Annotated in this window: 37 protein-coding genes (1 of these 37 cut by a window edge); 14 read left to right on the top strand and 23 right to left on the bottom strand. The window is 70.3% G+C overall.

What is annotated here, in order from left to right; all coding sequences use genetic code 11:
* Nucleotides 1–1172, top strand: the end of a protein-coding gene (locus HH310_RS21790; RefSeq protein ID WP_169177446.1) for an arabinofuranosidase catalytic domain-containing protein. 2683 nt of this gene lie to the left of the window's left edge; only the last 1172 of its 3855 coding nucleotides appear in the window; its start codon lies beyond the left edge, outside the window; it ends in the stop codon at nucleotides 1170–1172.
* A gap of 201 nt (nucleotides 1173–1373) precedes the next feature.
* Entirely contained in the window at nucleotides 1374–1496 is a 123-nt protein-coding gene (locus tag HH310_RS44880; protein ID WP_282438501.1) for a hypothetical protein, read from the top strand.
* Nucleotides 1497–1533: 37 nt separating this feature from the next.
* Here HH310_RS44880 and HH310_RS21785 read toward each other — a convergent pair whose 3' ends face one another.
* The 8 genes from HH310_RS21785 to HH310_RS21750 all read right to left on the bottom strand — a co-directional run bounded on the left by HH310_RS21785 (nucleotide 1534) and on the right by HH310_RS21750 (nucleotide 8636).
* Nucleotides 1534–2022, bottom strand: coding sequence for a hypothetical protein (locus HH310_RS21785; RefSeq protein WP_169177445.1), 489 nt, complete (start codon nucleotides 2020–2022; stop codon nucleotides 1534–1536).
* A 62-nt stretch (nucleotides 2023–2084) separates the two neighbouring features.
* Nucleotides 2085–2990, bottom strand: a complete 906-nt coding sequence (locus HH310_RS21780; protein ID WP_169177444.1) for an amidohydrolase — start codon at nucleotides 2988–2990, stop codon at nucleotides 2085–2087.
* A gap of 3 nt (nucleotides 2991–2993) precedes the next feature.
* Nucleotides 2994–4079 carry a VWA domain-containing protein gene (locus HH310_RS43995; RefSeq protein ID WP_169177443.1) on the bottom strand — a complete coding sequence of 362 codons (1086 nt, stop codon included), beginning with the start codon at nucleotides 4077–4079 and terminating at the stop codon, nucleotides 2994–2996.
* A gap of 52 nt (nucleotides 4080–4131) precedes the next feature.
* The gene (locus HH310_RS21770) at nucleotides 4132–4989 is read right to left on the bottom strand and encodes a MoxR family ATPase (protein WP_169177442.1); all 858 of its coding nucleotides are present in this window, start codon (nucleotides 4987–4989) and stop codon (nucleotides 4132–4134) included.
* Nucleotides 4982–5986: a xanthine dehydrogenase family protein molybdopterin-binding subunit gene (locus HH310_RS45445; RefSeq protein WP_169177441.1), complete on the bottom strand. Its 1005-nt coding sequence runs from the start codon at nucleotides 5984–5986 to the stop codon at nucleotides 4982–4984. The genes HH310_RS21770 and HH310_RS45445 overlap by 8 nt, the downstream gene beginning before the upstream one ends.
* Nucleotides 5987–5989: 3 nt before the next feature.
* Nucleotides 5990–7357, bottom strand: a complete 1368-nt coding sequence (locus HH310_RS45440; RefSeq protein ID WP_169177440.1) for a molybdopterin cofactor-binding domain-containing protein — start codon at nucleotides 7355–7357, stop codon at nucleotides 5990–5992.
* Nucleotides 7354–7842, bottom strand: a complete 489-nt coding sequence (locus HH310_RS21755; protein ID WP_169177439.1) for a (2Fe-2S)-binding protein — start codon at nucleotides 7840–7842, stop codon at nucleotides 7354–7356. Before HH310_RS21755 ends, HH310_RS45440 begins: the two co-directional genes overlap by 4 nt.
* Before the next feature lie 14 nt (nucleotides 7843–7856).
* Complete coding sequence (locus HH310_RS21750) at nucleotides 7857–8636, bottom strand: xanthine dehydrogenase family protein subunit M (RefSeq protein ID WP_169177438.1); 780 nt, start codon at nucleotides 8634–8636, stop codon at nucleotides 7857–7859.
* Between the two features lie 104 nt (nucleotides 8637–8740).
* Between HH310_RS21750 and HH310_RS21745 the strand changes: the two genes are divergently transcribed.
* Nucleotides 8741–9412, top strand: a complete 672-nt coding sequence (locus HH310_RS21745) for a GntR family transcriptional regulator (protein WP_169177437.1) — start codon at nucleotides 8741–8743, stop codon at nucleotides 9410–9412.
* A 1493-nt stretch (nucleotides 9413–10905) separates the two neighbouring features.
* On the opposite strand, the gene HH310_RS21740 is transcribed toward HH310_RS21745, so the two are convergent.
* Nucleotides 10906–11784 carry a dioxygenase gene (locus tag HH310_RS21740; protein WP_169177436.1) on the bottom strand — a complete coding sequence of 293 codons (879 nt, stop codon included), beginning with the start codon at nucleotides 11782–11784 and terminating at the stop codon, nucleotides 10906–10908.
* Nucleotides 11785–11898: 114 nt separating this feature from the next.
* Here HH310_RS21740 and HH310_RS21735 point away from each other — a divergent pair, with 114 nt between their 5' ends.
* A complete protein-coding gene (locus HH310_RS21735) occupies nucleotides 11899–12759 on the top strand; it encodes a hypothetical protein (protein ID WP_169177435.1) in 861 nt (286 codons plus the stop codon).
* An 85-nt stretch (nucleotides 12760–12844) separates the two neighbouring features.
* Nucleotides 12845–13147 carry a DUF427 domain-containing protein gene (locus tag HH310_RS21730; protein WP_169177434.1) on the top strand — a complete coding sequence of 101 codons (303 nt, stop codon included), beginning with the start codon at nucleotides 12845–12847 and terminating at the stop codon, nucleotides 13145–13147.
* 46 nt (nucleotides 13148–13193) lie between these two features.
* Here HH310_RS21730 and HH310_RS21725 read toward each other — a convergent pair whose 3' ends face one another.
* Complete coding sequence (locus HH310_RS21725; RefSeq protein WP_169177433.1) at nucleotides 13194–14453, bottom strand: ATP-grasp domain-containing protein; 1260 nt, start codon at nucleotides 14451–14453, stop codon at nucleotides 13194–13196.
* Nucleotides 14454–14554: 101 nt separating this feature from the next.
* Nucleotides 14555–15814 (bottom strand): geranylgeranyl reductase family protein, encoded by a 1260-nt coding sequence (locus HH310_RS21720; RefSeq protein WP_169177432.1) that lies wholly within the window; start codon nucleotides 15812–15814, stop codon nucleotides 14555–14557.
* Nucleotides 15815–16028: 214 nt separating this feature from the next.
* Here HH310_RS21720 and eno point away from each other — a divergent pair, with 214 nt between their 5' ends.
* On the top strand, nucleotides 16029–17306 hold the full coding sequence (eno, locus tag HH310_RS21715; RefSeq protein WP_169177431.1) for a phosphopyruvate hydratase: 1278 nt from the start codon (nucleotides 16029–16031) through the stop codon (nucleotides 17304–17306).
* Between the two features lie 94 nt (nucleotides 17307–17400).
* On the opposite strand, the gene HH310_RS21710 is transcribed toward eno, so the two are convergent.
* On the bottom strand, nucleotides 17401–18303 hold the full coding sequence (locus HH310_RS21710) for a sulfotransferase domain-containing protein (protein WP_169177430.1): 903 nt from the start codon (nucleotides 18301–18303) through the stop codon (nucleotides 17401–17403).
* A gap of 1642 nt (nucleotides 18304–19945) precedes the next feature.
* Here HH310_RS21710 and HH310_RS21705 point away from each other — a divergent pair.
* The 6 genes from HH310_RS21705 (at nucleotide 19946) to HH310_RS21680 (ending at nucleotide 29641) form a co-directional block, all read left to right on the top strand.
* Nucleotides 19946–20317 carry a hypothetical protein gene (locus tag HH310_RS21705; RefSeq protein ID WP_169177429.1) on the top strand — a complete coding sequence of 124 codons (372 nt, stop codon included), beginning with the start codon at nucleotides 19946–19948 and terminating at the stop codon, nucleotides 20315–20317.
* 212 nt (nucleotides 20318–20529) lie between these two features.
* The gene (locus HH310_RS21700; protein WP_169177428.1) at nucleotides 20530–21258 is read left to right on the top strand and encodes an alpha/beta fold hydrolase; all 729 of its coding nucleotides are present in this window, start codon (nucleotides 20530–20532) and stop codon (nucleotides 21256–21258) included.
* Between the two features lie 246 nt (nucleotides 21259–21504).
* Complete coding sequence (locus HH310_RS21695) at nucleotides 21505–22524, top strand: hypothetical protein (RefSeq protein ID WP_169177427.1); 1020 nt, start codon at nucleotides 21505–21507, stop codon at nucleotides 22522–22524.
* A 72-nt stretch (nucleotides 22525–22596) separates the two neighbouring features.
* A complete protein-coding gene (locus tag HH310_RS21690) occupies nucleotides 22597–24291 on the top strand; it encodes a PPC domain-containing protein (protein ID WP_169177426.1) in 1695 nt (564 codons plus the stop codon).
* 160 nt (nucleotides 24292–24451) lie between these two features.
* A complete protein-coding gene (locus HH310_RS21685; protein ID WP_211192452.1) occupies nucleotides 24452–28405 on the top strand; it encodes a ThuA domain-containing protein in 3954 nt (1317 codons plus the stop codon).
* A gap of 66 nt (nucleotides 28406–28471) precedes the next feature.
* Nucleotides 28472–29641, top strand: a complete 1170-nt coding sequence (locus tag HH310_RS21680; protein ID WP_169177424.1) for an oxygenase MpaB family protein — start codon at nucleotides 28472–28474, stop codon at nucleotides 29639–29641.
* Here the strand turns inward: HH310_RS21680 and HH310_RS21675 are convergent.
* Both HH310_RS21675 and HH310_RS21670 read right to left on the bottom strand, forming a co-directional pair.
* On the bottom strand, nucleotides 29590–30258 hold the full coding sequence (locus HH310_RS21675; RefSeq protein ID WP_169177423.1) for a hypothetical protein: 669 nt from the start codon (nucleotides 30256–30258) through the stop codon (nucleotides 29590–29592). The two genes, HH310_RS21680 and HH310_RS21675, sit on opposite strands and share 52 nt — an antisense overlap.
* Nucleotides 30259–30298: 40 nt before the next feature.
* Nucleotides 30299–31537, bottom strand: a complete 1239-nt coding sequence (locus tag HH310_RS21670; RefSeq protein ID WP_169177422.1) for an Ig-like domain-containing protein — start codon at nucleotides 31535–31537, stop codon at nucleotides 30299–30301.
* Nucleotides 31538–33302: 1765 nt separating this feature from the next.
* Here HH310_RS21670 and HH310_RS21665 point away from each other — a divergent pair.
* Nucleotides 33303–33719 carry a nitroreductase/quinone reductase family protein gene (locus tag HH310_RS21665; RefSeq protein ID WP_312034251.1) on the top strand — a complete coding sequence of 139 codons (417 nt, stop codon included), beginning with the start codon at nucleotides 33303–33305 and terminating at the stop codon, nucleotides 33717–33719.
* A gap of 47 nt (nucleotides 33720–33766) precedes the next feature.
* On the opposite strand, the gene HH310_RS21660 is transcribed toward HH310_RS21665, so the two are convergent.
* From HH310_RS21660 to HH310_RS21625, 8 genes are all read right to left on the bottom strand, one after another.
* Nucleotides 33767–35704, bottom strand: a complete 1938-nt coding sequence (locus HH310_RS21660; protein ID WP_312034250.1) for a GAF domain-containing protein — start codon at nucleotides 35702–35704, stop codon at nucleotides 33767–33769.
* Nucleotides 35705–35844: 140 nt separating this feature from the next.
* Nucleotides 35845–37068 (bottom strand): iron uptake transporter deferrochelatase/peroxidase subunit, encoded by a 1224-nt coding sequence (gene efeB, locus HH310_RS21655; protein WP_169177421.1) that lies wholly within the window; start codon nucleotides 37066–37068, stop codon nucleotides 35845–35847.
* Nucleotides 37065–38171, bottom strand: a complete 1107-nt coding sequence (locus HH310_RS21650) for an EfeM/EfeO family lipoprotein (protein ID WP_169177420.1) — start codon at nucleotides 38169–38171, stop codon at nucleotides 37065–37067. The genes efeB and HH310_RS21650 overlap by 4 nt, the downstream gene beginning before the upstream one ends.
* Before the next feature lie 6 nt (nucleotides 38172–38177).
* Nucleotides 38178–41171, bottom strand: coding sequence for an alkaline phosphatase family protein (locus HH310_RS21645; protein ID WP_169177419.1), 2994 nt, complete (start codon nucleotides 41169–41171; stop codon nucleotides 38178–38180).
* Nucleotides 41168–48877 carry a hypothetical protein gene (locus HH310_RS21640; protein ID WP_169177418.1) on the bottom strand — a complete coding sequence of 2570 codons (7710 nt, stop codon included), beginning with the start codon at nucleotides 48875–48877 and terminating at the stop codon, nucleotides 41168–41170. Before HH310_RS21640 ends, HH310_RS21645 begins: the two co-directional genes overlap by 4 nt.
* Nucleotides 48874–50391 (bottom strand): endonuclease/exonuclease/phosphatase family protein, encoded by a 1518-nt coding sequence (locus HH310_RS21635; protein WP_169177417.1) that lies wholly within the window; start codon nucleotides 50389–50391, stop codon nucleotides 48874–48876. Before HH310_RS21635 ends, HH310_RS21640 begins: the two co-directional genes overlap by 4 nt.
* 13 nt (nucleotides 50392–50404) lie before the next feature.
* Nucleotides 50405–52591, bottom strand: coding sequence for an alkaline phosphatase family protein (locus HH310_RS21630; RefSeq protein WP_169177416.1), 2187 nt, complete (start codon nucleotides 52589–52591; stop codon nucleotides 50405–50407).
* Nucleotides 52592–52715: 124 nt separating this feature from the next.
* A complete protein-coding gene (locus HH310_RS21625; protein WP_248294243.1) occupies nucleotides 52716–54584 on the bottom strand; it encodes a GAF domain-containing sensor histidine kinase in 1869 nt (622 codons plus the stop codon).
* 168 nt (nucleotides 54585–54752) lie between these two features.
* On the opposite strand from HH310_RS21625, the gene HH310_RS21620 reads away from it, so the two are divergent.
* Nucleotides 54753–55214 (top strand): hypothetical protein, encoded by a 462-nt coding sequence (locus HH310_RS21620; protein ID WP_169177414.1) that lies wholly within the window; start codon nucleotides 54753–54755, stop codon nucleotides 55212–55214.
* On the opposite strand, the gene HH310_RS21615 is transcribed toward HH310_RS21620, so the two are convergent.
* Nucleotides 55201–57426, bottom strand: coding sequence for a hemopexin repeat-containing protein (locus HH310_RS21615; RefSeq protein ID WP_169177413.1), 2226 nt, complete (start codon nucleotides 57424–57426; stop codon nucleotides 55201–55203). The genes HH310_RS21620 and HH310_RS21615 overlap by 14 nt on opposite strands.
* Nucleotides 57427–57671: the final 245 nt, after the last annotated feature.

The following is a 57671-nucleotide window of genomic DNA, read 5'->3' as shown; positions in this document are numbered from 1 at the left end:
TAGCGACCGTCACCGCGGTCGGCAAGGCCGGTCTGCAGGCCCGGCTGGCGGCCCCGGCGCCCGCGGGGGCGACCACCCTCAAGGTCACCTCGACCAGCAACATCTCGGTCGGCGACACGATCCGGCTGGACATCGACCGCAAGATCGAGACCGTCACGGTCACCGCGGTCGGCACGTCCGGCGCCAACGGGACCGGTCTCGCGCTGGCGAGCCCGTTGAAGGCGGGCCACTCGTCCAACCTTCCGTTCAGCGATCGCGGCACCGGCATCACCTTCACCCCGGCGACGCGCTATGCCCACGCAAGCAACGAGCCGGTGCAGGCACTGGGCGGCGGGATCGTGCTCGACAAGCCGCTCACCCACAACCACAACATCAACGTTCCCGTACGCGACGGCGCCGTAACGACAGCGGGCTACCAGGAGACGACGGCCCCGGATCAGTGGTTCGGTGGACCGGCATTGTCCGGTGGCGCCGGCAGCATGGTCGTCCGGGACCAGCGGGGACACGTCACCGACAGCCTCAACTACGGCCTGCTCGTCGACCCGTGGGCGGCCGAGGGCTACCAGGGCGGCACCGGGTCCGGCTGCACGGTGGCCACCCCGGCGGCGGGCCGGAGCGCGAGCCGCTTCCCCGACGGCAACGACACCGACAGCAACTGCGCCGACTTCATCACGTCCAACGCCACGCCAGGTGCGTCGAACCTGTTCGCCCTCTCCCCCGGTCCGCGGGTGTCACTGGGCTTGGCCGGCGCGTACCTCAAGCACAACGCCACCGACGACCTGGTCGTCACCGCCCCGGTCACGGCCGCCAGCCCGGCGACCGGCAAGCAGGACGCGACCTGGGTGCAGGCGGCCGGCCTGGCCAACCCGAGTTGCGTATCGTTCGAGTCGGTCAATCGGCCCGGCAGCTACCTGCGGCACGCGAACTTCCAGTTCCACCTGCAACCCAACGACGGCAGCAGCCTGTTCGCCCAGGACGCGACGTTCTGCCCCCAGACCGGGAACAGCGGTCAGGGCACGTCGTACCAGTCGGTGAACTTCGCGGGCCGGTTCATCCGCGCCTTCGACAACGCCGTCTACCTGGCGGGTAACGGCGGCGCCAACCCCTGGGACACCACCACCTCATGGGCGGCCGACACGAGCTGGGTCGTGGCCCCGCCGTGGGCGCCCTAGCCCATCGTCGTTGCCGGTTGGTCCACGGCACCGGCCTCTCGATCCGCAGGGCAACCCGGCCGACGCGAAGACCGGCATCCCGCAGTTCACGATCGCGGACATCGGCATGCCACCGTACGTGGCCGCCGACCAGGGGGTTTCTTCCACTTCGCGCTGTTCCACGTCAACGGCGACGGAACCGTCCAGTACAGCGTGATCCCGATGCTCCAGTCGGTGACGATCGACCAGGGCGCCGCGGGCGCGGGCACCACGACGATCTCGGTGTCCACCGGCGGAATCACCAGCAGCCTCAAGCTGACCGTTTCCCCGGCACAGCACGGCTGACATGAGCTTGGGGCGGCCGGCGAAGGCCGCCCCAAGATCACCCGATCCGGGGCGCCGGGAAGACCTTCGCCTCCGGGCCGATCCGCTCGTTGCCGCTGTCCGCCCGGGCGGATGCCGGCCCGCTCAACGCCACCACCTCGTCGCGCACCTCCGACCAGCGGGCGGTCAGCGCGAACAGGATCACCGTGTCCAGGGCGATCATCAGCAACGACCACACCGGGTACGCCCCGAGCCAGGTGACCTGGGAGACGAGGTGCAGTCCGACCACCACGATCGCGACGATGCGTGCCCACGACCGGCCGCTGAACAGGCCGGCACCGGTCGCGATCAGCAGGATGCCGGACAGCAGCACGGTCCACGACCAGGCCGTCAGCCCCACCAGGACGAACCGGTCCGGGGCCGCCACCGAGCGCTCGTCCCAGATCAGCGTCACGACGCCCTCGAAGACGTTGACCATGCCGATCACCACCAGCATGGTGCCGGCGAAGGTGATCCAGCCGACCCACAATCGTTCGCCTACGGCCATCGTGGCTTCCCCTCTCGCGTATTCCGTGCCGTCATGGTCACCGGCGTCCGGTACGCGACAACTCATCCTTGTGGGATGAGCCCGAGCGAGTAGACGCGGCGGGCCGTGCCGGCGAGGACGTCGCGTTGCACCTCGATCGGATACCTGCCGAGCACCCGCCGCCACGCCCCGACGAGGGTGGGCAGGTCGGTCCAGATCTTCTCGACCGGGAAGTTGCTCCCCCACAGGCAGCGGTCCGAGCCGAACAGGTCCAGGCAGGTCGCGGTCACCATCGCGATGAGGTCCTCGTCGACGCGATGCACGAACGTGCCCTGGCCGGTCAGCTTCACCACCACGTTGGGCTGTTCGGCCAGCAGACCCATCCCCCGCTCCCACTGTTCCGGCCGCGCCGGGTCGACCAGCATGCCCGCGTGCACCAGGACGAACGTGGTGTCCGGGAAGGCGGCCACGAACTTCGCCGCGTCCGCCATTTGACCCGGAAAGACCTGCAGCTCGAACAGCCAGCCGAGGTCGGCGAGACCGGCGATGTTGCGGCGGAACACCGGGTCGTTCATCCGGTCCGGCGCCGGCGCGAAGCGGAACTCCGGCCGCTCGTGCCAGTGCAACTGCAGCCGGACGCCGCGCACGAGCGGCGTGAGCGCGGCCTGCCGGCGCATCACCTCGGCGGCGCCGGGGTCGAAGAGGTCCGCGCAGCCGATCACCGCGCTCGGCCACCCGGTCTGCTCGTGCACGTCACGCAGCCAGCGCACCTCGTCCTCCGACCGGTCCAGCGGCCAGTTCGTCTGCACGTACACCGACGAGGTGATCCCGCACGCGGTGGCCTCCGCGATGTACTCGCCGGCCGGGTAGTCGCGGCGGATCGGCTCGTACGGCCCGAAGATCCGCGGCACCATCTCGCCTTGCAGCCACGTCAGGTCGGCCACCCGCCACAGGTGGTGGTGACCGTCCACAAGGTCGATGTCCGTCATGGGCTACTCCCGTCGCAGGTGGGCGGATCGGCGCGGCCCGGCCGCGACCGAGGGGATGCGGCCGACCTCGGCGAGCCCGCTCGCCAGGTCACGCACGCCGCCGAGATGGTCGAGATGACGCAGCACACCGGCCATGCCCCGGGTGACCGGCCGATAGGTCGGCGAGCACGCCAGCGGCGACCACCAGATCAGCCGGTACGCGAGCCGCGACAGCCGTTCCGTCGACCGGATCATGGCGGTGCAGTCGCCGCGTTCGAGGCCGTCCGAGATCACCACCACCAGCGCGCCCCGGGCCAGGGCCAGGTAGCGCGGGTTGTCCAGGAAACGCCGCATGGCCGCGCCGATCGCGGTGCCGCCGTCCGCGTCGTGGACCGCACCGGAGACGGCGTGCAGCGCCCGATCCACGCGGGCACCGGACAACGCGCCGGTCACCCTGGTCAGCCGCGTCCCAAACGTAAAAACCTCAGTGCGCTCCGGTACGCCTCGCAGAGCCGCATGGGCGAGCCGCAGCAGCTCCGGTGTGTGCTGTCTCAACGATCCGGACACGTCGACGAGCAGCAGCAGCCGCCGGGTCCGCCGGGGCCGGGTCGTCCAGCGCAGCTCGGCGATCTCACCGTCGTTGCGCCGGGCCCGCTGCCAGGTGCGCCGCATGTCCAGCTCGCGCCCGGAGCGGCTCGGCCGGCGGCGCCGCGACGGCAGCGTGGGCAGGTTCGCGGGCCAGGCGTCGCGCAACAACCGCATCAGGTCCCGCTGCCGCGGATCGGTGCGCCCGAAGCCCCGCCGGCCGGCCGTCGCCAGCGCGCTCGCCGCGATCCCGCTACCGGGCCGCGCGTCGCTCGCCGGCAGTTCCCGCCCGGCGCCGTCGCGCGGCGAGCGCACCTCGCTGTCGCGCACCGGCGGCGGGACGACCAGCGCCGCGCCGAGGCCGCGCCCGAACCATTGCTCGAAGACGCGGTCGAACGCGGCGAGGTCGGCCACGTCGCCCAGCAGCGTCACGCGGGCATACCAGTAAAGCCGTGCCACGTCGTGCGGGACCGCCCCGGCGATCGCGCGGAAGAAATCCGCCTGCTTCGCGGGCGCACCCGGCACTCCCGCACGCCGCAGCGCGTCCAGGAATCCCCAAAGGTGTTCGACCGCGATCTCAGGAATGGTGGAAGATCTCCTTCGCGCGCTCGTCCAGGAGGCGGGTGTCCTCCTCGTCCTTGATGAGCAGGCCGAGCGCCCGACGCAGTGCCGTGGGCCAGGCGCTGCCGCCGTCGACCAGGGCGGCCGCGCCCCGGGCCCAGTCGATCGACTCCGCGACGCCGGGGCGCTTGAGCAGCGGCAACGCCCGGATCTCGGCGACCGCGCGCACCAGCTCGGCGGCCGCCTCCTCGGCCAGGCCCGGCACGTGGGCGTGCAGGATGGCCCGCTCGCGCTGTGCGTCCGGGAAGGCGATCCAGTGGTAGAGGCAGCGCCGGCGCAGCGCGTCGTGCAGCTCCCGGGTCCGGTTCGAGGTGAGCACCACGACCGGGGTGCGCCGCGCGCGCAGGGTCGCCAGCTCCGGCACGGTGATCTGGAAGTCGCTCAGGAACTCCAGCAGGAACGCCTCGAACTCGTTGTCGGCCCGGTCGATCTCGTCGATCAGCAGGACCGCGCCGCGCTCCGAGCGCACCGCCCGCAGCAGCGGCCGCTGGAGCAGGAACTCCTCGGCGTACAGGTCGCCGATCGCCTCGCCGCGCGCCTCGGCGGTGCGGACCCGCAGCAGCTGCTTCGGATAGTCCCATTCGTACAGCGCCTGGCCGGAGTCGAGCCCCTCGAAGCACTGCAACCGGATCAGCTCCCGGTCCAGCACGCGGGACAGCACCGCGGCCAGCTCGGTCTTGCCGACGCCCGGTTCGCCTTCGAGCAGCAGCGGCCGGCCCAGCCGTAGCGCCAGGTGCACGGCCGTGAGCAGGCCGCCGTCCGCGAAGTAGCCGGCCGCGCTCAACGCGACGGCGAGGCTTTCCTCGTCATCCACCGGTCAGCGCGTCCAGACCGCGAAGCACCCGCTCCGGGGTGAAGGGCATGGCCGTCAGCCGGACGCCGCACGCGTCGTAGATGGCGTTCGCGATGGCCGGGATCGGCGCGTTGGCGGTCATCTCCCCGATGCCCTTGGCGCCGAACGGACCGCTCTCGGCCGGGCGTTCCAGGATGGCGCTGTGCTGCTCGGGGATGTCCGCGGCGGTCGGCATCAGGTATTCGCTGAAGTCGGCCGGCCCGTGTGACCGCGCCGGATAGTAGGGCTCGGTCGCCTCGAACAGGGCGTGCGACATGCCCATCCACGCCCCGCCCTCGACCTGCTGGGCGACAGTGGCCGGGTTGAGCGCCCGCCCGATCTCGTAGGCGTTGTACATCGTGACCACCTCGACCACGCCGGTCTCGTCGTCGACGTCGACCACCGCGACCGTGCACGCGTGCGCCTGGCACGAGTCCGGGTCCATCTCGCCGGTCTCCGGCACCGGATCGTTCTTCTCCTTCAGGAAGATGCCCCGGCCGGAGATCGTGCGGCCCTGCTTGAAGTGCGCGGCGAGTGCCAGGTCGGTGATGTGGATCCGCTTCTGCTCGGCGCCCTTGACCTGCACGAAGCCGCTGCCGTCGGTCTCCAGGTCGCCGGCGTCGACCTCGAGCTCGTCGGCGGCCACCGCCAGCATCACCTCGCGCGCCTCGGTGGCGGCCATGATGACCGCGTTGCCGACCCGGTGGGTGCCGCGGCTGGCGAAGGTGCCCATGCAGTGCGGTCCGGTGTCGGTGTCCGCGGTGTCGACGAGAATGTTCCCGTACGGGAGACCCAGCACCTCGGCCGCACATTGGGCGACGACGGTCTTGAGGCCTTGACCGAGGTCCACCGAGGAGAGGCTGACCACGAACGTGCCGGTCGTGGTGGCGTGGATCAGCGCCTGGGACGGGTCGCCGCCCAGGTTCATGCCGGTGGGATAGTTGACCGCGGCGTACCCGCGCCCGCGCCGTATCGCCATGACTCAGCGCCCTTCCGCCGACGACATGCGCCGGAACTCGGCGGGCAGCTCGTGACCCACCATCGCGGCGGCCTTCTGGATGACCTCGATCAGCGCGGTGCCCTCGGCGACCTTGCGATGCGCCTTCATGTCCCCGTCGCGGTACGCGTTGAGCAACCTGAGCCGCAACGGGTCCATCTCCAGCGCGCGGGCGATCCGGTCCATCTGGGACTCCAGCGCGAAGTCCGCGATGGTGACGCCGAAACCCCGCATGGCGCTGGACGGGGTGCGGTTGGTGAACACGCAGTGGCAGTCGGCCCACACATTCGGGATCGCGTACGGGCCGGGCATGTGTGCCGCCGCTTTTGTGGTGCCGTACGGGCTGTGCCGCGCGTACGCACCCGCGTCGACGTACAGGATGATCTTGCGACCGAGGATGCGGCCGTCGTTCATGACCGCGTCCTTGATGTAGATCCGCTCGGCCGCCCGGGGCGAGGACACCTGCATCTCCTCGTACCTGGTGTAGACGAACTTGACCGGCCGGTTGGTCAGCATCGCGGCGACGCAGGCGACCGGTTCGACGACGATGTCGACCTTGCCGCCGAAGCCGCCGCCCACGGTGCCGCCGACGATGCGCAGCTTGTTGAACGGCGTACCCAGGATCAGGGCCGTGTTGTCCAGCGTGAAGAAGCACGCCTGGGTGTCCGAGTGGATCCGCAGCCGGCCGTCCGGCTGGGGCACGACGATGCAGCCGGTGGTCTCGGTCGGCGCGTGCTCGATCGGCGCCGACTCATAACGCCACTCGAAGACGTGGTCGGCCCGCGCGAACGCCTCGTCCACGTCGCCGAACCGGAGCCGCCGGCAGTGGTGCCCCTCGTACGTGAAGTAGTTGTGGCCCTGGTATTCGTTGACCAGCGGTGCGCCCTCGGCGAGCGCCTCCTCCACGTCGAAGACGGCCGGCAGATCCTGGTAGGTGACGCGGATCCGGGCCACCGCCTCGTACGCCGCGGCCTCGGTCTCGGCGACCACCGCGCAGATCGGGTCACCCAGGTAGCGGACCGTGTCCTCGGCCAGGATCGGCTCGTCGTCCGGCTCGACGCCGATCAGCTTGAGCGGCGTGTAGAGGTTGTTCGGGATGTCGGCGTGGGTCAGGATCCGCACGACGCCGTCGACCGCGAGCGCGTCGCTCAGATCGACGCCGGCGATCCGCGCGTGGTGGCGTTGCGAGCGGGCCATCTTCAGGTGCAGCAGGCCGGGCGGGGTGAGGTCCTCGAAGAACGCGGTGCGGCCGGTGACGTGCCCGAGCGCGTCGGCGCGTTGCGTCACCGAGCCGATGACGGTGAAGTCGTCGCGTTGTTCGCCGGGAAAGAAGGTTTTGTCGAGGCTGGTCATACGACATCCACCTCGCGCTTGCGCCGTGCGGCGTCCAGGATCGCCGCGATGATCGAGGCGTAGCCGGTACATCGGCAGACGTTGCCGGAGATGGCCTCGACCACCTCGTCGCGGCTCGGATCCGGGTTCCCCGCGAGCAGCGACTCGGCCACCATGATCATGCCGGCGGTGCAGAATCCGCACTGGGTCGCGAACCCGTCCAGGAACGCGCTCTGCACCGCGTCGAGCCGGCCGTCGTCGGCGGCCACCCCCTCCAGCGTCCGGACCGAGGCGCCCTCGATGGTCTCGACCGCCACCAGGCACGACATCACCGGCCGGCCGTCGAGCAGCACCGTGCACGTGCCGCAGCCGCCCTGGGCGCAGCCACGCTTGGCGGCCATCAGCCCGAGCGAATCGCGCAGGCTGGACAGCAGCGACGTGCCGGGACGGGCCAGGAACTCGGCCGGCCGGCCGTTGAGTCGCAGCGAAACCACCGTTGACGCCATGCCGTGAGCCTTTCTCAGCGCAGGACGGCCCGGCGCAGATGGACCGGGAGGACGCGGGTGCGATACCAGGCACTGGCGTACGCGTCGTCGAACGGTTCGATGTCCGCGCGGGCCGCGGCACCCGCCTCGTCCAGCGCCGCCGCGTCCAGCCAGCGTCCGACGAGCACCCGTTCGGCGGACACGGCGCGCACGGGCCGGGGCGCGACACCGCCGAGGGCGATCCGCGCGGAGCTCACCACGCCGCCCTCGGTGTGCACCACCGCGGCGACCGCGACGATGGCGGCGGAGTTGAGCTTGCGGCGCATCGCCTTGCGGTAGAACCAGGTGCCGGCGGCCGGGCGCGCGAACGACACCCCGGTGACGATCTCACCTCGGGCGAGCGGCTCGCCGACCTTCGCCGCACGGTTCTCGCCGGAGCCGGCAATGTGGACGGTGGCGTCCAGGGCGAGCAGACAGACGGCGAAATCCCCGTACGGCTGGGGAACGAAGAGGTTGCCCCCGACGGTCGCCAGGTTACGGATCGACGGCGAGGCGATCGTGCGCACCGCGTCGGCGAGGAACTCCAGCTCGGCGACCTCACGGAACGTGGTCGTCGCGCCGATGTGCACCATGTCGTCGGCCACCCGGATGCCGGACAGGCCCGCGGCCCGCAGGCTGATCAGCTCGGACGCGTCCACCGACCCGTTGTTGACCTGCGCCATGACGACCGTGCCGCCCGCCATGATCCAGCCACCGGCGGCGGCGTACTCGGCCGCGGACGCGAGGGACCCGGGAATCCGTACGGCCGTGATCATGCGCCCGGGCCCTCCCCACATCGTGGGAATATCGATAATTGACTATCAGGACGTTAGGGCCGGGCGTACGGCCGCGTCAAGCATCGACGCCTATCATGGCCGCCATGACCTCCCCCGCGTTGCTGCCGGTGTCGCGCCTGACGCTGGCGCACCAGATCCGCGACTCGCTCGTGGTCCGGATCGTGTCCGGCGAGATCGCGCCCGGCGAGCGGCTCGTCGAGACCCGTCTCGCCGCGAGCTACGGCACCAGCCAGGGCCCGGTGCGGGAGGCGCTGCGCGAGCTCGAGGCCATGCGCATGGTCGAGACCCGGCCACGGCGGGGCACCTTCGTGCGGCATTTCGTCCAGCAGACGCTGCGCGAGAGCTACGTGGTGCGGGCCGCCCTGGAGGAGACCGCCACCCGCCTGGCGATGCTGCACGGAACCGTGCCGGTGCAGGCGCTGCGCGCGGAGGTGAAGGCCATGCGCGCCGCCGCCCGGGCCGCGGACGACAACGCCGCGGCCCGGGCCAGCGTGGCCTTCCACCGCCACATCATCGACGCGGCCGGCAACGAGCTGCTGAAGCTGTCCTGGGAGGCGCTGCAGATCGAGGCCCGCACGACGGTGACCATGGTGGCCGCCGAGGTGAAGCTGACCGACATCGCCCGCGACCACGCAGCCCTGCTCAAGTCCATCGAGCAAGGCGACCTCGAAACGGCCTGCCGCCACGCCCGCGACCACCAGTGGCACTACGCCGACCTCCCGCACGACGCCCACGGCCACACCCGCCCGTCTTAGCGGGTTAGGTCCTGATCGCACTCAGCGGGCGTGCGCGACCAGCGCTCCGCGCGCGGACCGCACTCCCAGCCCCTCGCCACGCCGCCCAGCTCCTCTCACCCGCCCAGCCCTCCCACCGACCCCAGCTCCTCTCACCCGCCCAGCCCTCCCACCGACCCCAGCTCCTCTCACCCGCCCAGCCCTCCTACCCACCCCAGCTCCTCACCATGCCGGACATATCGGATATGTCTGGCAGTTGCCTGGCCCGGGACCCCCGGCATGACCGCGGCGGCCGGCGGCGTTCCAGCAGCACGCCGCCGGCCGCCGCGCGCTCGCGGTCCAGCAGCGCGCCGCCAGCCCACCGCGCGCTCGCGGTCCAGTAACCGCGCCGCGGCCCGCCGCGCGCTCCCGTTCCACGCGGCGCGCCGCCAGCCCACCGCGCGCTCGCGGTCCAGTAACCGCGCCGCGGCCCGCCGCGCGCTCCCGTTCCACGCGGCGCGCCGCGGCCCGCCGCGGATCACGAAGTCGGGCAAGCACACGAAGCAGCAGCGCTGGGCCGCAGCGCCCGGCGATTAGCACGCGGCGCTTCCAATTCGTGGGACTCGCGGCCGGATACTGAGACCGGCGACCACGTCCTGGGCTCAGGGTCCGCCATGTGGGATTCCTGTCCATTGTGGAGTAATATTTGTCCGCTAATGCGGCTTTCGCACGGCGGGTTTTACCGGCCAGATGTGAACCTTGGAGAGTTATGGCTCGTATGTGGGCGCAACTCTCCAAGGTTCGCCAAAAGCCCACGATGTGGCTGCGATGTCCCACAAAGCGGGAACGCGGCAAGGCGGAGGGGTGCTGCGCCGGGTTGCCCCGGCGAGCTCAGGGCAGGAAGCGGCGCGCCTCGCCACAGAGATCACCGCGACCATGGCGATATCCTCGGCCGCGGCGGTCCCCGATTGCGCATCGCGGTCGGCCGCAACGCTCCCCATTGCGCATCCCGGTCGACCCCGGCGGTCCGCGATTACGCATCCCGGTCAGCCGCGGCGCACCCCGATCACGCATCCCGGTCAGCCGCGGCGCACCCCGATCACGCATCCCGGTCGACCGCGGCGGTCCGCGATTGCGCATCCCGGTCGGCCGCAACGCTTCCCATTGCGCATCCCGGTCGACCCCGGCGGTCCGCGATTACGCATCCCGGTCAGCCGCAGCGCACCCCCGACTACGCATCGCAGTCAGCCGCAACGCTCGCCGACTACGCATCGCAGTCAGCCCAACGCTCGCCGATTTGCGCAGTGCAGTTAGCCCAACGCTCGCCGATCACGCAGCGCAGTCGCCGCACGCTCGCCGATTGCGTAGCGTGGTCGGCCGCAACGGTCTGGGCTGCCCTTCCGGTCGGCACAAGCGCACGCGCCGCTCTACAGCGCTACTACTGGCTGGGCGGCCCGGCGGGTGCACGGATCGCGGTGCGCCTTGCGTCAGCCGGCGGCGCAACCCCGCCGGCCCGCAACCTAGGAAATATCCGGCTAATCGATGGTTTCGAAGGAGCGCTTGGAGAAGCCCGTGCTGTAGCCGTCGACGATGGTCGTGACCGGGCGGGTGGGGTCGGCCGCGGCACCCAGCGTGACGAAGATCGGGATGTAGTGCTCGGGTGTGGGGTGCGCGTACGGCATGCCCGGCGCCCGCGTGTACGCGGCCAGCGCGTCGACGTCGCCACGCCCCAAAGCGTCGGCGATCCACGCGTCGAAGTCGGACGACCAGGCGGGCACGTGGCCGAACACCATCTCCCTGGTGAGGAACGGCAACCCGTGCGTGGTGTACCCCGAGCCGATGACCAGCACACCCTCGGAGCGCAATTCCCGCAGGCGCGCGCCGATGCTCATCAGCCGGTCCGGGTCGGCGGTGGGCATGCTCATCTGCAGCACCGGGACGTCGGCCAGCGGATACATGGCCATCAGCGGCACCCAGGCGCCGTGGTCCAACCCCCGGCTGGCGTGCTGATACACCGGCTCACCGTCGGGCATCACGGCGGCGACCCGGGCGGCCAGGCCGGCGACGTCCGGGGTCGGGTACTTCATGGCGTAGTAGCGCGGGTGGAAGCCGCCGAAGTCGTACACCAGCGGGGTCGCCGCCGCGGTCGCGGACAGTGAGAGCGGGGCCGTCTCCCAGTGCGCGGACACGATGAGGATGCTCCGCGGCTTGGGCCGGCGCTGCGCCCAGTCGAACAGCTGGCGCTGCCAGTGCCCGTCGTTGAACAGGGGCGGTGCGCCGTGGCTCAGGTAGAGGGCCGGGAACGCCCCGTCGTCCGGCGTCCAGGCGCGCTGGGCACGCGCGCGTGGCAGCGCCTCGATGAGGAACTCGTCGTACGCGCCCGCGTGCACCCGCGGGTTGAAGATCGACTCCATGACGTCATCGTAACCCGTACTGACTTCACGGTTTAAGTGACTTTTACCGCTCAACACTTGCACCGTGAAGTGATCGGCGAGGAATCCATCGATGGGGTGTGCGACAGTGCTGGTATGACGGAGACGTCCGCCGCGTGGGCGGAGCAGCGGGTCGCCGCGGTTCGTGACGATCCGGCCGCCCGGCTCGCGCTGATGCGGCGCTGCTATGACGGCCCGTACGGCAACGCGCCGCGGCATCTGCCGTTCCGCCGGGCCGCCATGTCGTTCATGAAATGGCAACTGCGCCGGGGACTGCTGCGGCCGGCCTCGGGGAGCCCCTGGTGGCGGACGGTGAACGAGCGCATCCTGCGGGACGGCTGCGAGGCCGTGGCCCTGAGCGGAAACGTGCCCGGCCCGGCGTCCTCGCGCACCGTCGAGTTCTGGACGTCGTTCGCCCGGCAGCCGACCGCCCGGAGCTGGTACCGCGCGCACAACGGGAGCGTGGTCGCCGCCTACCTCGAGCACCGGGACCTCGCGGAGGCGGAGAACGCGGCCGAGCGCTTCTTCATGAACGTCGTGCTCTGCCGGGTGCTGTACGCGCACGCGCTGGTCGCGGCGCCACGGATCGCGCTGGGCTGGCTGCGCCCGCTGGCCCCGCTGCTGGGCGACCCCCGGCTGGGCATGACCGGCATATTCCTGCAGCTCTCGCGCGTGCTTCCGGACGAGTACCCGCTGCGCGACGACGTCGCCACCTACCTTCGCGCCGAGCTCGGATTCGGCCGGGTCCTGGACTACGGGGTGATCACGCCACGGCTGGCCCGGCTCTACGCGTGGTCCGCCGCCGAACTCGACACCCCTGACCTGCTGACCTGCATCCGGGACGGGTTTTTGACGTACGCGTGGGCGTACGAGGATCGCGGGGTTTGGCAGATGCCGAAGTCGTTCATGGTTCGGGCGGCCCGTCGGGTGCTGCCCGGTCCCGGCGGCGAGCGGTGAGGTTGCGCACAGGTGGGTACGTCCGTCGTACGCGCCGGCGCTAACTAATCAGGCAGTAGTTTCCGTCGCGATCAGGAGCAGCACCGTGCAGGCAACGATCAATGGAAAAGTCATCGCTGAGGCCACCGACAGTGACATCGTCCGGATCGAGGGCAACGCCTATTTCCCGCCGTCCTCGCTGGTGGACGAGGCCTTGACGGACAGTGACACGCCGTACACCTGTCCGTGGAAGGGCGTCGCCCAGTACCACGACGTGACGACGCCGGACGGCAAGTTCGCGGATGCGGCCTGGAGCTACCCCACCCCGCGCCCGGGCGCGATCAAGCGGGTCGGTCACGACTTCAGCGGCTACGTGGCGTTCGACCGCAATCAGGTCGAGGTTCACTGACCAGCGGTGATACGGGGCCGGTCCGATCGGGACCGGCCCCGCCGCATCACAGCGGCCGTAGCGCCGCAGCGACCTGACGATCGGCCTCGGCCAGGGTCGCGCGCAGCGCCGGCCGGTCGGCGGCCACGACGAGGATGTGCCCGAAGCGGTGCCGGAAGTCGGCCGCCGGTTCCAGCGTGGCGTCGGGCGGGAAGGTCCAGACCACTTCCCGGCAGCCGGGCAACTTCGTCAGCCGGTCGTGCAACTCCTCGCGCTCGGCCAGCACGGACGGCTGCTTCGCGATGAAATACCGCACGCCGGCCACGCCCCGCGTCGGCAGCGGCGAATCCACCGCCACCTGGCGTCCGGCCAGGACCTCGACGTTCACCGTCGGCAGATCGACGCCGTGCACCGCCTCGATCAGGGCGGGGATGCGGTCGCCGGCGAGCCGCCCGCCGACCTCCATGATCATCGGGCCGCCGGCCGAGAGCCGCACCTCGACGTGGAAGACGCCGACCGTCATGCCCAGCGCGCGTACGGCCTGCGTTGCCGTCTCGGCCAGGACGGCACGCTCCGCGCGCGCCAGATCGGCCTCGACCGTGTGCCCGATCTCGACGAACTGGGGTTCCGGGCCGAGCATTTTCGCGGTCACCGACACGACGAGGGTTTCGCCATTCTGGACGTAACCCTCGACGCTGAATTCGGGCCCGGTGACATACGACTCGACGAGAACCTTTTCGGCGAGCCGGCGGCCCATAGCGTCAATTGCTTGTACCGCGTCGACCGCCTCGCGCAGCGAAACGCGGTCGTCAACCCGGCGCACGAAAACACTCCCGGATCCGTCGACCGGCTTGACCACGGCGGGATATCCGACGGCCTCCTCGATCGCGGCGAATTCCTCGTCGCCGGCATTCGCCGGGTCCAGCGGCGCAAAACGGCTGACCGGCACGCCGGCCGCCCGCAGCACCTCTTTCATCCGGCGCTTGTCGCGGAGTCCTTCGGCGGCCACCGGGTCGACGCCGGGCAGCCCGAGCTTGGCCGCCACCGCCGCGGCCAGCGGGACGGCCAGCTCGAACCCGGGAATCACGGCGACCAGGTCGGTGATCGCGGCGAGCTCCTGCGCGGCGGCCACGGTCGCCCGCACCGAGCCGGTCTCGACCCGCCGATAGGTGGCCAGACCGTTGGCGACGGCGTCCCGGGCCGACGCGGTGATCTCGGCGAGCGGACGACTTTCGAAAATCACCGACGAGTAACCTAGTGCGGCCGCCGCCCTGATGATTTCGGAACCGGACGACTCGGGCTCGATGACAAGGATCGCAGGGGACACCGACAGCTCCTTCGGAAAAGGGTGCGCCGGTTCGAGCGTATTTCGACGACCTGCCTTGGAGCCCGCGATAAGAATCACCGGAGCCGGTTGAACCACCCCGCTTAAACGGACGGCGCCACCTTGGACAATCCGTTGATGATGCGGTCCATGGCATCGCCGTCATGGGGGTCGGTGAGGTTCGCCAGCAGCTTCAGCACGAAACGCATCAGCGTCGGATGCGGCAGCCCGTGCTGGGTGGCGAGCCGCATGATGTGCGGGTTTCCGATCAGCTTCACGAAAACCCCGCCCAGCCGGTAATAACCGCCGAACCGCCGGCTCATCTCGGCCGGGTAGGCGCGCAGGGCCTGCTCGCGGTCCGGGCCGGCCGGCCGGGCCAGGGCACCGGCGGCAACCTCCGCGGCCAGTTCGCCGGACTCCATCGCGTACGCGATCCCCTCGCCGTTCATCGGGTTGACCATGCCGCCGGAGTCACCGACCAGCATCAGGCCGCGCGTGTAATGCGGCACCCGGTTGAAGCCCATCGGCAGCGCGGCTCCCAGGATCGGTCCCTCGGCGTTGGTCTCGTCGCGCATGCCCCACTCGGCCGGGGTCGTCGTCAGCCAGTCGGTGAGCAGCGCGCGATAGTTCGTCTTGCCGAAGGCGGCGGACGAGTTGAGGATGCCGAGGCCCACGTTGACCCGGCCATCCCCCACCGACCAGCACCAGCTGTAACCGGGGAGCAGCCGCTTGGGGTCCTGCGCGCCGTGCAGGTCCAGCCAGGACTCCATGTAGTGGTCGTCGGCCCGGACCGGTGACGTGTAGTAGCGGCGGACCGCGACGCCCAGTGGCCGGTCGTCGCGTTTGGCCAGGCCCATCGCGAGCGGCAGCTTCCCGGAGACGCCGTCGGCCGCGATGACCAGCGGCGCGCGGAACTCGACCGGTTCGTCGCCGCGCATCGCCGTCACCCCGGCCGCCCGGCCCTCGTCCAGCACCGGACCGGTGACGTGCACGCCGGTGTGCAGGATCGCGCCCGCCTCGACCGCGCGCCGGGCCAGCAGATCGTCGAAGTCCACCCGGGTGCGGGCCAGTCCGTAGCCGGCGAAGCTCGCCAGTTCGGGCCAGTCCAGTTCGAGCCGGACGCCGCCGCCGTTCACGCGCAGCCCCTTGAGGTGCACCCAGCCGGCTTCCTCGGAGGTGTCCACGCCCATCCGGACCAGTTGCCGGACGCCGCGCGGGGTCAGCCCGTCGCCGCACACCTTCTCGCGCGGGAACCGGGTCTTCTCCAGCAGCAGCACCCGAAGCCCGTGCCGCGCCAGGTGGTAGGCCGCCGCCGACCCGCCCGGCCCCGCACCGACGACGATCACATCGGCTTCGTCCTTCATCACAAACCCCCGGTCATTTGGTACGCCGTGGGGAGACGCTCGCGAGACGCCGGATGTGACAGCGGCCGATTCGCTCGTGAAGTTCTTCACAACCGGCGCGCACCCTAAACCCGCCCCTCGGGGTACGGGTCAACGTGCTTCTGATCGCGGTGACAGCCCGGCCTCGCAGACGCCACTCTGATCCGGCAACGACAACGGGACCAGGGAGTATGCGATGACGGCGATCAGCCGGGTGATCGGACGGCAGATCCTCGACAGCCGGGGCAATCCGAGCGTCGAGGTCGATGTGGTGCTCGCGGACGGATCCTTGGGGCGGGCCGCCGTGCCGTCCGGGGCGTCGACCGGCGCGAACGAGGCGGTCGAGCTGCGCGACAACGACCCGAGCCGGTTCCACGGCAAGGGTGTGGGCAAGGCCGTCGCCGCGGTCAACGGCGAGATCGCCCACGCGGTGACCGGCCTGGACGCCGAGGACCAGGCCCTGATCGACGCGACGATGATCGAGTTGGACGGCACCAAGGACAAGGGCCGGCTCGGCGCGAACGCGATCCTGGGCGTGTCGCTCGCGACGGTCAAGGCCGCGGCGCAGGCGCATCGGCTGCCGCTCTACCGCTATGTCGGCGGTGCCGGGGCGCGGGTGCTGCCGGTGCCGATGATGAACATCGTCAACGGTGGCGCGCACGCGGACAACCCGCTCGACTTCCAGGAGTTCATGATCGCCCCGGTCGGCGCGCCGACGTTCGCCGAGGCGGTGCGGATGGGCTCCGAGGTGTTCCACACGCTGCGCCGCCAGCTGGCCGCGGCCGGGCACAGCACCAACGTCGGCGACGAGGGCGGCTTCGCGCCGAACTTCAGCGACGCCGACGAGGCGCTGCGGTTCGTGGTGCGGGCGATCGAGGAGTCCGACTACCGGCCGGGCGTCGACATCACGGTCTGCCTCGACCCGGCGAGCTCCGAGTTCTTCAAGGACGGTGCCTACCGGTACGCCGGTGAGGGCCGCACCCGTTCGGTGGACGAGCACATCGCGTACCTGCTGGAGCTGGCCGGCCGGTATCCGATCAGCTCGATCGAGGACCCGATGGCCGAGGACGACTTCGCCGGCTGGCGGAAGCTGACCGCCGAGGCCGGGGACCGGCTGCAACTGGTCGGCGACGACGTCTTCTGCACCGACGCGGACCGGCTGCGCGACGGCATCGAGGGCGGCTACGCGAACGCGATCCTGGTGAAGCTCAACCAGATCGGCACCCTGACCGAGACACTGCACACTGTGGACACCGCCCACCGCGCCGGCTATCGGGTGGTGATCTCGCATCGTTCCGGCGAGACCGAGGACACGACCATTGCCGATCTCGCGGTCGCGACCGGATGCGGGCAGATAAAAACGGGTTCGTTGTCCCGCAGCGACCGGACCGCGAAATACAATCAGCTCATTCGGATCGAGGAGGAACTTGGTCGCTCCGGTTCCTTTTTCCGGGTACGCGGAAAGCATTCGTGAACGGTCCGCGAAAATGCCGTGCCGACTTTCGTGTAAACGACAGTAACACGAAAGTCGGTACGGCGCCGCCGGCGGGACCTAGATCACGTCAGGCTCAGTCCTGGCCCTGCTGGACCCAGGCGAGCAGGTCCGGGTCGGCGAGCGTCACGACCTGCTTGCGGTAGTACGCGACGTCGTCCTCGTCGAGCACCGACCGCCACTGGCCGCTGGTGCCTTTGTGCAGGAAGCGGGCCTTGTCCACCCACAGGTCGCGGTTCGGGATCACGTCGTCCTCGCGCCGCTTCATGCTGTCGAACGTCGCCGCCTCGACGAGCTCCGGCCACTTCTGCTCGGGGACCTCGATGTCCAGCTTCGCGGCCAGCGACCGCATCGAGGCGGCCAGGTCGTCCTGCAGCTGCTGGTAGTGCGTCAGCACCACGTTCGGCCGGTCCCGGACCTGCCAGAGAGTGTCCAGGTGGTGCAGGAACATCGGCAGGCCGGACATGTAGCCGGGGTCGTCCACCCAGGCGCGGAAGCGGTCGTGCACGGACTCGGGCGGCGGCGGCATCTCGGGCAACGCCGGCACCTCGGCGCCCTCGGCCGCCATGCTGGCCGCGAACGCCGCGAACACCTTCCCCAGATGCATGTTCGACATGTGGTTGTCGGTGGAAACGCCGACGTCACGGGGCTCGCGGCCGATCGTCAGGTAGGTGACCCGCTCGTCGTACGGGAGGCCGTCCAGCGGGGTGTGCGTCTTGATGACCCGCCGGTGCCGCTGACCGTCCAGCTCGGCCAGAACCTCCTCGCGGGGGTGCACGAGGAAGTCCGGCCAGACGGAGATCTCACCGAGGGGACGCGGCAGTTCCGGCGTCTGAAAAATGAGTAACGCGCAGATCATCTGCATCCAGGTGGTGCCCGTTTTCGGCGGGGTGGTGAGGATGATGTCACCCTCGCGCAGCGCAATGTCGTCCCACCGGGAGCTGTCGATGAATGCGTTGCGATAATGTTTCTGGTGCATGCGGCGATGGTAGGGCGAATAGAAGGGAGCGATGCTCCGATGTGAAGATCATCTCCCATTCCCGTTATTCCGGACCTTGTCGCGAACTCGATGCCCCGGCGGCTCGATCTCGTTGAGGCCGGGGGCTGCAACCATCCGCCGTGGGCGACCGGTGGATCGGGCAGATCTCACGCTTCGAGCCGACGCTCCCATCGCGACGCAGCGGCCGTCGATGCGCGGCGAGCGCGGCAGGCGCAGCGAGCCAGGCAGGCGCAGCGAGCCAGGCAGGCGCAGCGAGCCAGGCAGGCGCAGCGAGCGGCCGCCAAGCCGGCCGGGTCAACGGGCCCAGGCGTGCGTGCGGCCGCCCTCGGTGTGTCTAGCCGCGCCCCCTAGCCGCCGTAACTCCACCACCACGGCGGATATGCTCCGGCCACCCCACACCCGCGCGCGGCGCCTCTTGGCGCGGGCAACTACGCCGCCCCGGCCGTCGCAACTCCCCACACGCACAAGGGGCCACTGTCGGTGTGGGCAGCCGCGTCCTGCTGACGTCGTGACTTCCCCGCCTGGCCAGCTTCGGCAGGACTGCGACCAAACCACGTGCACAGTTTCACAATGTGGGACCCGTGTCCGCGCGGCGGAACTGTTCAGCTGGTTCTCGCCGCTCACCCTGCGATGCGTTGGCCTCGCGTGGCGGACCTGAGGGCCGTCGCTGTGGGGAGCTCAGACGTTCCGGCCGTGACGGGTGCCCACACCCGCTGTGGGTTCGCCACGGTGTGGGGAACCACGGCCTCCCCGCCGTCGCGAGTCCCCACACGTGGGTAAGGGTGGCCACGGTGTGGGGAGCCACAGCCTCCCCGCCGTCGCGACTCCCCACACGTGGGTGAGAGTGGCCACGGTGTGGGGAGCCACAGCCCCCCAGGCGTCGCTACTGCCCACACCCGAGTGGGGCGGCCACTGTGGGGAGCTGGGACGTGCCCGGGCCTGGCGGCGCCGCCTCACACGGGGACTCCCGGCCGACAGAACCAGCTGAACAGTTACACGCGGCGAGACTGGCGACCACATTGTGGCGACCGGGACCGCAATGTGAGACCCGGGTCCACAGTAGAGGGTCTTATCTTCCCCTTTGCGACTTTTGTTCGACCGCTTTCCCTTGCATTTCGTAGACCTTGGAGATTTATGGCTCGCATGTGGGCGTAAGTTTCCAAGGTCTCCAGAAATCCCAGGATATGGCCGGGATCATCACATAGTGGGATCGGATGGACTAGCCCGAGCTGACCTGGCGACAGGTGCGGCGCGTTGGCCATCTCGGCGGCAGTTGCGGGAGTAGCGCCGGTAGTCGCAGCAACCGCGGCGACTGCGGCGGTGGCAGCAGCACCAGTGGTGGCGACGACGACTGTGGCGACGACGGCGGTGGCGGTGGCGGGATCCGCGCGCCCGAGCGGGTTGCACCGCGCGAGCGGCGGGCGCCGCCGCGCTGGGCGTAGGCGAGGGCTCGGGTGGCGGTGCGGGGCGGGGGAACGCGTGCGGAAACGTCTGCACGTCGGGATGACGCGACCTGTGCATTGATGTCTATGATTTCGGTATGACGGCGACTCCGCCTTACGGTCCGCCCTTTCTGCCACCTCCCCGGCCGCGGCGACGGTGGGGGCTGATCGTTGCCCTGGTGGCGGGCACGCTGGTGTTGTGCTGTGGCTGCGGCGGCGTGGCCGTCTTCGCCCTGACCGCCGGGCAGGTCAAGCCGGCTGGCAACGCGGCCGAGGCGTACGTCGCGGCGGTGATCGCGCAGGACGACGGCCGCGCGCTGCAGTACGTCTGCACGGCGAGCGACTCCAAGAGCAGCCATGACGCGTTCGCGACCTACGTGCGCGGCAAGGGCGTCAGCGGGGAACGGGTCGTCAACACGAAAGTCACCCTGTGGAATCTGTCCTGGCGCGCCGACGTCCAGATGGAGCTGACCGTCGGCACCGGCGCCGAGGAGGCATTGGAATTGCCGATGGCCAAAGAGGACGGCAAATGGAAGGTTTGCGTCCGCTGACGGCCCGCACCGGCCGGTGTGGCGCGCGGAGATGTTGTTGCACTCAGGGTGGCGAAAACTCCGGGGCCGTTCGGCGAGGCGTACCTCTGGCGTGGTTTGTGCTTTGAGGACCGCCGAACGGGTGCCGATGTTCATCTGTGCGGCTGGCCGATTCCGGGGCGGCGGGGTCGAGGATGGGGGCTGACCTTCGTAGTGCGGCAAGGGAGAAGAGCATGCCGAAACCCACCATCGTCCTCGTGCACGGAGCATGGGCGGATGCGTCGAGTTGGAACGCGGTGGCGTCCGAGTTACAGAGCCGGGATTACACCGTCTTAGCGCCGCCGAATCCGCTGCGTGGCGTGGCGGGCGACGCCGCGTACATCGCGTCGTTTCTCGCTCAGCGCACCACCGGGCCGGTCGTGCTGGCCGGCCATTCGTACGGCGGTTTCGTCATCACGAATGCCGGGACCGGGGGCGGTGACGTGCGGGCCCTGGTCTACGTCGACGCATTCATCCCCGACGAAGGCGAAACGACGTTTCAGATCCTCGGTGGATCGGGTTCGGCGTTCGACGTCCCGGACCCGACGACGGTGTTCGACATCGCCGGATACCCGGGCGCGCCGGAGGGTGACGCGGAGGCGTTCCTGAAGCCCGGCACCGTCCACAATTCCTTCGCCCAGGATCTGAGCGAGGCGGACCGGTGGCTGATCGCCGCGGGCCAGCGGCCGATCACGTTGAGCGCGAACACGACGCCGTCGGTGACCGCGGCCTGGAAGACGTTGCCGAGCTGGGCGGTCGTGGGCACCGAGGACAAGGTGATCCCGGCGGCCACCCAGCGATCGATGGCCGAGCGGGCCGGCGCCAAGATCACCGAGGTGGCGGGCTCGCACGTCTCGATGGTGTCGCATCCCCAGGTCTCGATCGACACGATCCTGGCCGCGGCGGCACACGTCGCCGACTGACCTGAATGTCACATCGCGCGCCTCGATCTCGTCTCTGGTGGGCCCAGTCGTCGAACTGCCACCAGGGATGGGATCGTGTCGCTGATCCGTTCGCTCGGCGCTCTCGAGCGCTTGTACTTCCGCAGCATCCAGACCTATCCACTGCATTTCGTGATGGCGGCCGCGTTTCGTGAGACGTTGAGTCCCGCTGTCGTGCGTATCGCCCTCGATGCCGTCCAGGCCCGGCATCCGTTGCTGTCGGCCCGGGTGGACGGCACCCCGCCCGCGTTCTATCGAACCGACCGTTCCATTGCCCTGTCGTCGGCGACCGGTCCGTGGCAGGAACAGGCCGGAAAGGAACTCGGCCGGGCCTTCGATCCGTCGAACGGGCCGCTGATGCGCGTTGTCCAGACCGACGACGAGAACGGCACGACGCTGGTTCTCACACTCGAACACTGCATCGCCGACGCGATGGGCGCCATGTATGTGCTGCGCGACCTTGTGACGGCGCTCAACGGCGGCGCGCTGGAACCGACCGCCGCGCCGCCGTCCTTGGAGGATCTCATCGCGGACCGGATCGGCCGGGCTCCGATGCCCGACCTGACCGGCATCGATCCCCGGATGACCATTCCGCTGGACGATCAGCCGTTCGACGGTTCCCCGGCCGTGATTCGCACATTCGCCTTGACCAGAGACGAGACCACGCGGCTGGTACAGCGATGCCGCGCCGAGCGGGCGACCGTCAATTCGCTGATCGTCGCGGCGGCCTCGCGTTCCTGCGCGGCGATTGTCGGGACCGACTACATCCGTGTCTTCAACCCGATCGACCTGCGGCCGATCCTCGATGCCGGGGAAAGCCTCGCGCCGACATTCGGGGCGATCCGGCTCGGATTCGAGGCGCACGGGAGCACCCGTCTCTGGGACCGGGCACGGGCGGTGCGGGCGCAGACCGCCGGCGCGAAGTCTGAGGCGGCGGTGGCGAGCGCGGCCGCCGTGTCGAACCATTTCCTGCCGCCGGCGGTCACCGCATCCGAGGTACGCAGATACATCCATCAGGCGATCGATTACGAATTGCTGGTCAGCAACCTCGGCGCACCGGCGCTCGACTGGGCCGGTCCGGTCCGGCCGCGGGCGATCTGGGGGCCGATGGTGATGGGCCGGTACCCGGGCGAACATATGGTCGGCGTCACCACATTCGACGGTTCACTGCGCGTTACGGTCGCCGCACACAAGGATCCGGCACCGCTGTTGTTCGAACTGGAAGAGGCGACACGGACGCCGCAGTGACAATTAATTGCCACCGGGAAGGTCACGGAGGTCACGACACCGAACTCGCGCTCCGGGGCGCCCGTTGCGGGGGTGGTGAGAGGTAATGTGCTGCCCGCGGCGATCGCGCTGACGGCCATCGCCGCAGCGCTGTCCGGGCCGGCGCGGCCGGAGGTGCTGACGGTCGGTCCCGCCGTGGTGCGGACCGTCGGAACGAACCGGCTCCGCCCGCCCGGCCGGCTCCCGGAGTTACTCCCGCCCGCGCCCGACGTCATCGAGCGGGAGCCGGTCGGCACGCGCGGCCGCAACGACAGCGGGGACTCCGCCGAGCAGCTCGGATCACGGTCGGTGACCGTCCTGGGCGCGCTGTCGCCGGCGTCGCAGGCCACCACGGCGATCCCGCCGGCCGCCGGGGACGACGGGTCGATCCGGCTCGCCACGAGGACCGGGATCGGCCCGCACCGCCCGGGAATCACCACGACCGGCGAGATCGGTGGCGGCCCGCGCGCTTCCGACGTCTACCGGGTGGACGCCGCCGCCGGGGACACGATCATCATCAAGGTGGCGGCCGACCGGCTCGACGCCGCGATCGTCCTGTACGACTCGCGGGGCACCGCGGTGGACTTCAACGACAACCGGGTCACCGACCCGAACCCCGTGCTCACCCATCGGGTGGCCACGGCGGGTGCCTACTACGCGCGGGTCACCGCGTCCGGCACAAGCGGTCCGGCCGCCACCGGACCGTACCGCCTGTCGATCGTCTCCGCGGCCGCGGACGTGGACGTCTACGCGATCCGGCTGCGGCGCGGCGACGTGCTCGGCGCGGCCACGACCGGCTCGCCGGACATGCTGACCGTGTTCGACCCGGCCGGCCGTGACGTGCACGGCTCGACCGGCGACGCCGCGTCCAACTACCCGGCGCTCAGCCCGCTCCCGCACGGCGACCTGTCCACCGACCACATCGCGACCACCGACGGCTGGCACTACATCCAGGTGGCCGGCACCGGTGGCACCTACCGGCTGACGCTGGTGGTGAGCCGGCCGCGGCTCGAGCACACCGGCGACGTGCAGACGATCTACCTGGACTACGACGGCGCCCGGGTCGACCCGGCCATCTTCGCGAACAGCGGCATCGAGATCCCCGATCCCACCGGGCAGCGGGCGTTCCCGGCCCTGCGGACGTTCCTGCCCGCCTGGGGTCTGAAGAGCACCGACGAAGGCGCGCTGGAGAAGACCGTCACCGCGGACGTCCGGCGCAACCTGCAGGTCGGTGGCGGTTCCGCCGCCCACGTCGCGTCCAGCGCCGACGGCCCGGACCTGTACGGCCGTCGCGACGTCAGCCGCGTCGTCGTCGGCGGCACCATGAAGGACAGCGGACTGCCCACCATCGGCATCGCGCAGTCGATCGACCCCGGCAACTACGCCACCGAGGAGACCGCCGTCGTGCTGACGGACATTCTCAGTGACACCGCCGCCGACCCGGACTCGATCAACGCCTACCTGACCGGATCGCGCGACCGCGTCGGCTACATCGCCGAGGTGCTGAGCGACTACATCAGCCACGAGGTCGGGCACCTGCTGGGCAACTGGCACACCCAGCCCACCGACGGCCGGCCGGGGCTGATGGACTCGACCGACATCGCCCGGATCGTGGCCGGGCGCGACGGCATCGGCGGCACTGCCGACGACCAGCGGATCCCCTTCGCCACCAACGATTACCTGGCGAGCGACGGGTTCAACGGCCAGGAGAACACCGCCGCCCGGGTGGCCGCGGCGCTGTCGCACTGAAGCCGGGTTCCGTCGCCGACCGGGTCAACTTTCATTCATACATTCAAAAGTATGGACACGTCAGACGAAAGTCGTTAACGTGTCGATCATTGCCACACGTAGGTAGCCCCGCCTGCCACCGGTCAGGAAAGGCACCCGTATGTCCGTTAGACATCGAAGTATGTCGATCATCACGTCCACTCTCCTGGTAGCCGCCGCGATTGTCGCCATCCCGCCGGCGGCACACGCACGAGGCGCAACAACTGCCGCAGTCATCGACCAGAGCGACTACCAACAGGTAACGCTGGCCAAGGGCGTGCCCGAGGTCGGCGAGCCGATGGCCATCGCCGTGCTGCCGGACCGATCCGTGCTGCACACCGCGCGCGACGGCAAGCTGCGGCGGACCGACGCCGACGGCACCACCACCGTTATCGGCACGCTGCCGGTCTACACCAACGACGAGGACGGGTTGCAGGGCGTCGCCGTCGACCCCGGCTTCGCCACCAACCGGCACGTCTACCTCTACTACGCGCCGCCGCTGAACACCCCCGCGGGCGACGCGCCCAGCCAGGGCACCGACTGGACCGCGTGGCACGGCTACAACAAGCTGTCCCGGTTCACGCTCGACGCCGACTTCACACTGAACACCGCCAGCGAGGTCGAGGTCCTGCGGGTCGGCACCGACCGGGGGATCTGCTGCCACGTCGGCGGCGACATCGACTTCGACGCGGCCGGCAACCTCTACATGACCACCGGCGACGACACGAACCCGTTCGTCAGCGGCGGCTACGCCCCGATCGACGAGCGGGCCGACTCCTACCCGGCGTACGACGCTCAGCGCTCCGCGGGCAACACCAACGACCTGCGCGGCAAGGTCCTGCGGATCCACATCGAGCCGGACGGCTCGTACACGATCCCGGCCGGCAACCTCTTCCCGCCGGGCACCGCCAAGACCCGTCCCGAGATCTACGCGATGGGCTTCCGCAACCCGTTCCGGATGAGCGTGGACAAGCCGACCGGCGTCGTCTACCTCGGCGACTACGGTCCGGACGCGGGCTCCGCCAACCCCGCGCGCGGGCCCAGCGGCCAGGTCGAGTTCAACCGGATCACCGAGGCCGGCAACTTCGGCTGGCCCTACTGCACCGGGTACAACACGACGGCGGAGACCTACAACGAGTGGGATTTCGGCACGAACACGACCGGGCCGAAGTTCGACTGCACCCACCCGGTCAACAACTCCCGGAACAACACCGGCCTCACCGACCTGCCGCCGGCCCACGCGGCCTGGATCAGGTACGCCGGTGACACGCCCGGCCCGGCCGAGTTCGGCAGCGGTTCCGAGTCGCCGATGGGCGGCCCGGTCTACCACTTCGACGCGGCGAACCCGTCCACCACGAAGTTCCCGCGCTCGCTCGACGGCCAGTTCTTCGCGGCCGACTGGGGCCGGCACTGGATCAAGCCGATCACCGTCAACGCCGACGGGTCCCCGGGCGCGATCGACAACTTCCCGTGGACCGGCAAACAGGCCATGGACATGGCCTTCGGACCGGACGGTTCCCTGTACGTGCTCGACTACGGTGCCGGATTCGGAACACCCGACGCCAACTCGGCGCTCTACCGGTTCGACTACGTGGGGGCGGGTAACAAGGCCCCGGCCGCGAAGGCGACCGCCGACGTCACCTCCGGCCAGGCACCGCTGACCGTGCACTTCTCGTCGTCCGGCTCCGCCGACCCGGACGGCGACACCCTCACGTACGCCTGGGCCTTCGGGGACGGCAGCACCTCGACCGATGCCGACCCGGTCAAGACCTTCACCACCAACGGCACGTACGCGGCGACGCTGACGGTCAAGGACCCGGACGGCGCCACCGGCACCGCCATCGTTCAGGTCGTCGTGGGCAACACCGCGCCCAAGGTCGTCATCGGCACGCCCGGCGACGGATCGTTGTTCACCCCGGGCGCCAAGCTGCCGTTCAACCTGACCGTCACCGACCCGGAGGACGGCGCCACCGACTGCACCAAGGCCACGGTGACGTTCGGTTCCGCCACCGCGACCGGCTGCTCGGGTGAGCTCACCGTGCCCGCCGGTCTCGACGACGCGACGGTGTTCGACGCGCAGTACACCGACAAGGGCGGCCTGGTCACCCACGCGCGGAGCACCCTGCAGCCGCGGCACCAACAGGCCGAGCACTACACCAGCAACAACGGCATGCAGATCGCGGACCACGCTCCGGCCGAGGGTGGCCAGACGGCCGGCTTCACCGACGACGGCGACTGGATCGGCTTCGCGCCGTACCGGCTCGACGGCGTCACCACGTTCACCGCGCGGGTGTCCTCGGCCGGCGCCGGCGGGACGGTCTCGTTCCGGACCGGCTCCCCGACCGGGCCGGTGATCGGCTCGGCGACCGTGCCGATCACCGGGGACTGGGAGAAGTTCACCGACATCACCGGTCCGATCACCGGGGCGCCGAGCGGGGCGACCTCGTTGTACCTGACCTTCGCCGGCCCGACCGGCAACGGGAACCTGTTCGATGTGGACTCGTTCGAGTTCGGCAGCGGGACGGTCCAGCCGCCAGCGTACAACGTGCTGCTCTTCTCGAAGACCGCGGCGTTCCGGCACGACGCGATCCCGGCCGGCATCCAGGCCATCAAGGAGCTGGGCGCCGCCAACGGTTTCGGGGTGACCGCGACCGAGGACGCGAGCGCGTTCACGGCCGACAACCTGGCCAAATACCAGGCGGTCATCTTCCTCAGTACGACCGGGGATGTCCTCAACAACACCCAGCAGGCCGCTTTCGAGAGCTACATCCGGGCGGGCGGCGGCTACATGGGTGTGCACGCGGCGGCCGACACCGAGTATGACTGGCCGTTCTACGGTGAGCTGGTCGGCGCCTACTTCCAGGGGCACCCGGCGATCCAGCAGGTCGCGGTGAAGGTCGAGGACCGGGCCAACGCGGCCACCGCGCACCTGCCGCAGACCTGGCTGCGCACCGACGAGCTGTACAACTACCGCACCAACCCGCGGGCGACCTCGCACGTGCTGGCGACCTACGACGAGGGCTCCTACACCGGCGGCACGATGGGCAGCGACCACCCGATCACGTGGTGCAAGAACTACCAGGGCGGGCGCTCGTTCTACACCGGCATGGGCCACACCCAGCAGTCGTACACGGAGGCGAATTTCCGGCAGCACCTGCTCGGCGGCATCGAGTGGGCGGCCGGGCAGGTCCAGGCCGACTGCCGGCCGGAGAGCGGCTACACCGCGCTCTACAACGGTTCCACCACCGGCTGGCAGCAGGCGGGCCCGGGTGGCTTCAGCAACAGCGACGCCACGCTGAGCTCGTCCGGCGGGCTGGGCCTCTACTGGTACACGCCCCGTGAGTACCGGAACTTCTCGCTGAAGCTGGACTGGAAGATGGCCGGCGACGACAACTCGGGCGTGTTCCTCGGCTTCCCGCCGTCGGACGACCCGTGGTCGGCGGTCGACAAGGGCTACGAGGTGCAGATCGACGCGACCGACGCGCCGGACCGGACCACCGGCTCGGTCTACTCGTTCCAGTCGGCCGACCTCGCCGCCCGCGACAAGGCGCTGAACCCGCCCGGGCAGTGGAACGACTACGAACTGCGCGTCGAGGGCCAGCGTCTGCGGGTGTACCTGAACGGCACGCTCGTCAACGATTTCACCAACACGAACGCGGCACGCTCGCTGGCCGGCCACATCGGCATCCAGAACCACGGCACCGGCGACGACGTCTCGTTCCGCAACATCCGGATCAAGGAACTGCCGGCCACCGGCACCATCACCGGTGTGGCCGGCAAGTGCCTCGACGTCGACGGCGTCCAGGCCGAGATCAACACCTGTAAGGCGGGCGCGGCCGCTCAGGTCTGGACCGTGCAGGGCGCGACGCTGCGCTCGCAGGACAAGTGCCTGACCGTCGCGGGCACGCTGGCCCAGGTCGGCACCTGCAACGGCACCGCGGCGCAGAACTGGGTGCCGCAGTCCGACGGCACCGTCAAGCACACGGCAACCGGCCAGTGCCTGGACGTGACGCAGAACAGCGCACGCGACGGCGCGACGGCCCGGATCGCCCCCTGCCGCGGCTCGGTAACGCAGCGGTGGACCCTTCCCCAGTAGTCACCACACCTGGCAGCGGCGTCCCCGGCGATCGGGGGCGCCGCTGTCGCGGTTTACCGTCGAGAGGTGCATCCGACTCGATTCGGGGCCGACCCGCGCTGGGGTGAGCGGGCCGCGCGGCCCTTACGCCTCGTCGCCGGGCCGGGCGCCCGACCGGCCCCGGCGGAGCTCGCGGCGTTACGCGGCGCGTTGATGCGAAGGGACGAGCCGGCCGCCGCTCTCGTCCGGGCCGTGTCAGCGCGCGATCTGCGGCGCCTGTTCGACCCCGGCGCTCCCCCGCCGGTCCGCGACTTCCTGGCGATGGCCGGCAAACGGCCCGATTGGGTCGACGACCGCCTGCTAGCCCGGGGCGCGTCGGCCTGCCGGGCGTTCGGCCTGGACGGCTTTCTGGTCCTGGCGTACGGGTCGCTGCTGGGTGGCTATCGCACCGCCGCCGCGCTGGAGCCGCTGGTGCGCACCGGCCGGCTGACCGGCGCCGGGACACTGAGCCGGGTCCGCGAGACGTCCGCCTGGTGGCGGGCGGTGACGGCGCCGGGCGGTCTGGCTGCCGACGGCGACGGCTTTCAGACCACCCTGCGTGTACGCGTGATGCACGCGCTCGTCAACGCGAAGCTCGAGGACGACCCCGCCTGGGACTGGGCCGGTCGCGGCGTGCCGATCAACCAGTACGACCTCGGCAGCACCGTGGGCATCTTCAGCACGAGCTTCCTGCTGCATCTGCGCCTGCTCGGGGTCCGCGTCTCCCGCGAGGACGGGCGTGCCGTGATGCACCTATGGGCGTACGTGGGCTGGTTGATGGGCGTCGAAGACGCGTGGCTGCCGCACACCGAGCGTCAGGGACGCCGCCTGCTGTACCACTTCCTCGCCCACGACCCGCCACCCGACGCCAACACGCGCGCGCTGGCCAAGGCCCTGATCGACATGACCGACGAGGTCTGGCCCGGGCGCTGGCGGCGCCGCTACGAGCGCGAGCGCGCACTTTCGGTGAGCACCTGGCTGCTGGGCCGCACCGCCATGCGCGACCTGGGCCTGCCCGCCCGGCTCCCGTGGTACGGCCTGGCCCGCGTCGGCACGAACCTGCTGGCCAGCCAGGTCATGGGCCGCTTCCCGGCCGGTCGGCGCCGGTTGGTGGCCCGCGGTGATCGCGAGGCCCGCACACGGCTCGCCCGCTGGGGAGCGGCCGCTCACGCCACCTCCGCGGCGGACGGCGCACGGAACGACACGGGCTTGGCGTAGTCGCTGAAGTAGGCGGTCACCTGAGGGGTCTGAATCTTGACGATCTCCGGGGCGCCCCGGACAGTGACCCAGGTCAACGTGTCGCCGCCGGAATCGTGCTCCTTGAACTCGGCGGTCGCGATGCCGTCGACGGTCGTGGTGCCCACCTGAGTCACCGCGTCCGGCCGGTCCTCCGCGGCGATCTCCGACTTGAGGTCGCACGCCTTGACGAAGCTCGCCAGGTTGGGATGGTCGGCGAGCGGCAGGTATTTGCCGACCGCCCGGTGCGCCTTGTCCGGGCCGACGAGCCCGATCAGCGCCGTCTCCGAGGACATCTTGATCCACGACGTGGTGCCCACCTTGAGTATCTCGAACGAGGCGGCGTCGCTGGTGAACGAGCCGGAGCAGTCGCCTTTCGCGTCCAGGGTCAGCTTGACGTCCGACTTCGCGTCGCCGTCGTTCTCGGTGAACGTCATGGTCACCGAGGGGGCCGAGCCGAGCGCCTGGTAGGCCCGGTCGGCGATGTCGGTCGGGGTGCCGGTGAGTGCGGACGGGTGTGACGATCCCCCGCAGCCGGCTGTTCCCGCCGCCGCGACTGCGGAAATCAGAACAGCCGCGGCGAGGCGGGTTTTGTGCATGGGTACTCGTTTCCTTTCGGGAGGGGTCCGCTTTGTGCTCTCAGAACCTGGACGCCGGCAGCTTTTCCGTCGTGCTGACGTCGCTCAGCATGGAGTTGCCGGAGAAATCGACCTTGATCGTGTACGGGCCCGCGCCGGCACCGACGTTATTGAGATACGTGCAGGACTCGACGATTCCGGCCATCCCGAAGGCGAAGCCCTTCACCGGCTTGCCCTTGGCGTCGGTCAGCGTCACCGCGATCTTTCCGCCACCCGTCAGCAACGGAAGCGCATAGCTGGGAGTGACCACGGCGGTGACCGACGCGGACGACCCGAAATGCACGGCGTCGATCATGAGGTGGGGTGTCACCCTCCCGACCACCTGTCTCCCGGTACCGCTGCTCGGCGCGTAGCCGGTGGAGCCGAGGAAATCGGCGGTGATCGGGTACGTTCCGGGCTTGCCGAGAGCCGCACTGCTCACCGAGCAGGTCGCGCTCCCGTTCGCCAGCGGAACGGCGCCGCATGGTAGCGCCTTGCTCGCCGTGCCGACCTTGAACAGCACCAACCCGCTCGGGTGCGCGGCGGCTGCGGGGACCGGCGACACCGTTGCCGTCAGCCTCACTTCGCCCACGCCGTACGGGACCGGGTCGGCGCTGCCCGTCACGGTGGTGATTGTCTGGACCCGGCCGCCGCTGGTGGCCGGTGCCGAACTCGGCGGATCGGTCGGGTGACCCGGGTTCGCCGGCTGCGTGGTCGCGGCGGGATCGGTGGGCGTCGCCGGCGGGGCCGGGTCGGTCGGCAGGGTCGGGTCGGTCGGCGGGGTCGGGTCGGTCGGCGGGGTCGGGCCCGCCGGCGGTTGCTCGGCGCAGTCGACATTCACCTCGATGCTCTGCGAACCCCCTCGGGTGCCGTTGCCGAACGCCGTCGATTCCGCGAGGAGCTGGAACGTCGCCTTGCCCGTCCGCACCGGCACGGGGATCTGCTGTTTCGCGAAGCTCTGCACGAACCGCGTCCGCGCCAGCACGGTCGTACCGTCTTCGGTGATCGTGACGAAGTTGAGATTCCCCCCGGAGCTCAGATCGGAAGGCGGCGGGGGCAGGAAGTCGGCCAGCTCGACCGAGACCGTGGAACAGGTGGCATCAAAGCTGTACTCGGCATGCCCGCCCGAATCCGTTCCGGGCACCGTGTCGAAAGGGTGCAGCGACGCGGCGGAAGCCGGGCTGGCGAGCACCCCGGATCCGATGACCAGGGTTGAGGCGGCGGCTAGAGCGCCACTGAGAACGCGGCCCTGATGTTTCATCAACAAATTCCTCTGCGCTGTCCGGCCACGTGGACGCTGTTCGCCCACGGGCCTGCGGACCGAATGCGGAGGCCGGAAAGGTGGCCGCCAGCAATTCGGTATGGGAGCGACTAATGGCCGGACCAAAAGATCATCGGCTCATTCGCCGGGCAAAATGCTGACAGCGCGGAACACCCTCGTCAAGGTGCGGGTACTCACATATCCGGGCAGCCTTGTTTAGCCCAGCAACTATCGTTTTGCATTTCGCATTTGTTGTCGTGCGGCCGCGCAGAAATTGTCGCGCCCGATGCGATACAAGCGAGCGGACGAGAAATGGCTCCGCCAAATGAGTAATCGCGCTGACCGCAAGTGGCGCTAGTAGCGTGTGCGTCGCATCCGGCATCAGGAACCGGCGGCGGCCGCGGCGGTCGCTATCGGCGCGCGGCGATCCGCTCGCGTCCCGAACGGTTCGCTATACGGACACCGCGGCCACATCGCGGAGTTTTCGTTAATCTTGGAGACTTATGCCCACATACGAACCACAACTCTCCAAGGTTCGCATTCGAGCGTGAAAATCGGCAGGACAAAAGCTGCATTTCATGCCAAGATTGACGTCCACAATGGAGAAATGTCTCACCTGGCGGACGCCGGGGGCTGCGGCTCTCAGCATGCGGAACTGTTCAGCTGGTTCTCGCGCCGCTCACCCTCCGATGCGTTGGCCTTGCGTGGCGGACCTGAGGGCCGTCGCTGTGGGGAGCTGGGACGTTCCGGCCGTGGCGGGTGCCCACACGTGGTGAGGGTGGCCGCGGTGTGGGGAACCACAGCCTCCCCGGCGTCGCGACTCCCCACACTTAGGTGAGGGTGGCCGCGGTGTGGGGAGCCGCGGCCTTCCCGCCGTCGCGACTCCCCACACTTAGGTGAGGGTGGCCGCGGTGTGGGGAGCCGCGGCCTTCCCGCCGTCGCGACTCCCCACACTTAGGTGAGGGTGGCCGCGGTGTGGGGAACCACAGCCTCCCCGGCGTCGCGACCCCCCACACGCGGGTGAGGGTAGCCGCGGTGTGGGCAGCCACAGCCTCCCCGGCGTCGCGACCCCCCACACGCGGGTGAGGGTAGCCGCGGTGTGGGCAGCCACAGCCTCCCCGGCGTCGCGACCCCCCACACGCGGGTGAGGGTAGCCGCGGTGTGGGCAACCACAACCTCCCCGGCGTCGCTACTGCCCACACCCGGGTGGGGCGCCCATTGTGGGGAGCTGGGACCTGCCCGGGCCTGGCGGCATCGCCTCGCACCGGGACTCCCGGCCGGCGGAACCAGCTGAACAGTTCCAGCATGCGGGCATCCGTCCTATGGGAATGGAAGCGCCGCGCGCGGAGCCCCGACGCCCAGCAGGTGGCGGGGTCAGCTGCGCACACCTGGGGGCCACCCGCCGCCCGCACAGCCAGAACCGGCGGGACACTCTCTGCAGTCCGGGCTGATAATCGGAAATATCGGATATGTGCGATATGGCTGCGAGGGCCGCGTCCCCGTCGAACGTGCGGCCTAGGACTTACTCGCCCAGGGCGCCGTGGGAATGGCGTGACGGCGGGGTCACCGGGCGCTCCCGTACCGGGATCAACACCGAGTCAGGTCCATTCCCACGTATCCACCGAGATGGCCCGGGAGCGGCAACCGCTTCGATTCCGCGCACACGACCACCGACATGCCGAGAGAGTGACGGCCGACGTTGTTATGTATCGATATACATCCATTTTTTGGACAATTGTCGCGTGCGCAACTATCATCGCTGCTTGTGTCTTCAAACAACCCCATAATCGATCGATTCAGGTCCAACGCCGGCGTGCTGGGCGGTCACTGGGAGGGCAAGACGACCCTTCTGCTGCACACCCCCGGCCGCAAGACCGGCCGGGAGCTCGTCCACCCGCTGGTCGCGGCGCCGTACGGCGACGACTCGTACGTGATCTGCGGCAGCCAGGGCGGCGCGCCGGACGACCCGCAGTGGTTCGCCAACCTGGAGGCCGTCGCCGGTCCCGTCACGATCGAACTGGGTACCGACACGCTGAAGGCGGACCACCGCGAGTTCCGCCCCGGCCGCGACGAGGACTGGGCGCGGCTGTACGACGTGTTCGGCGCGTACTGGCCGGACGCCGCCGAGTACGAGAAGAAGACCGACCGGCAGTTCCCGGTCGCCGTGATCACCCCCCGCTGACGCCGCCCCGCGTGCAGGGGTGCCTTCGGTGCCCCTGCACGGAAACGTCATACGTTCGGGCCGCGAAGCGGGATGAGGCATGCGATCGTGGTGCCCTGATCCGGGGGGCTGCGCAGGTCGAAGGATCCGCCGAGGGCCTGGACGCGGTCGCGGAGCCCGAGTAATCCGGTGCCGCGGGTGGGGTCGGCGCCACCGATGCCGTCGTCGCGGATCCGGAGTGTCAGGACGTCGTCGTCGATGCCGGCGTCGACGTCGAGGGTCGAGGCGCGGGCGTGTTTGACGGCGTTGGTGAGCGCTTCCGAGACGATGTAGTACGCCCCCACCTCGACCGGCGACGGCAGCCGCCCGTCGAGTCGCACGTCGACGTTCATCGTCAGCGGTGCCCGGCGGGCGAGGACGCGCAACGCCGCCTCCAGCCCGGAATGGGACAGCACGGCGGGATGGATGCCGTGCGAGAGTTCCCGGAGCTGGTCGACCACGGTGGTCAGACTGGCCGCGGCGTCCGCGAGGTCGCTTTGATCGGCCGCGTCGGCGGCCGCCGCGCGCAGGCGCAACGCGAGCGCGACCAGGCTTTGCTGGATGCCGTCGTGCAGGTCGCGCTCGATGCCGCGGCGGGTCTCGTCGGCGGCGGCCACGATACGGGCGCGGGAATTGGTCAGTTCGGCCCGGCTCTGCGCGTCCGCGACGGCGGTGGCGATCAGGTCGGTGAACTCCTCCAGGCGTTTTTCGATGCCGGGTTCGAGTTCGCCGGGATGGCCGTCGACGGTGAACAGTCCCCACAGCCGTCCGCTGACGTTGATCGGGAGCCCGACGGCGGAGATCTGGCCGTGCCGGTCGACACGGGCGGGGCGCCCGGTACGGGCCACCGTCTCGACCAGCCCGTCGCGGTGCTCGGGATCCACCGGTTCGGCTTCGGAGGATCCGTGCGCGGCCAGCAGCGTCACGGTTCCGTCCGGCTCGTAGCGCAGCAGCCGGGCGGCGCCGCCGGTGAAGTGGTGCCGCACCTCTTGAGTGACAGCGGTGAAGACGTGTTCGGGTGCCCGGCCCTGCGCGATGAGCAGCGAGATGCGTCGCAGCGATTGCTGCACCTTGACGAGCCGGGTGATGTGCCCGCGTGCTTCGGCGTTGTGCACCGCCATCGCGGCCAGCTCGACGAAGTTGAGGATGCGGCCCTCGGCTTCCGGCGGCAGGTTGCGGGTGGTCCCGGCGACGGTGACTCCCCAGGCGGACGAGCCGACCATGATCGGTGCGGCGATCGCGCTGCGGATGCCGAGTTTCACGACGAGCGTGCCGAGGGGTCCGATGGTCAGTTGCCGGACGTCGGCCCGGACCGGGGCACCGGCGGCGAGCGCGTCGTGCAGCAGCCGGCCGGGCTGCAGGTCGATGGTGAGGCCGACCGGTGCGGTCAGGGCCGTGCGGCCGTACGATCCGACGACCGTCACGGTGGGCACGTCGTCGTCCAGGCCTTTGTCCGGATTGTCCAGCTTGGCCATGAAGCTGGCTTCGGCGCCGAACAGCCGGCCGAGTTCGTCGGCGATCGCCGCGAACACTTCAGCGGGAGCGGCACCACCGCCGACCAGCGTGGCGACGCGGCGCAGTGCCGCCTGTTCGTCGGCCAGGTCGCCGCGCGCGCGGGCGGATTCGACGGCGTTGCGAGAAACGGTGTTGGCGACCGCACCGACGATCACGGCCACCGCGATGAGCAGGCCGAGCACGGAGAAGGCGGCGCCGTTGAGGTGGTGCAACGGCGGCAGGAAGAACCAGTCGTACGCCTCGACGGCGACCACCCCGCACGGCAGCGCGTAGACGATGCCGACCGTCTGCGCCACCATCAGGATGGTCGCCAGCAGGGCCAGCGCGAGGACCGGGGCGGAGGCGTGGCTGCGCCGGGCGGCCGAGCAGATCAGGCCGGCCACCGCGAACGTCGAAGCGGAGACCAGCACCGACAACACGATCTCAGCGAGCGTCCGCGGCCCGTTGATCACGACCCGCACGGCAGCCCGATCAAGAATCACAGTGATCTTGCCGGCCGAGGCCAGTCGGACACGGATGCTCCCTTAACCGGGTACGTCTGGTCTTGACGAGGCTAACGGCAAAACGCGAAAAAACTTGATACGCGAGGCAACTAAGTCACCAGCAGGCCGCTGCCGTACCAGTCGAGCGAGTCCCGCACTCCCGGCAGCGCGAAGAAATAGCCCCCACCGTACGGCGAGATGTAGTCGACCAGCGGTTCGTCGGCGAGCCGCCGCTGGACGGCGGCGAACTGTCGTTCCAGGTCCTGGTTGAAGGCGATGAAGACCAGTCCCATGTCGAGCTGGCCGTTCGGGTCGATCCCGTTGTCGTAGTTGTAGGGGCGGCGCAGCAGGCGCGACGAGTCCGTCTCCGGAGTGCGCGGGTTGGCGAGCCGGATGTGCGCGTTCGTCGGTATCGACTCCCCGCTGGGGTCGTGGACGAAGTCGGGCGTGTCGAACTCGCTGCTGCCGGTGTTCGGGGCGCCGCTGTCCTTGCGCCGCCCGATCATGTTCTCCTGCTCCCGCAGGTTGACCCGGTCCCAGAACTCGACGAGCATCCGGATCAGCCGGACCACGTGGTACGAACCCCCGGTGGTCCAGGCCGGTTCGCCGTCTGCGCCGCGGGTCCAGACCAGCTTCGCCATCTCGGCGTCGTCGCCGGGGTGTGGGTTGGCGGTGCCGTCCTTGAAGCCCAGCAGGTTGCGCGGGGTCCCGGACGGGCGCGGCGGTGACACGAAACCGTGCTGGCGCCACCGCGGTTGCATGCCCCCTCGGGTGGCCCGGCTGATCTCGCGCAGCGCGTGCACGGCCGTGTCGGGGTGGTGAGCGCAGATCTGCAGCAGCAGGTCGCCGTCGCAGAGCTCGCGGCGCAGCGCGTCGTTCGGGAAGTCCGGCATGGTGGTCAGCTTGGCGGGCCGCCGCGCGGCCAGACCGAAGCGGGAGTCGAAAAGGGAGGCACCCACCGAGAGGGTGACCGTGAGGCCGTCCGCCGGCACGTCCGGGCCGAGCACCCCGTTGTCGGCCGGCGGCGCGCTGATGCCCAGATCGACCGGCGACCCGCCGCCCGTCAGGGCGCGGGCACGTTCGGTGATCGTGTGGAACAACTCGACCAGCTCGGCCCGGCTGCCGGCGGTGGTGTCGAAGGCCGCGACGAGACCGGAGGGTTGCGCCGGGGTCAGAATGCCTTGCTGGTGCGGGCCGTGGAAGGGGAACGCCGACGGCGGCGCCGCCTCGCTCGCGTTGCCGGCGTGCGTCGCCGCGGTGGCGCCCAGGGCGACGGCGCCGGCCCCCAGCACGCCGCCCAGGAATCCCCGGCGGCCGATCGGCGGGCCACTCATTGCGACGCCACCCGTTCATCGCAGATCGCCGCGATCGGTGCCAGCAACTCCACCAGATTCTCCAGTTCGGCGTTGAGGTTCTCGCGCTGCGCGCGGGTGAGCGTGTCGAGTCCGGCGTGGCCGAGTCCGGCGACCAGCCGCTGGGCGGCGGTGAGCGCGGCCTTGGCCGAGGCCAGTTTCGGATAGCGGCTCACCAGCAGCGGCGTCAGCAGATTCAGCGTCTCGGTGGCGCCGGCCAGGTTGGCGCCGATGGTCGCGAGGTTGCTGTGCGAACCGGCGTCGGTCGTGCCGTTCAGCTCGAACTGGATGGCATTCTCGACGATCTCGTGGGCGCGCAGCGCGATGATGTTCGGGTCGATATCGACGGTCGCGAACTGAGTGATCAGTTGATCGACCGCATGCAGGAGGCCGGCGACGGCGGCTTGCAACGCCGGCGCGGGCGAGCCGGACCACAGCAGCGCCTCGATCTTATGGAACCCGGTCAGGTCACCGTTGATGGCCGAGTCCAGATCGCCGAACGCGTCGTAGGCCGCGCCGAGCGTCTCGTACGTCAGATGGGCGGTCAGCCAGTCCGCCTTGGCCTTGGCCGGGTCGCCGGCCGCGACGTCGGCGACCAGCGCGTCGATCTGACGGCGGAGCACCGGCAAGCGGCCGACGACCCACGCCTGGTACGCCTTGGCCACCGGGATGAGATCCGCCGGCGTGACCGGTCGTACCGCCGGCGTCGTGCCGGAAACTCCGCTCGCCGCGTCGATGGTCACGGTCGGTCCCAGGACCGCCGATCCGTCGGCGGGGAAGCACTCGAAGCGGTAGCGGCCGTTGCCCAGTGTCACCGTCGCGTTCAGGGTGGCGCCGGTGCCGATCCCCTCCAGCTCCTGATACACCGCGCCGCCGGCGGCCCCGGCCAGGTAGACGTCCATCGGCGCGCCATACCTGTTCGTGACCGCGAAGGTCGTCGGTCCGCCGTGCGGCGCGCTCCACGGCCCGCCGCACACGTCGACATTCGTGTCGATCGCGATGACCGAGCTGCCGGCCGGCGGCGACCCGGTGCACCCGGCCGCGGCGAGGGCGACGGCGACCGCCACCGCGGCTACCCGAAGCATGCGGGCCTACTTCTTCGTCACGGTGAACGTGACGGCCTTGCTGGTACTTGCCGTCACCTCCGTGCTGCCCAGGTATTCGGCGTGCAACGTGTACCCGCCGACCGGAAGGGTGAGCGCGACGCTCGCCGTCCCCTTGGCCAGCTTCACGCTCGCGAGCAGCGCCGATCCGTTGTAGACGCCGACCTTCCCGGTCGGGGTGGCGCCCTTGGCCGTGACCGTGACCGTGGCGGTCACCGGCTTCGACGAGGTCACCGACTGTTTGGACAGGGTGAGCGTGGTGACCGAGGCGATCGGCTTCGCCACCGGCGTCAGCACCTGGATCGTGACCGTCACCGGCTTGGCCGCGATCCCCCGGTCCGAGCCGGTGATCCGCACGGCGTAGGTGCCCGGGGTGCCCGGCTCCACGCCGGTCAGGTCCACCGGGTCCAGCGCGCCGGACGAGATCGTGGCCATCGTGCCGGCGAGCACCTGATCCGAGGTCAGCGCCGTCCCGGCCGGGGTCGTGATCGCCGACTGCCCGACCGTGATCACCGGTGTCGCCACCACCGCGATGCTCAGCGTCACCGGGGCCGCGTGCTGGGTGCCGTCCGCGCCGGACACCGTGACCCCGTACGTGCCGGGCTTGCTGAATTTGACGCCGGACAGGTCGAGCGGATCGAGCGCACCGTGGGTGATGGCGGCGCCGGCGGCGGTCGCGACCTGCGCCGCGGTGGGCGAGGCGCCGACCGGATAGGTCAGCACCGGCTTGGCCAGCGTGATCACCGGTGCTGCGGACGGGCCGGCCTTCGCCACGATGACGGTCAGTGTCGCCGGGATCGCCGGGACGCCGTTGCCCCCGCCGGTGATCTGCACCTGGTGCGAGCCGGCCTGGCTGAAGTCGATGCCGGACAGATCGGGCAGCGCCAGCGTTCCGCCGACGATGGTGGCGCCGGCCAGGCTGCGCAGGAAGGTCGGCGACGGCGCCGTCCCCGCGGTCACGGTCACCGTGGGATGCGCGAGGGTGATGAACGGCGCCACCTGCACGGTGATCGTCTGCGGGTTCATCGCGGGCACGCCGCTGTCCGGGGCGGTCGGGTCGCCGGTCGCGCCGAGGGCTCCGGTGACGGTGACGCTGTAGGTGCCGACCACGTCCGGCTTGACCGGGGAGAGGTCGGCCGACAGGGTGCCCGCCGTGGTGGAGGCGCCGACATCGCCGAGGAAGTCCGCGACGCTCGGCAGCGGATCCTCGGCGCGCAGCGTCACCGTGTGCCGGGCCGCGGTGATCGTCGGGGCGGGGACGGGTGCGGAGCTGTCGGACGGCTTGGACGTGACCGCACCGAAGGTCGCGTTGATGCACGTCGAGAAGTCGGTCACGCCGGTACAGCTCGCGCCCGGCTGGTACATCGTCGAGTCGAGCAACACCTCGTTGCCCTGGGGATGAGTCCAGTCGAAGAGGTCGTCCAGGCGGCCGGCGCTCGCGTCGAACGATCCCTTGACCGCGGAGATGTCGTCGATGCGGCCGGTCGACCAGTTGTCCTCGATGAACCGCAGCACGCTGGCCTGGTTGGTCAGCGCGTGCGAGACGTAGTTCTTCCGGGCGTAGGGCGAGATCACCAGCAGCGGAAGCCGCTGCGAGGGCCCGCACCGGCCGGCATAGCCGTTGAGCATCGGCACCCCGTCGGCCGCGGCCCGGGTGCAGATCGTGGTGTCGCCGGCCGCACCCGTCGAGGCGTTGGTGATGGTCGGGGCGACGTGGTCGTACCAGCCGTCGGAGTCGTCGTAGGTCACCACGATCGCGGTCGACGACCAGTACGGCGACTTCTCGATCGCGTTGATCTCCTTGGTGAGGAATGCCTGCTCGTCCAGCGGGCCGCTGTTGCCCGGGTGGGCGTCCTCGGCGTGCGGCGGTTTGAGCATCGACACCGCGGGCAGGCTGGCGCCGCCGACGTTGTTCAGCGCGTCGTCGAACAACGACAGGTCGTACTGGTGGTTCGCCGGCCCGCCATGACCGATCTCGGCGTTGTCCGCCGGTGGCGTGTGCGCCCAGTTCGCGGTCGAGGTGTAGTACTGGAACGCGTCGTGGTGGGCGACGTAGTCCTGCTGCGCGGCGCCGGCGACGTTCTGGCTGGTCGCGGTTTTCGAGGCGAAGCCGCCCTGGAACCATCCCCAGGAGACGCCCTTGCCGTTGAGCAGGTCACCGATGTTGGCGCCGTGCATCGACGGCGTGGCCACGCTCGCCGCGTTCCCGAAGGTGTCGCCGTTGGCGTCGATGTCGGTGCCGACGACGGCGGTTCCGGAGTAGGTGTTGCCGCTGACCAGGTTCAGGTGCCCGGGGGTGGACGGACCGAAGATCGTGTCCCAGTTGTTGTCGCTCATCGCGTAGTTCTGGGCGTAGTTCCAGACCCCGGTGACGGTGTTGCCGTCGTAGTAGTCCATGACGAGCCCCGGCGACGAGAAGGTGCCCTGGGTGGTACAGGTGCTGTTGGTGGACTCCACGAACTTGTCCAGCCCGCCGGTGCCCATCGCCTGCTGCTCCGGGCCGTACGAGTGGTTCTGGTCGCACGTGATCGCCTGCGACGAGGTCAGCCGGCCGGGCTGGTAGAGGTTGGGATTCGGGGTGGTGTAGAACGTGGAGTCCGGCGGCAGGCTGGCGTTCGGGTTGTGCGCGGCGACCGCGGCGCCCGGGGCGTCGCCCGGCACCAGGCCCGCGTTGAGCATCGTGTTGATGTCGGTGGGCGTGCCGGGCGCCGGCGTGAACGGGGTGCCGTCCGAGTTGGCGGCGTACGGGTACGTGCCGAAGTAGTGGTCGAAGCTCTCGTTCTCGTCGTAGAGCACCACGACGTGCTTGATCGGCGTCGTCGTGTTCCGCGAGTTGTCCGGCAGCGTATCGGCCCGCGACTGACCGGGCAGCGCGACCGTGACGACGCCGGTCAGACCGGCCGCCGCCAGCACGACTACCAACCAGAGCCGCAGCCGGCGATGGCGCTTGCTGATCATGTGCTGTCCCGTTCTGAGGCTCATTTGACGGCCTTCGTCGCGTCGGAGACCGTGGTCGCCGGGGAATATCCGTCCAACGTCCCGGTGACACTGACGGTGATCTTGGTGTTCCGGTACGTCCGGTCGATCTGATAGCAGGCGCTCGTGGCGTGCGGAATCTTCTTCCCGTCCGCGTACCACTGGTAGGCGAACGCGGGTTTCGGGCTCCACTTGCCGGTGTCTGCCGTCAGGGTCCGGCCGACCTCGGCCGTCCCGCTGATCGTGGGTTTGGCGGTGCGCAGGGTGCCGTTGCCGACCGTCACCGCCGCCGAGGACACCGATTTGCTCACGTACGCGACGCGCGAGCCGACCACCCGCACGCTGACCCGCCGGCCGGCATCGGCGGCCACCAGCGAGTAACTCGAACTGGTCGCCTTCTTGATCGCGACACCGTCGCGCAGCCACTGGTAGTCGACGAACTTCGGCGCCGGCGACCAGTCCCCGACCGACACGCTCAACTCGGAGCCGACCGTCGCCGTCCCCTTCAGCTTCGGCGTGGGCGCGGTGAAGACCCCGGCGTCCACCTTTACCGCCGCCGATTTCACCGACAGGGTCACGTACGCGACCCGCGAGCCGACCACCCGCACGCTGACCCGCTCGCCGTAGTCGGCGGCCACCAGCCGGTAGCTCGCGCTCGTCGCCCCCTTGATCGCGTCGCCGTCGCGCAGCCACTGGTAGTCGACGAACTTCGGCGCCGGCGACCAGTCCCCGGCCGACACGCTCAGCACCGAGCCCACCGTCGCCGGCCCGGTCACCTGCGGCACCGGCGCGGTGAAGACCCCGGCCTGCACCCGTACCGCCGCCGACTTGACCGTCGTGGTCGTGTACCCCGCCAGCGCCCCGGTCACCTGCACGCGCAGCGCCGCACCGAGGTCGGCCTTGGTCGGGGTGTAGGACGCACCGGTCGCGCCGCCGATCACCACGCCGTCGCGGAGCCAGCGGTAGGCCAGCGCCGGCGCGGGTGTCCACTTCCCCGGATTCGCCACCAGCGTGGAGCCGACCCGGGCCGCGCCCGGCAGCGTCGGCTTCGGCGCCACGAACTCGCCCGCCGCGACGGTGACCGCCGCGGAGTAGGCGGTGGTGGCCGGGAAACCGTCGGGCGTCTCGGTCACGGCGACCTGCAGCAGGTGGCCGGCGTCCGCGGCGACCGGCGTGTACGTCTTACCGGTCGCCCCGGCGATGGCCACGCCGTCCCGGAGCCAGCTGTACGACGGCGGGCCGGCCGGCACCCACGTGCCAGGGTCGGCCGTCAGCTGCACACCGATGCGCGGCTTGCCCTTGATCGTCGGGGTGCCGGGGTCCACCGGCGACCCCTCGCCGCCGCCCGGACCGGCCGGCGCGTCCTGCAACGCGACGGTCACCGTGACCGGCCGGGCGGCGAACCCGAAGTCGTCGGTCGCCGTCAGCGTGACGACGTAGTCGCCGGCCTTGTCGAAGTCGACGCCCGACAGGTCGACGCCGAGCGTGCCGGTCGTGTTCAGCGACGCCCCGATGTCGGACAGGAGCTGGTCCGCGTCCACCTCGGTGCCGGTCACGTAGTCGACGCGGGTCACCAGGGCGGTGATGGCGACGACGGGTACCACGTTCACCGTCACGGTCACCGCCCGGCTCCCGACGCCGTTCGCGGTGCCGGTGATCGGCAGGGCGTACGACCCGGTCTGGGTCAGGTCGGCGCCGGAGCGGTCCAGCGCCGCGATACCGCCCAGCGACACCGTCGCGCCGAGGTCGGCCAGGATCGCCACGTCCGACGGGACATTGCCCACCTGGTACGCCACCGACGTGCGCGCCACCCGCACCGTCGGCACCGCCAGCTCGGGCACCGCGGACAGCACCGGGTGTGCCGCCCCGGCCGACCACGCCCACACCGGGCTGTCACTGCCGAAGTCCCAGCCCAGCGCGGTGTAGCTCTGCTCCGCTGACAGATCGGCCGCCGCGGTGGGCGTTCCGTCCTGGTCGCCGTGCCCGCTGACGTTCGCGGCGGCGCCGGTGAGATTCGCGCCCAGCGTCGCGCTCGAGCTGACCAGGTTGTCCTGCTCGACCCAGTCGCCGGTGCCGGACACGTCACCCAGCACCAACCCGGCGAAGCCGGTTCGCGAACCGCCCACGCTGGCGTACGACACGGAACCGCCGAACACGACATTGCCGGCGATGTGGACGGTGCCGCCGGTGCCGACCGCGCCGAGCACACCGCCGGCCGAGACCCCGGCGCCCGGCCCGACCAGCGACTGGCTCGTCGTGTCGGCGTCGATCAGGTTCCGCTCGATCGCGACCGCACCCGCGGCCGACGCGACCAGGCCGCCGACCTTCCAGCGGCCCGCGACCGAGGTCTGCGACACGCTGGTGTCCGCGATCGTGGTCGTGCCGGTGCCGGACAGCGACGATCCACGGTTGGCGAACGCGTCGGCGACGAGACCGCCGACGTCGCCGGTGCCGCCCGCGCCGGTGCTGCCGAGCGTCGCCGCGATCACCGAGACGGCATTGATCGTCGAGGCGTACACGTCGGCGGCCAGGCCCGCGACGTCGCTCGTGCCCTGGCCGACGACGTTGTTCACGCTGAGGTCGCGGACCGTCGCGCCGTCCAGAACCCGGAAGAACGCGAGCGTATCGCCGTTGGTGGCACCGTCGGTGGCGTACGTGAGGTTGCTGATCGTGTGTCCGCCGCCGTCGAAGACCCCGCTGAACAGGTCGATCCCGCCGAAGTCGTCGCCGGCGTAGTTGATGTCCGCGGTCAGCGCGTAGTGCGCGCTCTGATACACGGCCGGACCGCTGTCCAGCGCGGTGACCGCGTTGTCCAGGTCGGCCCGCGAGCCGATCGACAGCGGGTCGGCCGCGGTGCCGCTGCCCACCAGGGCGGTGACGACGATCGTGACGTCGACCGTCGTGGTCACCCCGTTGTCCGTTCCGCTGATGGTCGCGGGATAGGTGCCCGGCAGCTGGAAGTTGACGCCGCCATCGGTGGGGTCGCCCAGCGTGATGCTCAGGGTGCCGTGATCGGTGACCGCGCCGAACCGCTGCAGCAGGGCCGCCTCGCCGGGCTCGGGCGCCTGGGCGGACACGATGATCGACGGGCCGGCCAGGGCCACGACCGGGGCGGAGAAGGTGACCGGCAGGTAGGACAGGATCGGATGACTGGCCAGCCCGGCGTCCACCCAGGACCAGGCCGCGCCCGCGCCGAAGCCGAACCCGACGCCCTCGTAGGTGGACTGCTGGGCCAGGGCGGCGGGCGTCACCGGGGTGCCGTTGTCCGGTGTCGCCGCGTTCGTGCCCGGGGCCAGGATCACGTTGGTGCTGACCAGATTGTTCGTGCCCAGCGGCGTGCCCGCCGTGGTCTCCTGCCCGATCGCCGATGTCGTGTGCGTGCCGGTACCGCTGACCGAGCCGCCGTAGATCACGTTGCCGGTGGCGAGCGCCGGCATCCCCGAGGCCTGGACCTCACCGGCTCCCGCGCCCGCTCCGCTCGTGGTCTGCGCGACGGTCGCGTTGACGAGGTTGTTCGTCAGCTTGCCCGTGCCGTTGCTGGTCAGGGCCGCGGCGTACTTGTTGCCGGTGATCGTGGTGTTCCAGACCATGCTCTGGGTGATCGTGCCGGTGGTCGCGCGGGCCAGGCCGCCGGTGAACGAGTTGGTGGCGCACGCACCCTTGGTCATCACGACCGACGAATCCACCAGCGCGACCCGGTTCAGGGTTCCGCTGAGCGTGTCCGCGACGCCCGCGAGGTAGTTCGTCGCGCCGCCGACGCAGGTCACGGCGGCGTTCACGTGCGACAGCTCGAGGTTCTCGATCGTGCCGGTGACGGTGTCGAACATCGCCGTGACCGGGGACCCCGCGGTGGAGGTGGCGTACGCGATGTTGCTGATCGCGTGGCCGCCGCCGTCGAAGGTGCCGCCGAACCAGTCGAAGCCGGCGAAGGTCTTGGCGGCGTAGTCGATGGTCGCGCTCAGCACGTAGTGCGCGGTCGCGGCACCGGTGTGCGCGGTGTCCTGGTTGACCAGCACCGCGGCCGCGTCGAGATCGTGCGGCGATCCGATCTGGTACGGATCCGCGGCCGTACCCGAGCCGGGCAGCAGCACGTTGATGGTGGCCGGAACCGGAGTGGCGGCCACGCCGTGCAGCGAGCCGGTGACCGCGACGCGGTAGCTGCCGGGGGTGTCGAAGTCGACGCCGGACAGGTCCACGAACATCGTGGCGCCCGAGGCGGCATTGCTGATGCTGGCGCCGAGCGCGCTGAGCACAGCCGCTTCGTCCGGGTCGGCCCCCTCGACGAAGCTGACGATCGGGTGCGCCACGGTGATCACGGGCGTCGGCACCGCCGTGACGACGACCTGCAGGTTCACCGGCGTGGCGGGCGCGTCGACCAGGCTCACGCTGTAGGTGCCCGGCGTGTTCTCGTCGAATCCGGCCGGGAAGACCACGCCCGGGGTGCCGCCGGTCGCCGTCGCGCCCGACCCGGCGAGCACCGCCGCGCCGTTGTCCGCGGTGATCGGGTCACCGGCGACAAAGCTCAGTCGTGTCGAGGTCACCTTGATCACCGGTACGCCCGCGGCGACGACGTGCACGGTCACCGTGGCCGGGCTGCTGGCGACGCCGCGCAGGGTCGCCGTCACCCGCACCGGGTAGGAGCCGATGACGGTGGTGTTGGCGGCGGCCAGATCGGTGGCGTCCACCGCGAGCGCGCCCTGCGAGGCGGTGGCACCCGAGCGGACCAGCAGCTCCGCCGCGGTGATGCTGTCGCCGGCGTTGAGGTCCAGCGTGGGGTCGAGCACGCTCACGGTCAGGGCGTCCGGGTCGACGATGGTGACGGTCACCGGACGGGGCATCGCCGCGACGCCGCCGTCGGTGGCGATCACCTCGGCCGGGTAGGTCCCGGCGGCGCCGAAGTCCACGCCGGACAGGTCCACGTCGAAGACCGGGGACGCGCCCGGCTGGTCGAGGGCCGGAGCGGCGGCGGCCAGGATCGCGGCCTTGGCCTGCGCGGCCGTCTCGGCGCCGGCCGCGTAGCTGAACTGGACGGTGCCGGTCAACCGCAGCAGCGGCGCGGTGCGCAGCACGGGATGGTCGCCGCCCCACGCCCAGGGTGTCGTGCCGCCCGCGAAGTCCCAGCCGGCACCCTCGTAGGTCGATTGCTTGGCGAGGTCGGCGGCGTTCACCGGCGTACCGTTGCTCGGTGGTGTGTTGTTGCCGTTGGCGGACGGCTGGATGGCCGCGTTCGAGCTGACCAGGTTCGTCGCACTCGTCGCGCCGGCGGCGATCGCGTTGACCGTGTGGGTCCCGCCGGTCGCCGGGGTGGTGCCGGTGCCGGCGGTGATCGAGCCTCCGAAGATGACGTTGCCGGTGGTCGTCACCGTGCCGGCGGGCACCGCGTCGACACCGCCGACGGTCGCTCCGGCTCCACTGGTCGGCTGGTAGATGGTGGCGTTGATCAGGTTGTTGGTGATGACGGCGCCGTTGGCCGGCGCGGCCGCGATACCACCCGCGTACTTGTTGCCGCCGATCGTGCTGTTCCACACCATGTTGTTCGTGATCGTCGCGGCGCCCGACGTGATGCGCACCAGCCCGCCCACGAAGGAGTTGGTGGCGCACGCGCCGGGGGTCATGACGACCGACGAGTCGACCAGTTCGATGCCGCTCAGCGTGCCGCCGCTCAGGCTGGAGACGACCGCGGCGTCGTAGTAGGTCGCGCCGCCGGCACACGTCACGTTCGAGGTCAGGTGCGCGAGCACCAGGTTCTCGATCGTTCCGGTGTCGGTCACGAACATCGCGGTGACCGGCGCGGTGTCGGTGGTGGTCGGGTTGACCAGGTTGGCGATGGTGTGCCCGGCTCCGTCGAACGTCCCGCCGAACCAGGTGATGCCGGCGAACGTCCTCCCGGCATAGTCGATGTCCGCGGTCACGGCGTAGTGCGCGATCGCGGCGCCGGTGCGGGCCGTGTCGGCGTTGATCCTGGTCGTGGCGTAGTCGAGAGCCGCGGCCGAACCGAGCCGGTACGGGTCGGCCGCCGTCCCGCTCCCGGCCAGGGTGACGTTCACGGTGACCGGCACCGGCGTGGCGGACAGGCCGTTGAACGACGCGGTCACGTTGACCGTGTTGGTGGCGCCGGGGGTGGCGAAGTCCGCGGCACCCAGCGCGCCGAAGTCGACGCCGAGCGTGCCCTTGTCGGTCGTGGCGTGCGTGGCCGCCAGGATCTGGGCCGGCGTCGGCAGCGCTCCTGCGGGCACCGCGATCGTGGTGATCGGCACGGTGAGCGTCGGACCCGAGGTCGGCGCCGTCACCGTCACCGTGATCGGCACGGTGGTCGTGAAACCGTCGTTCGTGCCGATGAGGTACGCGGTCTGCGTACCGATGGTGGCGGTGTCCACGCCACTCAGGTCGGCCGACAGCGTGCCGTCGTCGATGGTCGCTCCGGACTTGCTCTCCAGGGCGGCGGCGTCCAGCGGTGAGCCCTGCGTGACCGTGATGCTCCGGGTCGTCGTGCTCACCTTGGGCGCCCGCGTCAGCACCGGATGCTTGGCGGCGGTGTCCCACGTCCAGGTCCTGGTGAAGTCCCAGTCGTAGGTGGCCTGCGTCGCGAGCGCGGCCGGGTCGGTGTACGTGCCGTTGTCGCCGATGGTCCAGCACTTGCTTCCGGTGACGGGGTCGGCCGTACCCGTGCAGTTGGCGTAGTCGTACGGGTGATTGCCGCTCCAGCCGAGGGCGAAACTGCTGCCGTACGGCCAGTCGGCGGGCACCGCGATCGGGCTCACGGTCAGCCTGTCCGCCCCGACATTCACGGCGTTGTTGGCGTTGACCAGGTTGTCCGCGATCGTGACGCCGGTGCCGGCCGAAGACCCACTGACCCAACCGCCCACGTACGCGCTGGAGCCGAACGAGCGCGTGATCGATCCGGAGTGGATGACGTTGTCCCGGATCGCCACGCCTTGGGTGCCCGTGACGGCCCGCACGAGCAGGGTCGCCGTCTCGCCGGCCCCGCTGGCGGTGTTGCTGACCGCGGCCGAGACGAAGTTGTCCGAGATCGTGGTGAACGACCCCACGTTGGCCACCAGGGCGGCCACGTACTTCAGTCCGGTCACCGTCGTGCCGCTGACGTAGTTGTTGCTGATCGTGCTCGGCGCGGCCTGGGTTCCGGTGACCGTGTTGACGAGCCCGGCCAGCACGGCGCTGGTGCTGCCGGTGGTCACCGAGACGGTCGAGTCGACCAGGCCGACGCCGGTGATCGTCGAGCTCGTCGCGGTCCCGGCGAGGCCGGCGACCGGGTAGGAGTTGCTCGCCGACTGATCGGGCGGCACGGTGCTCACCGCGTCGAGTGTCAGGTTCCGCACCGTCGCGCCGTTCAGCGCGTAGAACACCGCGCTCGCGGCGGTGGTCCCGCTGACCGTGACCGTGTTCACCAGGTTGCGGATCGCGTGGCCGTTGCCGTCGAACGTGCCGCCGAACCAGGCGAAGTCGGCGAAGGTCTGGCCGGCGTAGTCGACGTCGGCGCGCAGCCGGTAGGTCGCGATCGCCGCGCCGGTGTGCCCGGTGTCGGCGTTGACGGCGGCCGCGGCGGCGTCGAGATCGGCCGCGGTGTCGATGAGGTACGGGTCGGCCGCGGTGCCGCTGCCGCTGATGGTGTCCGCCACCGCGGCCGATCCGGGCAGTCCGACCAGCACCGTCGCGGTGAGTGCGCCGGCTATGAGCGCGCTGCGGATCCTCATTTGACGACTCCCGTCTCGGCCGAGGTCACCGTGACGGTGGCGTAGCCGGATTTGCTGCCGGTGACGCTCACCGTGAGCCGTGCGCCTTCATATTTCGCGGCGATCGTGTAGCTCGCCGTGGTCGCGTTCTTGATCGCCGTCCCGTCCGCGTACCACTGGTAGGTCAGCGATGCCTTCGGACTCCACGCCGCGGCGGTGGCGGTGAGGGTCTGTCCGTGCTTCGCCGTGCCGGTGATCTTCGGCTTGGGCGTGGAGGTGAACTGTTTCTGCGGCACGGAGGTCGCCGGCGGCGTCGCGGGTGTGCTCGACGGCTGCGTCGTCGCCGGTGTGCTCGCCGGCAGCTGGAACAGCGTCACCGCGGCCGCGTGATCGGACGGCCAATCCGTGGACGGTCCACCCGGCCCGGTCCACCCGGTGTAATACGACTCGGCCCCCAGCACGGTGAGCCCACCCGCGTACTCCACGTAGTCGACGCGGTCGGCCGGCCCCGCCGTACTGTCACCGGCCACCGACGGCCAGGTCGGCCCGGCGTCGGCAACCGGATCGGGGTGCGCCGTGCGGAACGAGTCGATCAGCCCGGCATTGGCGAACGCCGCGGTCACCGGCCAGGCCACCGCCCCCGCGCCGCAGTGCGAAGCCGCGCTCGTCCAGTCCAAACCGGACGGCGAGGCCAGATCCCCCAGCAGGATCACCGGCGCTCCCCCGGCGATGTCCGCACCCATCGCCGAAGCCGTGGCCTGCGCCTGCGCGTACCGGGTCGTGCCCTGCTCGTGCGCGACGACGTCGGTCGCCCCGGCACAGGCCCGGGCCGGACCGTAGTCGCTCTCGTCCAGATGGGTGACCCAGACCCGGACCGGCTGCCCGCTCACATCCAGCGTCACCGCCACGGCCGGCACACTCGCCGTCGGCGCGGTCACGTCGCTGATCGGATACGCGCTGACGATGCCCAGATCCCCGGCGCTCTGCCAGGAGTGCCAGCCCAGATCGTTCGCCAGTTCGGTGGCCTCGGATCCGCCCGACTCCTGCACGCCCAGGACCTGGATCCCGTCGGCGGCGACGGCCTGCAGCACCTTCTGGCGTGCGTCCGAGGCCGCGTTCGCCCCGGCGTCGTCGAGGTTGAGGCTGGCCACCTCGAGCCGCGGCGCCGACGCGACCGGGACGACCACCTTCACCGAGGCCGAACCGGCCCGCACGGTGACCACCACCGGCTGGTTCGGGGCGTCGGCGGGCACGGTGCCGGTCACGACACCCTCGGCCGTGACGCTCAACCAGTCCGGGCCGGACACCTTGGCGAAGCCGCTGGGCTGGTCGCCGCTCCAGAGCCCGCGCACCGGTTGCGAGACGACCCCGCCCGGCGGCACCTGGGCCGCGCTCAGAGCGTCGATGACGAATCCGCCGGCGGCGGACGTATCGGACTGCGACGCGTACGCCGCACCGACGAGTAAGCCGCACGTGGCGGCCACCGCGGCCGCGGACACCGATACGCGCAGCAGCCGGGACTTCAGAACAGGCACGTCAACTCTCCGGTCAGGCAGTCGCGTTGATACGTCCGGCGTAGCGGTGGCGGAACCCGCTGTCCGAGGTGTCGGTGATGATCACGTCGTAGTAGCCGTCCTGATCGACCGGCCAGTCCACCGTCGCGGTGCCGGCGCCGTCGACGACCACCGTCTGTGCCGTGCCCGCGTAGTCGTTCGGCGTCAGGCCGAACACGACCGGGTTCAGGCCCTCGTTGCCGAGGTGGATCCGCAGTAGCCGCCCGGCGCCGGTCACCAGCTCGGAGGTCGCGGTCGGGGCCGCGCCGATGCCCATGCCGTCGTGCCGCACCGTCCCGGCGAACGAGCGGATGAACCGGTCCGCGCCGTAGATCGACATCGCGTACCGGCCGCCGGTCACCCGCGAATCCCAGACGTGCGTGCGCGGCGTCCCCTTCACCACCGTGTACGGCGTGGCGCGCAGCGGCAGGTACGCGTCCGGGTAGACGAGCAGGCTGCAGCCGGAGGTGCCGTCGTTCGACAGGGTCACCGTCACGGCGCCGGTCGAGCCGTCCGCCGACATCACCGCGTTCTGCTGGTACGGGACGGGCCGCCGCACCCGCCGGTTCGCCGGGTCCTCCGCCGCCGGCACCGGCATGGTCTGCTGCCCGACCGGTGGGGGCGCGGCAACCGGCAGCTTCTGGTCCGCGGCGACGGCGGCGACCAGCACGGTGGCGTCGGGCAGTTCGGGCACCGAGAAGTCGGGATGCGCGAAGTCGAACGCGGACACCAGATCGCCGCAGACGGTGCGCCGCCAGTCGGTGATGTTGGGGTTGTGGATCGTCTTCCCGCGCGCCTGCCGCAGCCACACCTCGAGGAACTGCGTCACCGACGTGTGGTCGAAGACCTCGGAGCTGACCGCGCCGCCGTTGTGCCGCGTCCACGGCGAGATCAGCATCAGCGGCACCCGGCCGCCCGGGCCCAGCGGATTGCCCTTGACGAACTCGTCCTTGGTGCCGAGCTCGGCCATCGGCGGCAGGACGTGGTCGAAGAGCCCGTCGTTCTCGTCGTAGGTGGTGATCAGCAGCGTGGAGTTCCAGACGTCCGGGTTGGAGGCCATCGCCTGGATCACGCGATACGTGAAGGCCATCCCGCGATCGGTGCTGGCCGGGTGCTCGTCCCACCCGTTGCCCGAGTTGATGAACGCCACCTCGGGCAGGGTGTTGTCCGCGCACGCCTTGATGAAGTCGGCCAGGATCAGGTCGATGTTGGCCGGATCGGTCGGGTTGGGCAGCAGGACCAGCGGCGGAGAATCCACCAATTTCCCCCGTACGGCCTGGTCGCGCACCGCCGGATCGGCGGAGGTGGCGGCCGCGTGGATGCGGGCGAACGATCGCGCCCCCATGTCGTTGGCGCTGCCCGCTCCCGCCATCGCGCGCCAGTCGACGCCCGCGTCCTGCATCAGGTCGTAGAGCGACGTCCAGGACGGGTTACCGGACGGCGGGTTGCTCAGCTCCGGCCCACCGGCGACGCCGTTCGGGTCGATCGTCCCGCTCCACATGTAGAACCGGTTCGGATCCGTGGAGCCGTTGAACGAGCAGTGGTTGTGGTCGCAGATCGTCCAGTTGTTGACGAGCGCCCAATGCCACGGAATGTCGTCCTCGGTGAAATACCCCATCGTCTGCGGGGTCTTGTACGTCGTCCAGCGGTCCCACGCGCCTTTGTTCCACATCGGAATGCCATCGGTCGCCCAGCCGTGCGGCAACGAGTTCATCCCGAGCGCGTTCACTTTCCCGGAAACCAGCCGGAACGGCAGCAGATACCCGCCGTCCGATCGGGACGGATCCGGCTGATGGAAAACGCTGAGTCCATTCTGGAATGTCAGCGCCTGCTTGTCCGCGAAACCACGCACCCCGGGAACCATCCCGTAGTAGTGATCAAAACTGCGATTTTCCTGTACCAGGACCACGACGTGCTTGATGTCGGCGAGCGTGCCGGTCAGCCCCGGTGGAATCGTCCCCGGGCTGGCCCCGGTGCCGAGCCCGTTGGCCGCCGCGGCGGCCGAGTCGGCCAGCCACCCGCCCAACGCGCCGGCACCGAGAACCGCGGTGCTGGCCCGCAGAAAACCGCGACGGCTCAATCCGGGTTTGGCGATCGATGCGAAACGATTGCGGCGGGCATCGTCACTCGAAACCATCTGGTTGTACTCCTCGCGTCGCGTCGACGTCCAGAGAGCGGGCATGGCGCGACATCAAGCCGTTAGCTGTATGGAACAGCCGGAGTGAATCAGCGCTTAATGAACCAGACGTGAACTCGATCTTGACCGTTCAGCCAATTCGCGAGGCGATCTCGAAATACCGATTTCTTCAGGATGCGGGCGGTACCACCGGAATGCGGCAGGTCCCGGTCGTGCCTCGACCCGGCGGGCTGTCGATGTCGAAGGTCCCGGCCAGGGCTTCGATCCGGTCCCGCAGTCCGAGCAGTCCGGTTCCGCGTCCCGGGTCCGCCCCACCGATTCCGTCGTCCCGGACGCTCAGTGTCAGCACACCGTCGTTCACCTCGGCCTCGACGTCGACGCGCGAGGCATCGGCATGCTTCACCGCGTTGGTGAGCATCTCCGAGACCACGTAGTAGGCGCCGACTTCGACCGGCAGCGGCAATCGGCCGTCGATGCGTAAGTCGATCGTCACCGGCAGCGGAGAACGCCGGCCCAGTGCGCGCAGAGCCGGCGACAGACCGGAGTCGGACAACACAGCCGGGTGGATACCCCGGGACAGTTCTCGCATCTGGTCGACGATCGTCGCGAGTTCCTCCGCACCGGCGGCCAGCTCGTCGGACGACTCGCCGCGATCGGCCGCGTCCATGGCCTCGGAACGCAGGCGCAGCGTCAGGGAGACGAGGCTCTGCTGGATGCCGTCGTGCATGTCACGTTCGATGCGCCGGCGCGTCTCGTCGGCCGCGGCGATGATCCGGGCCCGGGAGAGGGCCAGCTCGCTGCGGCTCTGGGCATCTCCGACGGCGGTGGCGACCAGGTCGGTGAACTCGGTCATCCGAGTCTCGAGGTCGGGTGGCAGCGACCCGTTCCCGGTGCCCACCGCGATCAGCCCCCACAGCCGCCCGCTGACATGGATCGGCATCCCGACCGCGGAGATGAACCCCGCATCCGCGAGCAGCTGACCATTGGCCAGCGTGCGGTAGTCGTCGACACGGGCGGGCCGTCCGGTCCGGCGCACGGTTTCCAGGATCCCGTCCGGCGGCCGGCGTTCCCACGCGGCCCCGACGATGACCGGTGGCCTGGTCGCGCCCGCGCTGGCCAGGAGAGTGACGGTGCCGTCCGGCTCGTAGCGCATCAGCCGCGCGGTGCCGCCTTCGCCGAAGTAGCGGAGCACCTCCTTGGTGACCGCGTAATACACCACCTCGGGCGACTCGCCGCGGGCGATGAGCAGGGCGAGCCGGCGAAGCGACGCGTGCATGTCCGCTAACCGGGAGATTTCCGTGCTGGCCTCGGTGCTGGCGATGGCCGTCGCGGCGAGTTCGATGAAGTCGGCGATGCGGGACTCGGCGGCGGGCTGGAAGTCCTTGGTGGACGCCACCCCCGTCATGCCCCAGAGGCGTGCGCCGACGAAGATGGGCGCGGCGATCGCGTCCCGCAGCCCCAGTTCCGCGACGACGACGCTCAACGGCCCGTCGCTGAGCTGTTCGCCGACAAACCGGGTCGGCTTACCGGCGTCGATCGCGGTACGCAGCAATCTGCCGCGCTTGAGGGCGAAACTCATCCCGACCGACGCCGTCGTGACCGGCCGCCCGTAGGAAGCGACGATGGTGACCCACGGATCGGCCTCGTCCGCACGCTCGTCCACCTTGGCCACGAAACTGGCTTCCGCGCCGATCAGCAGGGCAAGCTCGTCGGCGATCGCGGCGAACACCGCCGCGGGCGCGGCGCCGCCGGCGACCAGAGTGGCCACCCGCCGCAACGCCGCCTGATCGTCGACCAGATCGCCGCGAGCGCGCTCGGATTCCGTCGCACGCCGAGCGAGCGAAACCGTGACCGCACCGACACCCACCGCCACCGCGATGAGCAGGCCAAGGACGAAAACGTCGGCACGCCGCGCCGCCGCGCACACGAGGCCGATCAACACCAACCCGGCCACGGCGACGACAATCCACAGCGCGACCTGACCCCGGAATCCACCTCGCCCGGCCCACGGCGGACGGACTCCGCTACCGATACCCATCGCGTCGATCAAACGTTGCCCGGGTGCCCTTTCTCCACCCGCACCGCTGTGCCGCTCGCCACACACCGGTTCGTACCAGCTCATCGTGCGGGTTGACCGCGCGCCCCGACCATGTTGACCGGATCAACGAGAATGGCAACGGACCGGGTCGCGGGAGGAAGGCAACGCATGATCGCCAGGCGGATCGCCACCTTGCTGGCCACGCTGTTCGCCGTCACCGGCCTGGGCGCCGGTGGCAGCCCCGCCGCCGCCGGCACGCGGCACACCGAAGCCGTCACGATCGCGCCGGCGCGCACCAGCCACACCCGGCCGGCCGCCCAGGACGCCCCGGCCGCGGCGAGGACCGGCACCGGCGTACGGAATGTGCCGTCCGCCTTTCTCTTACCGCCCGGCAGCCGGGTGACCGCTCTGTCCGATCACGAGGCCGGCGCGTCGTTCACCCTGACCGAACCAGGTCCGCAGGCGGTGCTGTCGTTCTACCGCGGCGAGCTGCCGCAACGTGCGTTCACGATCGTCGCCGACCGGGCCGAGCACGGCGCGACCAGCCTCGCCTTCCGCAGCCCGGACGGCTGGGCCGGCATGATCTACGCGACCGCCTATCGGGCGACGGTCGCCCTCAGACGCGCGTGAGCCTTTCGGTGGCGTAGGTTGCGGTCACGCTGGTGGAGACCGCGTGGCAGGTGCGACCGGTGAACAGATACGTGGTCCGCCCGCGAGCCACCGCCGCGTCGATCATCGCGGGGTTGCCGGCCGCGAAGCGTCGCGCCAGTTCGTCGTCGAAGGCGGCCGGCAGGTTCGCGAACGCCGTCTCGCGGCGCAGGTTGCCGACGATCGGCTTCGGATATCCCGTATCCGGAAAAAGGTAGGCAATGTCCGAGTAACGCGCGTACCGGTCGCCGGAGAACACAAACGTGTGCTCGCCGGCCACCACCGCGGCGTCCACCGTCACGACGTCGGTGGTGCGGGTCAGTCCCCACTGCTCGCGGATCGCGCCGCGGACGATGGCGGCCCGGCCGCTGTGCTGGATGAACTCGTGCTGGAGGAAGAAGTAGGTGGTGCCGTCGAGGCCGGTGAACGCGGTCCGCAACCCGGCCGGATCGTCGATCCCGGGCCAGGTCCGCGCGAACGGGCGCGGCGACGACCAGGTCCCGGTGGCGGGGTCGTAGCGCATCACCATGTCGCCGGCGATCGCCTGCAGGATCCCGCCGGTGGACAGCACCGCGACCGGCTGCGTGTCGTGGCGCGGCAGATTCCAGAACTCGGGCCCGGTCCACCGTGGTTCGCCACCGTCGGGCGTCGCGTAGTCCGGGCCCGAGTACGCGACGTAGCGCATCTCGCCCCCGGGGCCGGGCGGCTCGAACAAATACGTGACACCTTCCTGCACGTACGCCAACGCCACGCCGGTCAGCCCACCCCAATGGTCGGCCACCGGGAGCGGGCCGTCGTCGACCACCACGCCGGCGTAACGCGGTCCGGCGTACACCACGAACTGGTCGCCGCTGAACACGTACGTCTTGCCGTCCACCCCGACGAACGCGGCGTCGACGCTGTTGTCCTGATCGATGGTGTTCCGGGCTCGCCCCCACCTTTCCACGATGGGCTGCTCGCGGCGCAGCCGGCCGTCGAAGCAGGTCGTCCCCTTGAACAGGTGCACGTTGCCGTCCGGGGCCGTCAGCACGGCGTCGAGCCCGGTGCGGAACGCCTGCGGCACCGTGCGCAGCGCGTCCGGCTCGTCCGGCCTCGCGCCCAGGTCCGGGCCCTCCAGCGCGTTGTAGTGATGCCACCCGCCGGCCTGGTGCTCGGCGTACACCCCGCCGGCGTCCGCGAACAGGCAACCCGGCGGATCCGGTACGAGATCGGCGTAGCGCCGGTAGGCCGTGGCCGACACGGCGTGTATCGCTTCGCCGCTGACCAGATAGACGGTGCCGCGGTCGGCGAACGCCGCGTCCACGCCGGTCAGCTCGACGGCCAGGTTGGTCAGCCGGGGCTCCCGGTTCAGCGCGGACAGCAGGCGTGGATAGCCGCCGTCGACCGTCTCGTACGCCGTACCGGTGTAGCGGACGAACTGATCGCCGGAGAACAGGTACGTGTGGTCGTCCAGGGCCAGCGCCGCGTCGACCCGTCCGCCGCTCGCGATCAGGTTCACCGTCTTGCCCCAGAACGCGGAGATCATGGCGGGAAACCCGTCGTCGAGGCGGGTGTGGGCGGGGTCCGAATAGCGCACAAAACGATCGCCCGAGAACACGTACGTCCGGCCGTCGTCGGTGGCGAACGCGGCGTCCACCTGGGCGAACGGCAGGCTGTCCCACTGCTCTTTGAGCGGGCTCGGCCGCCACGGACGCCGCCTCAGGTCCTGGACGAAGCATTCGTTTCCGCGGAACAGGTAGACGAGCCTGTCCCGGTCGACGAGCACCGCGTCCACCCGGTCGAACGACCGGGCGAGATCGCCGGGCAGATTCCACCAGTTCTCCGGGACGGGCTGCGGGAAGCCGTCGTCCGGAGTGGTGTAGTCCGCGGTCGAATAGCGGACGAAGCGGCCGTCGCCGAACAGATAGGTGGCGCCGTCCAGCACGAACGACGTGTCGATCCGGGTGAGGCCACCCCAGTCGGCGGCGATCCCCCGCGGGTACCCGATGTCGGCGAACGAGTAGTCCGTACCCGTGTAGCGGAGGTACTGGTCGCCGCTGAACAGGTAGGTGTGGCCGTCCCGGCCGGCCAGCGCCGCGTCCACGGTGCCGCTCGGCAGCGCGGGGCCTTGCACGCCCCAGCGCTCGGCGGTCCGGCTCCCGGCGTCCGCCCGCCCGCGCAGCGACGCCGTCCAGCCGTCCCGGAACAGGTGCACGACCCGTCCGAGTCGGCGAACACCGCCTCCACGCCGTTCCCGAACTCGACCGGCAGCTCCCGGAAGACCGAGTCGAGGTGGCGCGGATAGCCCTCGTCGACGCGGACACCATCGTGCTCGATGCCGCCGGAATACCGGAACACCTGGTCACCCACGAGAACCAGCAGCCCCGGCCCGGAGGCGTACGCGGAATCGATGTGGGACATGGTGATCCTCCAGCCGGATCCGGCGCCCGAGTCGCCAGT

Origin of the sequence: Actinoplanes sp. TBRC 11911, from assembly GCF_012933445.1 — a bacterium.
GTDB lineage: Bacteria > Actinomycetota > Actinomycetes > Mycobacteriales > Micromonosporaceae > Actinoplanes.
Note: the sequence above shows the minus strand (reverse complement) of the source record. Positions and strands in the feature narration are given on the sequence as shown.

Bases quoted from the DNA above. Each gene is read 5' to 3' on its own strand.
- HH310_RS45440 (WP_169177440.1), bottom strand. From the start codon at position 7,357: ATGACCAGCCTCGACAAAACCTTCTTTCCCGGCGAACAACGCGACGAC.
- HH310_RS21750 (WP_169177438.1), bottom strand. From the start codon at position 8,636: ATGATCACGGCCGTACGGATTCCCGGGTCCCTCGCGTCCGCGGCCGAG.
- HH310_RS21630 (WP_169177416.1), bottom strand. From the start codon at position 52,591: ATGCCCGCTCTCTGGACGTCGACGCGACGCGAGGAGTACAACCAGATG.
- eno (WP_169177431.1), top strand. From the start codon at position 16,029: ATGACGGCGATCAGCCGGGTGATCGGACGGCAGATCCTCGACAGCCGG.
- HH310_RS21735 (WP_169177435.1), top strand. From the start codon at position 11,899: ATGACGGAGACGTCCGCCGCGTGGGCGGAGCAGCGGGTCGCCGCGGTT.
- HH310_RS21755 (WP_169177439.1), bottom strand. From the start codon at position 7,842: ATGGCGTCAACGGTGGTTTCGCTGCGACTCAACGGCCGGCCGGCCGAG.
- HH310_RS21675 (WP_169177423.1), bottom strand. From the start codon at position 30,258: ATGCACAAAACCCGCCTCGCCGCGGCTGTTCTGATTTCCGCAGTCGCG.
- HH310_RS21745 (WP_169177437.1), top strand. From the start codon at position 8,741: ATGACCTCCCCCGCGTTGCTGCCGGTGTCGCGCCTGACGCTGGCGCAC.
- HH310_RS21670 (WP_169177422.1), bottom strand. From the start codon at position 31,537: ATGAAACATCAGGGCCGCGTTCTCAGTGGCGCTCTAGCCGCCGCCTCA.
- HH310_RS21700 (WP_169177428.1), top strand. From the start codon at position 20,530: ATGCCGAAACCCACCATCGTCCTCGTGCACGGAGCATGGGCGGATGCG.
- HH310_RS21685 (WP_211192452.1), top strand. From the start codon at position 24,452: ATGTCGATCATCACGTCCACTCTCCTGGTAGCCGCCGCGATTGTCGCC.
- HH310_RS21625 (WP_248294243.1), bottom strand. From the start codon at position 54,584: ATGGGTATCGGTAGCGGAGTCCGTCCGCCGTGGGCCGGGCGAGGTGGA.
- HH310_RS21710 (WP_169177430.1), bottom strand. From the start codon at position 18,303: ATGCACCAGAAACATTATCGCAACGCATTCATCGACAGCTCCCGGTGG.
- HH310_RS21720 (WP_169177432.1), bottom strand. From the start codon at position 15,814: ATGAAGGACGAAGCCGATGTGATCGTCGTCGGTGCGGGGCCGGGCGGG.
- HH310_RS45445 (WP_169177441.1), bottom strand. From the start codon at position 5,986: ATGGCGATACGGCGCGGGCGCGGGTACGCCGCGGTCAACTATCCCACC.
- HH310_RS21785 (WP_169177445.1), bottom strand. From the start codon at position 2,022: ATGGCCGTAGGCGAACGATTGTGGGTCGGCTGGATCACCTTCGCCGGC.
- HH310_RS44880 (WP_282438501.1), top strand. From the start codon at position 1,374: ATGCTCCAGTCGGTGACGATCGACCAGGGCGCCGCGGGCGCGGGCACC.
- HH310_RS21640 (WP_169177418.1), bottom strand. From the start codon at position 48,877: ATGAGGATCCGCAGCGCGCTCATAGCCGGCGCACTCACCGCGACGGTG.
- HH310_RS21650 (WP_169177420.1), bottom strand. From the start codon at position 38,171: ATGCTTCGGGTAGCCGCGGTGGCGGTCGCCGTCGCCCTCGCCGCGGCC.
- efeB (WP_169177421.1), bottom strand. From the start codon at position 37,068: ATGAGTGGCCCGCCGATCGGCCGCCGGGGATTCCTGGGCGGCGTGCTG.
- HH310_RS21740 (WP_169177436.1), bottom strand. From the start codon at position 11,784: ATGGAGTCGATCTTCAACCCGCGGGTGCACGCGGGCGCGTACGACGAG.
- HH310_RS21645 (WP_169177419.1), bottom strand. From the start codon at position 41,171: ATGAGCCTCAGAACGGGACAGCACATGATCAGCAAGCGCCATCGCCGG.
- HH310_RS21620 (WP_169177414.1), top strand. From the start codon at position 54,753: ATGATCGCCAGGCGGATCGCCACCTTGCTGGCCACGCTGTTCGCCGTC.
- HH310_RS21780 (WP_169177444.1), bottom strand. From the start codon at position 2,990: ATGACGGACATCGACCTTGTGGACGGTCACCACCACCTGTGGCGGGTG.